The organism is Caulobacter sp. Root343 (assembly GCF_001425745.1).
Classification (GTDB): domain Bacteria; phylum Pseudomonadota; class Alphaproteobacteria; order Caulobacterales; family Caulobacteraceae; genus Caulobacter.
Window position 1 is genome coordinate 225,495 of the sequence record NZ_LMDF01000008.1, and the last position, 55,897, is coordinate 281,391.

Sequence of the window (55,897 nt, forward strand, 5' to 3'; positions counted from 1 at the left end):
GCGCCGCGTTCGGCATCCTGCTGCTGCAGGACCTGGCGGTGATCCCGATGTTCGCCCTGCTGCCTTTGCTCGCCACGGTGGCCCCGGCCGCGCAAGGCGAGGCCGGCGGCCATGGCGGCGCAAGCCTCGTGGCCCACCTGCCGGTCTGGGCCCAGGGGCTGTCGGTGTTCGCGGCCGTGGGCGCCGTGGTCGGCGGCGGCCGTTATCTGGTGCGGCCGCTGTTCCGCTTCATCGCCAAGGCCCGCCTGCGCGAGATCTTCGTCGCCGCGGCCCTGCTGATCGTGGTGGCGGTGGCCAGCCTGATGCAGGTCGTCGGCCTCTCGCCGGCCCTCGGGGCCTTCCTGGCCGGCGTGGTGCTGGCCGAGAGCGAGTTCCGCCGCGAGCTGGAGACCGACATCGAGCCGTTCCGCGGCCTGCTGCTGGGCCTGTTCTTCATCACCGTGGGAGCCGGCGTCGACTTGCCGCTGGTGGCCCGCGAGCCGCTGACTCTGGCGGGCCTGGTCGTTGGCCTGATGGTGCTGAAGTTCCTGGTCATGTACGGCCTGGCCCTGCTGTTTGGCGCCCCCAAGCGCGGCGCGATGGCGGTGGCCACCGCCCTGGCCCAGGGCGGTGAGTTCGCCTTCGTGCTGCTGAGCTTCACGGTGGGAGCGGGCGTGATCGGCGCCCAGCTGGCCGCCCTGCTGACCGCCGCCGTCGCCGTGTCCATGGCCCTGACGCCGCTGGCCATGATCCTCTACGAGCGCGTCGCGGCCCTGATGGACGCGGCCATTCCCGACGTCGTGCCCGACACCGGCGACTTCGACGAGGGCGAGCCGGACATCATCATCGCCGGCTTCGGCCGCTTCGGCCAGATCACCGGCCGCCTGCTGTCGGCCAACGGCTTCAAGTCGACCGTGCTGGACAGCGACATCGAGCAGATCGAGCTGCTGCGCCGCTTCGGCCGCCGGGTGCACTACGGCGACGCCACCCGCCTGGACCTGCTGCGCGCCGCCGGCGCCGAGCGGGCCCGGATGCTGATCGTCGCCCTGGACGACCGCGAAAAGACCGTCGAGCTGGTCGAGACCGCCCGCAAGGCCTTCCCGAACCTGGTGATTCTGGCCCGCGCCTGGGACCGCCGCCACGCCTACGATTTGCTGGCCAACGGCGCCGACGCCGTCGAGCGGGAGACCTTCGAGTCGGCCCTGGCCCTAGGCTCGACGGCGCTGCAGAAGCTGGGCTTCCGCGCCCACCGCGCCCATCGCGCCGCGGCCTTCTTCCGCCGCCACGACCGGCGGGTGTTCGAGGAGCTGCGCCCGATGTGGGGCCAGGAGGAGGCCTATATCCTGGCCTCCCGCGACGCGGCCAAGACCATGGACCGCCTGCTGGACGCCGACCTGCACCGCATGCGCCCCGGCGACGCCGGCGGGGCCTGGGACACGGCCAGCCTGGACGAGGAACTGAAGGAGCGCGCCCAGCAGGAAGGGGCGGAGTAGGCCGCCCTCCTATTCCGCCGGCTGGCTGGCGGCCTCGCTCTTGCGGGCCACCCGGCGGAAAAGGTCGGCCAGGGCCTCGAACAGGCCCTTCTCGGACGCGCGGTGATAGACCGAATCCGCGCCCAGGGCCTGCGCCAGACGCGCATGGGCCTTGCCGAGGTTGTGGTACGGCAGGCGCGGCAGCAGATGGTGCAGGGCGTGGTAGCGCAGGCCGACCGGGGCCCACAGTTCCGAGGCCAGGTTCGGCGGCGGCACGTTGACCGAGTCCAGGAACTGCTCGTCCAGGCTCATCTTGCCGCCGTCATTGTCCCAGTGGTGGGCGACCAGGGTGCGGGCCTGGTTGACGAAGGTGGCGACGGCGAAGATGGCCAGGCCTGTCAGGACGAAACGGACCGGTAGCCAGCCCGCCACCGTCGCGGCGATCACCGCCCACGACCACAGCCAGCAGGCGACGTCCTGGGCGACCCATTCGGGACGCCAGCGGTTCAGGTCCTCGCGCACGAAGTCGGGATTGATCATCAGGGCCGACAACCGGGTCTTCACGTAGCGGCCCAGCGGCGGGAACACGAACGACAGCGGGATCAGGATCGCCGAGCGCAGGATCACGCCCAGCGGGGCCAGCAGGGCCACGAACAGGAAGCCGGCCAGCTTCAGCGGGGTGAATCGCGACAGCGGCAGATATTCCGGATCCAGGGCGGTGCCGAAGCGGTCCTTGATGTGGTGGATGTTGTGCACCCCCTCGTACATCAGCGACGGGGTCATCAGCGGCGTGCCGATCAGCACGTTCCAGCCCAGGCGAAAGCCCGGCGTCTCGTCGGCGCGCAGGTGGGTCAGCTCATGGATGAAGCTCAAGCCGCGATAGAGGGCCAGAACGCTGACCAGGCCGGCGACCAGGCCGACAGCCAGGTTCAAGGTCGTCGCCGCCAGCAGGAAGCCGCCCCACATCAGCGCGGCCGAGATCACCAGGTCGATCCAGTAGACGGCCGCGTTGGGCGTCATCAGGTCTTCGGTCAGGCCGTAAGCCTGCTTCGTCAGACTGACGCCTTCGCTCGCCAACTTGTTCACTTCGACCTCGCGCCGCCCGCCATGAGCATGACGAATTGGCGACGGCGCGCGGGAAAAGCAACTGTTTGCGTGGAGGTGGCGACAACTTGCCCCCTCCGGATGCTCCGCATCCTCCTCCCCCGGAGGGGGAAGAAGGACCCTTCCGCCCCCCACCGGGGGCGGACGACCGCGCAGCGGTCAGGTGGGGGCCCGCGGCGTTGGACGCTTTAGGTCAACGGCCGCAGGACGATTTCCACGCGGCGGTTCTGGGCCCGGCCGGCCGGGGTAGCGTTGTCGGCGATCGGCTGGCGCTCGCCCATGCCCGCCACGAAGACGCGATCCTGCAGCACCTGGCCCGGACCGGTCAGATAGCCGGCCACCGCGCTGGCGCGGCGCTCGGACAGGGTCTGGTTGTAGTCGTCGGGACCGCTGCTGTCGGCGTGGCCGACCACGTCGATCGTGGTCTGCTTGTAGGCGTTCAGGGTCCGGGCCACGTCGTCCAGCACGCGGGTGAACTGCGGCTGCACGTCCGACTTGTCGACGGCGAAGGTCACGTCGCTGGGCATGACCAGCACGATCTGGTCGCCGTTGCGGCGGATCATGACGCCCGAGCCCTCGAGCGAGCGACGGAAGTCGGCCTGCTGGCGGTCCATGTAGTTGCCGACCGCGCCGCCGGCCAGAGCGCCGATGCCGGCCCCGATCAGGGCGTTCTTGCGGCCCTGCTCGCCCTTGTTGGTGTTGGTCAGATAGCCGAGCACCGCCCCGACCCCGGCCCCGGTCAGCACGCCCGTGCCGGTGTTGTTGCGCACCGGCATGCCGGTATAGGGATCGGTGGTCGTGCAGGCGACCAAGGCGCTGGCGCCCATCAGCACGGCGGCCAAAGCGATCTTGCGCATCATCGCAACCCTCGTCTGTTTGCTGTAGATCAACGTCATCCGGGGCAAACGCCCACCTTATGGTCAAGTTCCATACTTGCGCGTCGACAGTGACGAACGGTCTTCGTTTCGTCCCTTGTCCGTTGTAGTAAGAATGAACTTACTCATTCCCAAGCTCGCTTCTTGAGGCTCGCAGACGTGTCCACCTCCGCTATCGAACCGGTCTCGTTCTCCCTCTACAGCAAGGACTTCCCGCGCTTCGCCCAAGAGCTGGGCGCCTCGTTCGAGCGCTACGGGTTCGCCGTGCTGTCCGAGTACGACCTGCCGCAGGACCGCATCGACGCGGCCCTTTCCGACACCAAGGCCTTCTTCGCCCTGCCGGTCGAGACCAAGAAGCAATATGCCGGGGTCAAGGGCGGCGCGCGCGGCTACATCCCGTTCGGGGTCGAGACCGCCAAGGGCGCCACGCACCACGACCTGAAGGAATTCTGGCACATGGGCCGCGACCTGCCGCCCGGCCACCGCTTCCGCGCCACCATGGCCGACAACGTCTGGCCGGCCGAGATCCCGGCCTTCAAGCACGACGTCAGCTGGCTGTACAACGCGCTGGACACCATGGGCGGCAAGGTGCTGGAGGCGATCGCCACCTACCTGAAGCTGGACCGCGACTTCTTCAAGCCGACCGTCGAGAACGGCAACAGCGTGCTGCGCCTGCTGCACTATCCGCCGATCCCGCAGGACGCGACGGGCGTGCGCGCCGGCGCCCACGGCGACATCAACACCATCACGCTCCTGCTCGGCGCGGAAGAAGGCGGCCTGGAGCTGCTGGACCGCAATGGCGAGTGGCTGCCGATCAACCCGCCGCCGGGCTGCATCGTGGTCAATATCGGCGACATGCTGGAGCGCCTGACCAACCACGTCCTGCCCTCGACCATCCACCGCGTGCAGAACCCGCCGCCCGAGCGCCGCAACGTGCCGCGCTATTCGACGCCGTTCTTCCTGCACTTCGCGTCGGACTACGAAATCAAGACCCTGCCCAACTGCGTCACGCCCGAGAACCCGGACCGCTATCCGGAATCGATCACGGCCGACGAGTTCCTCCAGCAGCGCCTGCGCGAGATCAAGCTGGCCTAAAGCCTTTTGATGCTCCCCCGCGCTGCGGGGGAGCATCTTCGGCCTATTTCGCGATCCGGAGCGACGAGATCTCCTGGGCGATGGCCTTGAAGGCCGTCTTCAGCTCGCTGCCGGTGGCCGGGAAGAAGACCTTGGTGCTGTCCGTGGCGCAGTCGGTCAGGAAGCTCTTGGCCGCCGCGTCGGAGCCCACGTCGAAGCCCACCGTGTACAGCGTGATGTCGTTGTTCGAGTTCTTGATCGCATCGCACAACGCCCGGGCCTGGGTGAAAGGACTGCCGTTGGTCGCGGCGCAGTTGATGTGATCGGAGGCGCTGCCGGTCCCACCGCCGGCGTCGGACGCGATCACGCCCTTGCAGTACGGCGTGTTGAAGGCGCCGTCGGTCATCAGGATCACGACCTTCATCAGGTCCTTGGTCTTGTAGGCCGCCGGTTTCTGCGACGCGTTGGGCCACAGGTAGGAGAAGTTCGGCGAGATCATGTACCAGCCCCAGGCCAGGCCGATCTGACCGGCCGTCGAGCTCCCCGCCGCCAGGGTGCTGATCTGGGCCTTAAGCGCCGTCCTGTCGCTGGACAGCGGCATGATCTCCGCGTCCGGGCACGGATTGGGCTGATAGGTCCAAGGATCGGTGTCGTTCGCGGTAGAAGGATAGTTCCACCCCACGAAGGCGGTGCTGGGCGCGGCGTCGGTATAGGCCTGCGGCCCGGTCCGCTCGCTGACACAGCGGCTAAGGCTACGGGTCATCGGATAGGAGCCGTCGGATCCCGTATAGACAAACTTCGTGCAGCCGGGATTGGTGCTCTTTTCGCACGTCGCCGTCCCGCCGCCGGTATAGGTCCCCAACCCGAAGCCGGCGAGGCCTGTGTCGAAGGTCGTCGTGGACAGGCTGGTGATCGTCCGCTTCGTGCCGTTCAGGGCGGTCAGCCCCCCCATGCCGGCAAAGCTGATCTCGTCGTTCGTTATGAAGCCGTGGACGGTGCTGGTGGTGACGACGATCGAGCAGGTGCTGGTCAGACATTTCTGCGCCGCGCCGCCGCCGCTGCCGTAGTTCTTGGTGGTGGTGGCGCCCTGTAGCGAGAAGCTGTTCGAATCCACCTTGGTGATCGTGTAGATCTGGTTGTTCAGCGTGGACAGGTTCCCGCTAATCCCAGAGACGTAGACCTTGTCACCGGTCGCGTAGCCATGATTGGCGATCGTGACGACCGGCGGACCGGCCTTGGTGATCCCCGTGATCGACTGGGCGGCGGCCAGCCAGGTCGCGCCGCTGATCGCCCGCACCGGCACGGGCCCGCGCACGGCGTCGGCGTAGGTGTCGACATTGACGCCCGCCGAGTAGGGCACCAGCGCCACCTTCGAATAGAACGGTGTCTGGGTGTCCTTGACGATGATGTCGACCAGATCGGACGCCGCGGTCTTGAGGTCGGTGATCCGCGAGCCGGCCATCGAGCCGGTGATGTCCAGCACTAGCGAGACTTCCAGGTTCTTGGACGATCGCACGACGTCCGAGCTCGCCGTCACCGTGAAGTTGCCGCTGGTCCACAGGCCGATGATGATCGGCTGCAAGGTCGCGGTGGCCGTGCCGATGATGTGGTTGTTGGTCCCGGCCTTGAACGTCGCGTTCGCGGCGGTCAGGCCCATGTTCAGGTTCGCGACCTCGGCCACGAAGGCCGGATCGCCGACCGCTTCCAGCTCGGCGTCCGTCGCGGCGGTCGAGCGGGCGGCCATCAGCGTCGCCGCGTCCAGCGCGTCCTGCATTTGACGGCGCTGCAGGCTGATCCGGCCAATGTCCACCAGGGCGAACACCAGGACCGTCAGCGGCAGGGCCAGCAGCGCGAACTGAATGGCGATCGCTCCGCGCTGATCGCGCCGCAGACGGCCGCCGAAAGCGAAAACGCCTTCGCTCAGGCGGCGGAAGATGCGGCTCAGGGTCGACATGGAGGGTTCCGGACGAAGCTTTTCGGCCTGAACTTGGCCGAGGAGGGTGAACAAGCCGGAAACGGCGTTGGTGAACGATGCGCGCAACGCTGGCTTCGACTCTCGGCGCGCCTGCGGCTAAAGAGCCCGGATGCCGTTCACCGCCACCGTCCTGACCATGTTCCCCGAGGCCTTTCCCGGCCCGCTCGGCGTCTCGATGATCGGGACCGCCTGGACGGAGCAGGACCTGTGGCGTTTGGAAACGCTGGACATTCGGGCCTTTTCCAAGGATAAGCGCGGCTTCCTCGACGACACCCCCGCGGGTGGCGGCGCTGGAGCCGTACTCAAGGCGGACGTCATCGCCTCCGCGCTCGACAGCGTGGAGCTCGGTGGGCGGCCGCTTTTGTACATGAGCGCCCGGGGCAGGCCCCTGACCCAGGCGCGCGTTCGGGAGTGGTCCAAGGCGCCGGGTATCGTGGTGCTGTGCGGCCGCTTCGAAGGGGTGGATCAGCGGGTGCTCGACGCCCGCGGGTTCGAGGAGGTCTCGGTCGGAGACGCGGTTCTCGCCGGTGGCGAGGCGGCGGCGATGGTTGTGATCGAGGCGTGCGTTCGACTTGCCCCGGGGGTTCTGGGGAACATCGAGAGCACGCTGGAAGAAAGCTTCGAGGACGGCCTCCTCGAGCATCCGCAGTACACGCGACCGCGGACGTTCGAAGGGCTCGACATCCCCGAGGTGCTGCTATCGGGCGATCACAAGCGGATCGACCAATGGCGCAAAAGTATGCGTGAAGAAACGACCCGCGAGCGGCGGCCCGACCTCTGGGAAGCGCATCTCGCCAATCAACAGGCAAAAGGCGACCCGAAAACGGGTAAGCCCAAAGGAGACTGAGACATGGCTATCAACATCATCAAGCAACTCGAGCAGGAAGAGTCCGCTCGTCTGCTGGCCGTCCGCGCGATCCCGGAATTCCGTCCCGGCGACACCCTGCGCGTCAACGTGAAGATCAAGGAAGGCGAGCGCGAGCGCGTTCAGGCCTACGAAGGTGTCTGCATCGCCCGTCAAGGCGCCGGCATCCACGAGAGCTTCACGGTCCGCAAGATCTCGTTCGGCGAAGGCGTGGAGCGTCTGTTCCCGCTGCTCTCGCCGAGCATCGACAGCATCGAAGTCAAGCGGCGCGGCGTCGTCCGTCGCGCCAAGCTGTACTACCTGCGCGACCGTCGCGGTAAGTCGGCCCGTATCGCCGAGCGCGCTGGCGCCCCGAAGGCTTCGGCTTCGGCTTCGTCGGAAGACTAAGCCTTTCGAGCTTCGGAAAAGATCGAGGCCCTGGCGGAAACGCCGGGGCCTTTTTCTTTGGGCCTATTCCTTGATTGGCATGGGCGATGCTGACGAGCTCGGTGAGCGTCAGCTTTGAGTGGCTAGCCGCGCTCGGCCAGGCCCCTGGCCGCAGTTCAACCGAAACGGAGCAAGAAGCGATTGGCCAGAGCGGCCGCGTTTATGCGAGAGGCAGAAGCGTTCTCGATTTCCTCGGCGTCGTCGCTGTCCCTCACGGTCACAAAGGCCGTAACCTCCGCAAACCGCTCGCCCAGCGCCGCCTTGGCGAACACCAGGGCATTGGTCATCGCTTCAATCAGATTGTCGAAGTAGCTATCGAAATCTGCTTTCTCCTGTTGCGCGAGCAGCGCATTCACCCGTGAAAAGGCGGCCCTGTCCCAGCCTTCCACGACCCATTCGGCAGATGCCCAACGGTAATAAATTTCGTCCTCAGGCGAATTCGGCTCGTCCTCGGCTTCGGCGGCTAAATGGATTTGATAGCCTTCCTCAGTGTTAGCGGCCATCGCGACATTGGCGCCGTCATCAGACGTAAATAGAGCCAATGCATATAGATGCTCGCCCTCATGCCTAGACAGGATATTTCTTGCCGCCGCCAGCGCCGCCGCTTGAATTTCCTCAGAAATGTCTTTCCAACTCAACGGGCTCCTCCTCGGGGAAAATTGCTAGCGGCTACTCACAGTTCCCGCGGAATCCGTATTTGCGCTCTATGTCAGGAGTTTCCTGGAGCTGCCCGGAGGCGCCAATTGTTTTCCGCAGGCGCCTGACTTCGGACCCGCCGGGAGTCCGCCAAGGGTGGTGAGCGGACATGGACAGGATGTAGTCCTGTGCGCTGGCGCAACGCCTACTTACTTCTGCCGGCGCTGGATTGCTGCCCTTACCTGGTGGCCAGCAGGCCTTGCCTCTTTAGGTCGGCATAGATGCAATCTTCCTTGGCGCGCGTCTGCGGCACACGTCGATCGACGTATGCCGCCCAGCCATCGCCAATCTTGGTTGGCGTGAACTCTCGGAGGCCGCATCTACCGGCGGCGTCGATGATCTGCCGGCGATCAGCCCATCGGTTCTCATCACCGACAAAGCAACTCGCCAACGCCGAAGCCATAACGAGGATCAGAACGATTGGCTTTGCGAGCGCCTTGTTTCTCATTCGCCTAGGCGATCTCAACGTCTTGCTCGGTGCCCGACGGCAGTTCGCTTAGATCAAGGTCCCAGCCGCCTTCCGCTCGAAGAAGGCCAATCCGAAACGAAGGCCCTTCGCCGCCACTGTTCATATACCAGCATTGGATCCGGTCTGCGTCAGCGGCCAAGAATTGTATGAAATTCATGTCCACGTAGGACCCGATGCGCTCCGCGATGGCCTCGGCGATGTCGAGCGCGCCGACGCGCTTCAGGATGGTCATGCTGGGCACTTTCGCCTCCCGCGTCGGTGTCGGCAACGGGTAGATGGCGGAACTACTGCCGCAGTCGCCAGGCAGCGGTCTTGTACGGTTCGGGAACCGGATCGTTCAGCGGATCGAGACCCTGAGCCTCAAGCTCATCGAACCATCGACCGCGCCTAGACGGAGGCAGACGCTCCCCGCACCAAGGACAGAAATAGATAAGTTGGCGAGACGCCCCACCCGGCGTCTCGACCGAGTACTCGTCGAACACCTCGTTATACTCGACAACGACCTTCTCATTCTCAGGGTGCGTGCTGACGTGCCCGCTGCCGGTTCCATGTGCCATGGCGCTACAATAGCGGGCGCGGTCCATGGCGGCCAAGGGTGGAAGGCGGTCGTCTCGCTACGAGCGTTCGTAGTAACGCGGTGCGAAAACGATGACGCTCTGCGGTGGACGGTCGCCCGCTGCTTCGCTCCACACACCGAACCCGAATGATTGCGAAGTGAACCCCACGCCCTCACGTTCTAGGTCAGGGTCAGCACGCGACATCTCGTCGAGCAGTTGGGTGGCGGGAGTGTTTAGAATGTCGAGTTCATTAAACGTGACTTCTGCGGGGGAAGCGAACTCAACTGCCTCAAGCCCCCCATTCACGTCGTAATAGGCGAATGCCCACACCGACTTAAACACGTCTGCTGCCGTGTCTTCCGGCGTGCGTCTGAATATCTCGACCGGAACGGCTAACGCCGATCGGACCTGTTCTCGAAGCATCCCGAACCGGAGCGGGCCAACACCAGTCTGCGGATTGATGACGAAGCGCATGGGGCAAGCTGTAGCGCCGCCGGTCCGTTGGTCAATGTCCGCTCAAGGTCGTAAGCCGACATTGCCGTCCAAATGCCGATCCGCTCTATTCCAGAAAGCGCACCACGACGTTCGAGGCCGGCAGTTCGTCGCGGCGGTCCGGGTCGAGGCCCGTCAGCGGGCTCCAGGGCGCCGCGCCCAGGCGGCCGAGGTCGTCATAGCGGCCCAGCAGGGTGAAGCGTTCGAAGCCATAGCCAAGCCCTTCGCCGAGCAGCGGTTTCGCCGCGTCGGCCACGTGCAGATGCAGGTGCGGCCCGGTGGAGTCGCCGGAAAAGCCCAGCGCGCCGATCACCTGACCTCGGCGGACGCGATCCCCCGCCCGCACGCGCGGGCTGCCCGGGATCAGGTGCTCGTAGATCGCGTAGCGACCGCCGCCGAGGTCGAGCGAGACATAGTTCCCCGCCGCCAGGTCCTCCGGATGCTTGCCGTTTTCGGAGACGTGGGCGCTTTCGGGGACGCCGTCGCGCACGGCCGCGACCGTGGCGTCGGCCACGGCCAACACGTCGGCCCCGTAGCCCAGGGCGTTGCGGGCCAGATCGGCGTCGCCCGTGGCTATGCGCCCTTGCGCATCCAGCCGCACCCAGTCGATCGCGGTGCGGCCCGGCAGGCGCGCCTTGCCGTCCGGGGCGTAGAACACCCGTCGGTGGCCGCGCGGCCAGTCGGCCTGGTAGATCGCCGCCCAAGGTCCGCCGCGGAGGGGCGGGCCGAGCACGGGGCCAGGGTCGGATGAGAGATCGGCTTCGAGCCTTTGGCCGCCGGCTTCGATGGCCAGCCGGCGTGTCGCGGTGGGCAGGTCCAGTTCGATGAACACCACCGCGCCGTCGCCTTGGACGACGCGCCGGCCCTCGAGCCCCTGGCCGTCGAATGTTCCAAGGATCGCGCCGCCGGCGGTGTCATGCACCGTCACGCTCGCGAGCGGCGTCTTGCCGACGTGAAGTTCGAAAAGCGCGCGCCGCCGGCCCTCGACCATCACCACGGCCGGAGCCTGGCGCAGGACGGGACCGGCGGCGCGTGCGGGTCCCGACACGAGCACCATGGCCAAGGGGGCGGCCAGGGCCGCGCGCCGGGTAACCTCGTCAGCCATTGTTCGCGCCCCTCCGCCTCGCTCAAGGACTTGGGAAGCCTGGCGGCCAGGTCAAGGCGAGCTTATCGGGGCGCGAGATAGCGCAGGCGCTTGCTGGCGACCGTCGGCTTGGCCGGCGCGCGCAGGGCGGCCCACAGGCGTTGCAGGCTCAGCACCCAGCCGAACGTCGTTTCCTTATGGGTCTTGAGAGCTTCGTCCATCATCGTCGCCTTCCGTGGCTTGTCGATGGACTGAAAATCGTCGTTCGGCGGCCAGGTGACAAACGCGGCCTCCTTGGCTATGCATAAGGCCGCCTTATGACAGACATCCTCGCCCGCCTGCCGCTCAGCGCCATTCGCGTGTTCGAGGCGGCCGCTCGCCTGAAGAGCTTCACCCGTGCGGCCGACGCGCTGGGCGTGACCCAGGCCGCCGTCAGCTGGCAGGTGAAGGCCCTGGAGCAGCGCCTGGACCAGCCGCTGTTCAACCGCCTGCCGCGCGAGGTGACCCTGACCCCGGCCGGCGAGCGCCTGTCGCGGGCCGCGACCGAGGCGATGTCGCTGCTTCGCTCGGCGGTCTCGGACCTGATCGAAGCCGAGGAAGGGGTGCTGTCGATCACCACGGTCCAGAGCCTCGGCGGCCAGTGGCTGGCCCCGCGCCTGGGCGGCTTCCAGATCGCCCACCCGCGCATCGCCGTGCGGCTGGAGGCCTCCAGCCGGGTGATCGACCTGACGCGGGAGGGCGTCGACATGGCCTTGCGCGGCGGTCATGGCCAATGGCCCGGCATGACCGCCCACTTCCTGGTCCCCGCCGTCCAGACCCCGCTGGTCTCGCCGGAATTCCTGGCTCGGATCGGCGGCCTCGCCAAGCCCGAGGACCTGCTGGAGGTGTCGCGCATCGGCATCGCCCGCGAGTGGGACGAGTGGTTCCAGGCCGCCGGCGTCACCGCCCGGCCGCAGCGCTCGGATCCGCGCCTGGCCTCGGACGCCCAGGCGCTGGAGGTGGCCAGCGCCCTGGCCAGCCACGGCGCGGCCCTGGGCTCGCCGATCTTCTTCGCCCGCGAGCTGGCCGAGGGCCGCCTGATCATGCCGTTCGACGTGGTGGCCCGCTACACCGGCGGCTACTGGCTGGCCTATCCCAGCGACCGCTCGCGGGTGCGCAAGATCGCCGCCTTCCGCGACTGGGTGCTGGCCCAGGCCGCCGCCGACCCGCTGATCGCCCGCTACGCGGCCATGGCCCCGCTGGAGGCGCCTGGCGCCTCACCGCTCACACGCTCGAATTCCCAAGGCCAAGCTTGAGTGCGCTCGCACCCATCTTGACAAACCGGCGTTCCGGGAAGAGGTTAACTCACCCCCGACATTGTCGGGCTTCCTGACCGTCTCCTTTCTAGTGGACGGCCCTCTTCGGGCGGAGCCATCGGCCCCCGAAGGCTGAAAATGATGCTAGGGCGCGCCGAAACACAGGCGCGCCCTATGTCGTTCTAAGACACCTTGCGGACGCGGCGTTTGCCGGGCCGGCGGTGCTTTTCCCGCTCCCGCTCGAGCGCCCGTTCCCGCGCCCGGCGCAGGCGCCGCTGGACCCGCGCGTCGCGCAGCAGGGCGGCCGGGACGTCGGTCAGCAGCTTCAGGCCGGCGATCGGCGACAGGTTGCGCACGTCGCGGCGGGCCTGGGCGATCACCTCGGTCACCATCGCCTTGCTGTCGAGCTCGCCCTCCTCCTTGACCAGGGCCAGCCGGTGCAGGGCGTAGAGGCCCAGCACGAAGGCGATCAGGAAGTAGAAGTCCCAGCTGGACACCCGCAGCGGCATCAGGGTCAGCACGTCGCCAGGGCTGGTCCAGCGCAGCAGAATCTCCAACCGCCGGGCCGCGAAGAAGTCCGCGAACATCCCGCCCAGAACCGGGGCCAAGCCCGCCGCCGCCGAGCTGATCAGGGCGTTGGCGGCGATATAGGCGGTGGCCGAGCCGCGCGGCGACAGCTTCAGGGCGATGTTGCCCGACGACAGGGTCACCCCGGCGGTGGCCAGGCCCATCAGGGCGTGCAGCCCCACCAGATAGGCCATGACCCAGACCTTGTCCTGGATCTGCGAGGCCCCGACCATCGCCGCGATGCACAGGATGAACAGCGGCGCGGCCACGGCCAGCACCGACTTGTTGGCGAAGCGGTCCGACAGCAGGCCCCAGCTGCGCAGCGCCAGGACGTTGGTCGCCTGGCTGACCACGCCCAGGATCACCACGAAGGTGATGTCCAGGCCCAGCTGCTTGACGAAGAACACCGTGAAGAACGGCGTCGCCAGGTTCACCGCGAACTGCCAGCTGGCCAGGAACATGATCAGCCGCCGGAAATTCTGGTCCCGAAGCGGCGCGCGCAGCAGCGGCAGCAGGCGGATGGTCTCGGTGGCGGGCGGCATCTTCGGCTCGGGCGTCAGGGCCAGCTCGCGGCAACTGAACAGGCCGGCCAGGAAGCCGAACGCGTAGAGGCCGGCGAAGGCGACCGGCCGCCACTCCGATCCTTCCGGCGCGCGGTCGAGGGCGAAGGCGGCGGCCAGGCTGGCGATCAGGGCGACGACGGTGGCGTTGATCGTCCGCTTGGCGAAGATCTGGCCAAGACGCGCCTCGGGGGCGAGATCCCGCACCCAGGCGTTCCAGGCGCAGCCGCCGAACGTCGCGATCCCGCAGTAGAAGACCTGCAGCGCGACCAGGATCGCCAGGGTCGCCGCGCCCTGTCCCCGCGACAGGGCCAGGAGCGCCATGCCAGCGAGGGCCAAGCGGCTGACCAGGCTGGACAGGATGGCGATCCGTTTGCGCGTCCTGAGCTTCTCGACCAGCAGCACCCCCGGCGCCTGCAACAGCTGCACCCAGAAGGTCACCGCCGCCAGCAGGCCGATCGTGGTGTTCGAGGCGCCCAGGTGCAGGGCGAAGGCGGTCAGGATGACGCCGCTGGTCACCGCCGTGACCGCGTTGGAAAAGCCAGCCTCCAGGACCAGATGCCGCAGGCCGCGCTCGCGCTCGTCCTCGGTCAATTGCGGCGTCGGGGCAAAAAACATGCGCTGCACTCGCATTCTACTGCCTCGACGGGGCAGGAACGATCGCCAGACGGCGATCGAACAAGGGATTCTCGGCGTTTCCTCGCTTTACGCGCCCGCTCCGAAGGCCTAGATGCGGGGCGCTATGACCCGCACATCCAAGACGCTGTACGACAAGATCTGGGACGCTCACCTCGTCAACGAACAGGACGGCGAAGCGATCCTCTATATCGACCTGCACCTGATCCACGAGGTGACGACCCCGCAGGCCTTCGCCGGCCTTCGCGTGGCCGGCCGCAAGGTGCGCCGGCCCGACCGCACGCTGGCCGTCGCCGACCACAACATCCCGACCGAGGGCCAGGCCCTGGGCGTCGACGCGGTGGCGGACGAAGAGGCGCGGCTTCAGCTCAAAACCCTGGCCCGCAACGTCGCGGACAACGGCATCGAATTCTTCCCGATGGGCGATATCCGCAACGGCATCGTCCACGTGGTCGGGCCTGAGCAGGGCCGCACCCAGCCAGGCATGACCATCGTCTGCGGCGACAGCCACACCTCGACCCACGGCGCCTTCGGGGCCCTGGCCCACGGCATCGGCACGTCCGAGGTCGAGCACGTGCTGGCCACCCAGACCCTGCGCCAGAAGAAGGCCAAGAACATGCTGGTCCGCGTCGACGGCCAGCTGGGGCCCGGCGTCACCGGCAAGGACATCGCCCTGGCCGTGATCGGCGAAATCGGCACGGCCGGCGGCACCGGCTATGTCATCGAGTTCGCCGGCGAGGCCGTGCAGGCCCTGTCGATGGAGGGCCGCATGACCCTCTGCAACCTGACCATCGAGGGCGGCGCCAAGGCCGGCCTGATCGCGCCGGACGACAAGACCTTCGCCTATATCCAGGGCAAGCCCTCCGCCCCCAAGGGCGCGGCCTGGGACATGGCGCTCAGCCACTGGAAGACCTTCTTCACCGACGAGGACGCCGTCTTCGACCGCACCGTGGTCATCGACGGCTCGGCCCTGGTTCCGATGGTCACCTGGGGCACCAGCCCCGAGGACGTGATCCCGGTCACCGGCAACGTCCCGGATCCGGAAAGCTTCGCCACGCCCGACAAGCGCGCCGCCGCCCACCGGGCCCTGGACTATATGGGCCTGACCGCTGGCCAGCCGATCTCGGCCGCCAAGATCGACCGCGTCTTCATCGGCTCGTGCACCAACAGCCGCATCGAGGACATGCGCGCCGCCGCCGCCGTGGTCCAGGAAGCCTTCCTGCACGGCCGCCTGGTGGCCCCGCACGTCAAGGCGATGGTCGTGCCCGGCTCGGGCCTCGTGAAGGAACAGGCCGAGGAAGAGGGCCTGGACGCCATCTTCAAGGCCGCCGGCTTCGACTGGCGCGAGCCCGGCTGCTCGATGTGCCTGGCCATGAACCCCGACAAGCTGCAGCCGCAGGAGCGCTGCGCCTCGACCAGCAACCGCAACTTCGAAGGCCGCCAGGGCCGCGCCGGCCGCACCCACCTGGTCTCGCCGGCCATGGCGGCGGCGGCGGCGATCGCCGGCCACCTCGTCGATGTGCGCACCTTCCTGGAGGAGACCGCCTGATGCGCGCCTTCACCCGCCTCGACGGCCGCGCGGCTCCGCTGGAGCTGGCCAATATCGACACCGACCAGATCATCCCCAAGCAGTTCCTCAAGACCGTGGAACGCGAGGGGCTGGCCAAGGGCCTGTTCTACGACTTCCGGTTCGACGGCGAGGGCGCCGAGATCAAGGACTTCGTGCTCAACAAGCCGGAGTTCAAGAACGCCTCGGTGCTGATCGCCGGCGACAATTTCGGCTGCGGCAGCTCGCGCGAGCACGCCCCCTGGGCCTTGATGGACTTCGGGATCATGTGCGTGATCTCGACCAGCTTCGCCGACATCTTCAACAACAACTGCTTCAACAACGGCTTGCTGCCGGTGGTGGTGAAGCCCGAAGAGCTGTCGGTCCTGATGGAAGAGGCCAAGGGCGGCAACCACATGGTCAGCGTCGATCTCGAGACCCAGACCGTGGTCTCGCCGTCGGGCCAGGTGATCCGCTTCGACATCGATCCCGTCCGCAAGGAAAAGATGCTGAAGGGCCTCGACGCCATCGGCGAGACCCTGATGCACGGTGGCGACATCGACGTCTACGAGAGCAAGCGCGCGCTCAGCCAGCCCTGGCTGGGGGCGTAGCGCTATAAACCTGTCATCCCGGTCAAGCGCGAAGCGCGTAGAACCGGGACCGCCGGAAGCGCCGGCGCTTGCCGCGGTCCCGGCTCTCCGCTGCGCTACGGCCGGGATGACAATGAAATTGGGGCGTTGAGCTAGCATGACCCTGATCCTCGCCGGCACGATCCGCATCGCGCCCGAACGCCTGGCCGAGCTGCGCCCGCATCTGCGCGCCCAGGTCGAGGGCACCCGCGCCGAGCCGGGTTGCCTGGACTACGCCCTGACCGAGGACCCGCTGGATCCCGGCCTGATCCGGGTCTACGAGCATTTCGAGAGCGAGGCGGCGCTGGAGTTCCATCGCGCCACGCCGCACATGGCCGCTTGGCGCGCCGCCTGCGCCGAACTGGGCGTGCACGGCCGCGACCTGCAATCGTTCGACGTTTCCGCCTACCGCCAAATCTAAGCACAAAGATCTAGAGAGAGCCCTTCATGTCCACCCTGCTGCTCCTGCCCGGCGACGGCATCGGCCCGGAAGTCTGCGCGCAGGTGCGCCGCGTGGCGTCCGCCCTCACCCCGGACCTCCAGGTCTCGGAAGCCCCCTATGGCGGCGCCAGCTATGACGCCCACGGCATGCCGCTGCTGGACGACGTCCGCGACCAGGCCATCGCCAGCGACGCGGTGCTGATGGGTGCGGTCGGCGGCCCGCAATGGGCCAACGCCCCGCGCCACCTGCGCCCGGAAGCCGGCCTGCTGAACCTGCGCAAGGCGATGGACGTGTTCGCCAATCTGCGCCCCGCCTATTGCTTCGAGGCCCTGGCCGGCGCGTCCAGCCTGAAGACCGAGCTGGTCTCGGGCCTGGACATCATGTTCGTGCGCGAACTGGTCGGCGGCGTCTATTTCGGCCAGCCGCGCGGCATCGAGGACCTGCCGGACGGCCAGAAGAAGGGCTTCGACACCGCCGTCTACACCACCAGCGAGATCGAGCGCGTCGGCCGGGTGGCCTTCGAACTGGCGCGGGGCCGCACCAACAAGGTCCACTCGGCCGAGAAGTCGAACGTCATGGAGTCGGGCCTGCTGTGGAAGCAGGTGATCACCGAGCTGCACGCCCGCGAATACTCGGACGTCCAGCTCGAACACATCCTGGCCGACAACTGCGCCATGCAACTGGTCCGCGCGCCCAAGCAGTTCGACGTCATCGTCACCGACAACCTGTTCGGCGACATCCTGTCCGACGCCGCGGCCATGCTGACCGGCTCGCTGGGCATGCTGCCCTCGGCCGCCCTGGGCGCGCCGGGCAAGCCGGGTCTGTACGAGCCGATCCACGGCTCGGCCCCCGACATCGCCGGCAAGGGCCTGGCCAATCCGCTGGCCGCCATCCTGTCGTTCGAGATGGCCCTGCGCTGGTCGCTGGGCCAGGTCGAGGCGGCCGACGCCCTGCTGGCGGCGGTCAAGAAGACCCTCGACCAGGGCGCCAAGACCAAGGACCTGGGCGGCGCGCTGAGCACGGTCCAGATGGGCGACGCGGTGATTTCGAATCTCTAGTTCGGAAAACTACGTTCTTAACATAACGTTGATATCTGTAGTATCCGCAACAAGTCCTTAAATCTTATCCACGAATTACTCACAGCATCTCACAGGGCTGTTGGGGATTCGTGGATATGCGTTTTCAGGACCTTAGAATACCTGTAAAACTGGGCGTTGCATTCTGTGCTCTGATCATCGCTTCGGCGATTTCGTCGGGCGTGGTGTTCGCCAGTCTCAAGCGTATCGACGAAGCCTCGGTCTCCTCCCAGCGCAGCCTGGCCCTGGCTGGCCAGGCCGAAGAGGTCATGGCGCTGGTGCTGGAGCAGCAGAACGCCCTGCGCGGTTACGTCATCCTGGGCGATCCAAAGTTCGTCGACACCTATGCGCAGGCCAAGAGCAAGTTCGACGCCCGCCTCGACGCCTTCGAGGCCAAGACCACGGTTCCCGAACAGAAGGCCCGTATCGAGCGCCTGCGCGGCGCCATGGCCGACTGGCGGCGCGACATCGGCGAGCCGGCCCTGGCCCTGATGGCCGATCCGGCCAGCCGCGAACAGGCCGGTCAGCTGGCCGGCAAGAAGAGCCTGACCAAGATCCGCGCCATCCAGAAGGAATTGGTGCAGGCCTCCCAGGAACGCGTGGCGATCCGGGTCAAGCAAGCCAAGGCCGCCCAGCGGATGGCGACCTGGTCGCTGCTGATCGGCGGCGCGGCCGCCCTGGCCATCGCCGGCCTGATGGGCTGGCTGCTGTCGGCGGCCATCGGCGCCCCCGTCGCGGCCATGACCACGGCCATGCGCCGGCTCTCGGCGGGCGACCACGACATCGCGGTCCCGGCCGTCGGCCGCAAGGACGAGGTCGGCCAGATGGCCGACGCGGTCGTCGTCTTCAAGAACGCCGCCATCGAGAAGCTGCGCATCGAGGCCGAGGTCGAGGCCCACCGGGCCGCCGCAGAGGCCGAGCGCGCCCAGCGTGAGCGCGAGAAGGCCGCCGAGGCCGAGGCCGACGCCTTCGCCATGACCGCCCTGGCCCAGGCGCTGGATCGCCTGGCGTCCGGCGACCTGACCTTCCGCATCACCGCCCAGCTGGCCCCCAAGACCGCCCGGCTGAAGAGCGACTTCAACACCGCCGCCGACCGCCTGCAGGGCGCCCTGCGCGGCATCAACGGCGCCACCGGCGGCATCCACGCCGGCTCGGAGGAGATCGCCCAGGCCTCGGACGACCTGTCGCGCCGCACCGAGCAGCAGGCCGCCAGCCTGGAAGAGACCGCCGCCGCCCTCGACGAGATCACCGCCACGGTCCGCAAGACCGCCTCGGGGGCCCTGGAGGTCTCCAGCCTGGTCGCCCAGGCCCGCGCCGGGGCCGAGCGCTCGGGGACGATCGTCGAGCAGGCGGTCACGGCCATGAGCCAGATCGAAACCTCGTCGAACCAGGTCAACCAGATCATCGGGGTGATCGACGAGATCGCCTTCCAGACCAACCTGCTGGCCCTCAACGCCGGGGTCGAGGCCGCTCGGGCCGGCGACGCCGGTCGCGGTTTCGCCGTGGTCGCGCAAGAGGTGCGGGCCCTGGCCCAGCGCTCGGCCGACGCGGCCAAGGAGATCAAGACCCTGATCTCGACCTCCAGCCAGCAGGTCGGCGCCGGGGTCGACCTGGTGGCCCAGACCGGCGAGGCCCTGCGCGCCATCGTCGGCCAGGTCGCCTCGATCGACGCCCTGGTCAAGGAGATCGCCGCCTCGGCCCAGGAGCAGTCCACGGGCCTGCACCAGGTCAATGTCGCGGTGAACCAGATGGACCAGGTCGTCCAGCAGAACGCCGCCATGGTCGAGGAAGCCACCGCCGCCACCCACTCGCTGAAGGGCGAGGCCGGCGAGCTGGCGGTGCTGGTCAGCCGCTTCCAGGTCGGCTCGGCCGAGGTCGGCGCGGTCGAGCGGGCGCGAGCGGCCTAGCCTTCGAAAGCAAAACACCGCCTCCCTGGGCCTTGTGCCCGGGGCCCATCGTTCAGGGACGACGGCGCCGAACACGCGCGCGCCCACGATGCCGCAACCGCCCGGCGTCGCCGCGCCTGGCCGCACCCTGGATCCTGGGCACAAGGCCCAGGAAGGCGGGATTGGCGGAGCGTTTGCGGGAAGCCTTCTCTCCACGCCCGCTTCCACTTACCAGCGATCACGTTCTACGCTCCTCCCAACGACAAGAGTTGGGAGGAGCGGATGACACCGGGCCTGATGCAGACCCCGCCGCTGATGATCAGCGGCATCCTCACCTATGCGGCCCAGGCCCATGGCGCGCGCGAGATCGTCTCCCGCCTGATCGACGAGCCCCTGTGGCGCTACGACTATGCGGACCTTGGCCGGCGCGCGGCCCGGGCGGCGCACGCGCTGAAGCGCCTGGGCGTGACCTCCGGCGACCGCGTCACCTCCCTAGCCTGGAACACCCACCGGCACCTGGAGCTGTTCTACGCCGTGCCCGGGATCGGGGCGGTGCTGCACACGGCCAATCCGCGCCTGTTCGACGAGCAGATCGTCTACACGATCAACCACGCCGAAAGCACGGTGCTGTTCTTCGACCGTAATTTCGCGGCCCTGGTCGAGCGGATCGCGCCGCAGCTGACGACCGTGAAGACCTTCGTCATGCTGTCCGACGCCGAGCGGACCCTTCCCGGATCGGTGGGCGCGATCAGCTACGAGACCCTAATCGCCGGCGAGCCCGAGACGATTGACTGGCCCAGCTTCGACGAGAACGCGGGGGCTTTCCTCTGCTACACCTCGGGCACGACGGGCGATCCGAAAGGGGTGCTCTATTCGCACCGGGCGGTGGTGCTGCACGCCATGGCGGGAGGCTTGAACAGCGCCTTCGGCTTTACCGCGTTCGACGTGGTCATGCCCTGCTCCAGCCTCTATCACGCCACCGCCTGGGGCCTGCCGTTCAGCGCGCCGCTGTGCGGGGCCAAGCTCGTTTTGCCCGCCGACAAGATGGATGGCGCCTCGCTCCACGCCTTGATCGAGGGCGAGGGCGTGACCTTCACCGGCGGGGTGCCGACTATCTGGACGATGTACCTGGCCTGGCTGGAGAAGAACGACGCTTCGCCGACGACGCTCAAGCGGGTGGTGATCGGCGGCAGCGCCGTGCCGCGCGCCATGGCCGAGGCGTTCAAGCGCCTCTATGGCGTCCAGACCCTGCAGATCTGGGGCATGACCGAGACCTGTCCGATCGGCGTCGTCGCCACCCCCACGCCCGCCCTCGCCGCCCTGGGCGAGGCGGCGATGGACGAGGCGATCTGGACCCGCCAGGGCCGGCTGCAGTTCGGCATCGAACTGAAGGTCGAGACCGAGGACGGCGCCGACGCGCCCCGGGACGGCGAGACCTCCGGGGCCCTGCTGGTGCGCGGCCCCTGGGTGGTCCGGCGATACTTCCGCCAGGCGGCCGACGCCGCCCGCGCCGACGGCTGGTTCGACACCGGCGACATCGCCACCCTCGACACCAACGGCTTCATGCGCATCACCGACCGCCAGAAGGACGTCATCAAGTCGGGCGGCGAGTGGATCAGCTCGATCGACCTGGAGAACGTCGCCGTCGGCTGTCCCGGCGTGAAGGTCGCCGCCGTGATCGGCGTGCCGCACCCCAAGTGGGAGGAACGGCCGCTGCTGGTCATCGAGGCCCACGAGGGCGTGACCGTGACCAAGGCCGCCGTGCTCGACTACCTGGCCCCGCGCATCGTCAAGTGGTGGACCCCCGACGACGTGGTCTTCGCCCCGGTGCCGCTGACCGCTACGGGCAAGATCGACAAGAAGGTGCTGCGCGAGGCGTGGAAGGGGCATCTGAGTGGGTAGATTCAGGCCGAGCGCGGTATAAGTTCAAGATACTTGACTCCGTAATTAATTTTATTAAGTTCGTGATCAAGAAACTGGATCTCGAACGATGACGCGCGCCCCCACCGACTGGCAGGATTTGACCCGACTGACCGGCGGCGACACGTTCGTCGTCGAACGCGTGCGACTGACCGGCAAGGACATCGCCATCGAGGGCGCCTTCGCCCTGCCGCGGCTGGCCAACCTGACCGCCGAGGACCAGGTGTTCGTCGCCGCCTTCGTGCGTAGCCACGGTTCCATCAAGGACATGGAGCAGCTGTTCGGGGTCAGCTATCCGACCGTGAAGGCGCGGCTGAACCGCATCGCCGCCAGCCTGGAATTCATCGACGAAGCCCCGCCGCCGCCCGTCGCCGCCGATCACTCCGAAGTGCTGGCGCGGCTGGAGCGCGGCGAGATCTCGGCGGAGGCGGCGATCGCCGCCCTAGAGCAAGGAACGCGCTGATGGCCCTGGTCGGAACCGTCCTGCCGCCCCTGCCCGCCCGTCGCCGGACGGCGGTGCGCCTCTGGCTGCCGCTGACTCCGCTGTGGATCGTGCTGGCCCCAGTCGCCTTGGTCCTCGCGCCGCTGACCCTGCTGGTTCCAGCCTGCCGCCACATGCGCCCCTATCGCGCCGCCCTGAGCCTGGGTGCGGTGCTGCTGAGCCTCTCCGGCACGGACGTCGAGGTCGACGCCCATCACACGCTCGTCCGCATCCGCATCTTCTGAAGGAAAACCGCCATGAACCCCGATCGCCTTCGCATCCTGAAGATGCTGTCCGACGGCAAGCTCTCCGCCGAGGAGGCCGAGCGCCTGCTGGACGCCTTGAACGCGTCGTCCGCGACCGGGCCCGCCCCGCTGGCGGCCGCCCCGCCTCGTTATTTCCGGGTGTTGGTCGACACGATCGACGGACAGGGCCCGACCAAGGTCAATATCCGCGTACCGATGCAGCTGTTGCGGGCCGGCGTGCGGCTCAGCGCCCTGATCCCGCCGGCCGCTCGCGACGAGGTCAACGCCGCCATGGCCAGCAAGGGCCTGCCGTTCGACATCAACCAGCTCAAGCCCGAGAACCTGGACGAGTTGGTCGCCAGCCTGAGCGAGCTGACCGTCAACGTCGACCGCGACGACACCCGCGTGCGGGTGTTCTGCGAATAGGCGCTCCTAGAACCTCAGCCGCCAACTCTCCGACACCAGGTCCGCGCCGAACCCGTCATACGGCCAGCTGTCCTCCAGCACGAAGCCGGCGGCGGCGTAGAGCTTGCGGGCGGGCAGCAGGTTGGCCTGGGTCCACAGCACGACCTCGGCATAGCCGGCGTCCCGCGCGAACCCCAGGCAGGCGGCGATCAGGGCCTGGCCGACGCCCAGGCCGCGCGCCGACGGCTCGACCAGCAGCAGGCGCAGGCGGCCGACCGCGTCGCTCTCGCGCGCCAGCAGGATCGAGCCGACCTTTTGGCCCTCATGCTCGGCGATCCAGCAGGCCTCGCGGGCCGGGTCGTGGGTCTTGACGTAGTCGGAGACCACGCCGGCCACCACGCCCTCGAACCGGTGATCCCAGCCCTGCTCGGCGGCGTAGAGCGCGCCGTGGCGCTGGACGATCCAGCCCAGGTCGCCGGGCGCGGGCGGACGCAGGGCGATCATACTTCCAGCAGCGCCTTCAGCTTGGCGAGGTCGCGGGCCACCGCCGCCGCGTCACGGTCGAAGGCCGCGTCGTCGTACAGGGTCGGCGGCCGGTAGAGGGTCATGCCGACCTCGGCCCCCTCGCCATTGGCCACCACCCGCAGCGGCATGTAGAGCTCGGTCCCGTCCGCCAGGGTCACCCAGTGGTCGAGCACGCCATAGGGGTTCTCCGGCGAGAACCGCACCGTCACGTCGCCGCCAGGGCCGTGGGCGATCCAGTGATCGCCGTCCCGGGTCAAGCCCGAGGCCAGGCCCGCCGCCCACTTGGGGAAGTTCTCCGGCTTCCAGGCGAAAGCGTAGACCTCCGCCGCCGGCCTGTGGATCCGGATGCTGATGTGCCGGGACTCGAACATGCGTCTACTCCACCGTCATCTGGGTCTGGGTGACCACCGCCACGAGCTTGCCGTCTTCCGTCTCGAGCCGCGTGGTCCAGACGCTGGAGCGGCGGCCGACATGCAGCGGGGTCGAGGTCGCCACGACCGTGCTCCCCACCTTGGCCGAGCCGATGAAGTTGGTCTTGCTCTCCAGCGTCGTGGTGCGCTTGCCCTCGGGTGTCGACAGGAAGGCGCCGATGGCCCCCAGCGTGTCGGCCAGGGCCATGGCCGCGCCGCCGTGCAGGATGCCGCCGGCGGTGCACAGGTCGGGCCGAACGACGAGCCGCCCCTCGACGCGGTCGGGGGCGGCGTGGGTCACCGACACGCCCATCAAGGCGGCGAACGGCAACAGGTCGAGGTCGAAGACGGGCGTGCTCATAGGAGCATCTGACGCCCGTCTCCTCGCGTCATGCAAGAGGCTCAGCGCTCGCTGTCGAGGTGGGCCATCATCGCCTCGGCGTAGCGCGTGCCCGCCACCGCCTCGGCCGGCACGGCGGCCTCGATGGCGGCTAGATCCTCGGGCGTCAGATTCACCGCCAGCGCGCCCAGGGCCTCGGCCAGCCGGTCCCGACGGCGGGCCCCGATCAGCGGGACGATGTCGTCGCCGCGTGAGGCCACCCAGGCGATGGCGGCCTGGGCCGTGGTCACGCCCTTGCTCTCCGCGACGCCGCGCAGGGCCTCGGCGAGCGCCAGGTTGGCGTCGAGGTTTTGGCCGGCGAAGCGCGGGCTCATGGCCCGGAAGTCGCGGCCGACCTTGCCGCTGTCCTTGGTCCAGTGACCGCTGATCAGGCCGCGCGACAGCACGCCATAGGCCGTCATGCCGATGCCCAACTCGCGCAAGGTCGGCAGGATGTCGGCCTCGACGCCGCGCGAGATCAGCGAATACTCGATCTGCAGGTCGACGATCGGCGCCACCTTGGCGGCCCGGCGGATCGTCTCGGAGCCGACTTCCGACAGGCCGATGTGGCGGACATACCCGGCCTGGACCATCTCGGCGATCGCCCCGACCGTGTCCTCGATCGGCACGTCGGGATCCAGGCGCGAGGGCCGGTAGATGTCGATGTAGTCGACGCCTAGGCGCTTGAGGCTATAGGCCAGGAAGTTCTTGATCGCGGCGGGACGGCCGTCATAGCCCAGGAACTGGCCGACCGGGTCGCGCAGGGCCCCGGTCTTGACGCTGAGCACCAGCTTGTCGCGCTTGTGGCTCTTCAGCGCCTCGCCGATCAGCATCTCGTTGTGGCCCATGCCGTAGAAGTCGCCGGTGTCGATCAGGGTGATCCCGGCCTCGACGGCGGCGTCGAAGGTGGCCAGGCTCTCGGCCCGGTCGCTGGGGCCGTACATGTCCGACATGCCCATGCAGCCGAGGCCGAAGGCGGAAACGACGGGGCCGGTCTTGCCGAGTTGGCGGGTTTTCATGGGGGTTCTCCGGTTGGCGGAGCGGGTTATGCGCTCGATCGCTTCGTGCGATAATCCATGCAAGTCCGCACGGGCCGTTCTGGATTTCGCACAATGCAGCAAGCCGACTTCGCCGATCTCGACGCCTTCACCGCCGTGGCCCGGTCACGCGGCTTCCGCGCCGCCGCCGCCCTGCGCAACGTCTCGGCCTCGTCGCTGAGCGAGGCGATTCGGCGACTGGAGACGCGGCTGGGCGTGCGCCTCCTGAACCGCACCACCCGCAGCGTCACCCCCACCGAGGCGGGCCAGAAACTGCTGGAGCGTCTGTCCCCGGCCCTGGCCGATGTCGCCCTGGCCCTGGACGAGGTCAACGCCTTCCGCGACAGCCCGACCGGGACCCTGCGCCTGAACGTGCCGGTGGTGGTTGCCAAGGTGATGATGCCGCGCCTGATCCCGAGGTTCCTGGCCCAGAACCCCGGCGTCGCCGTCGAGATCGTCGCCGAGGACAATTTCATCGACGTGCTGGCCGCCGGCTACGACGCCGGGGTCCGCTACGACGAGCGGCTGGAGAAGGACATGATCGCCGTGCCGCTGTCGGGCCCCCAGCGGTTCGTCGTCGTCGGTTCCCCGGCCTATTTCGTCGCCCACGGCCGGCCGACCCATCCGCGCGACGTGCTGGACCATGCCTGCATCCGCCACCGCTTCGCCAGCGGCGTGTCCTATCCCTGGGAGTTCGAGAAGGACGGCGAGGTCATCCGCCTGGATCCGCCCGGCCGGTTGACCACCACCGACGCGGACCTGAAGCACGCCGCCTGTGAGGCCGGTGTCGGGCTGTTGGCCACCTTCGAGGACTTCGTGGCCGAGGCGGTCGCGGCCGGGCGGCTGGAGGCGGTGCTGGAGGACTGGCTGCCCCCGTTCACCGGCCCCTATCTCTACTATCCCAGCCGCCGGCACATGCCCGCGCCGCTGCGAGCCTTCGTCGATTTCGTCAAGGCCGAGCGGGGCGCTTAGGCTTCCGCCGCCTTGCGAAACAACCCGGCCGAGGCCAGCCACAGGGCCGCGAAGATCACGGTCACGCCGATCACGTCGCGCGGCCAGGCCTGACCCTCGGCGCCCAGGTCGCCGACCAGGGCGATGATCATGATCGCCACCTGGGCCAGCGCGGCGGCGCCCATGGCGTGAGCCATGCCGGCTGGCTTGAGCCGCGCCATCGCCGCTCCGCCGATCCCGATCAGCAGCACGCCGGCGTACATCAGATTGGCCGCGTTGGCCTCGGAGCCGATGATCCCGACCGCGCCGGTAACCAGCACCAGCAGCACGGACGCGAGCAGGGCCAGGCCGACGGCGGCGCGATAGGCCACGCTGCCCGACTTCCAGGTCACGAACTCCAAGACCAGGCCGGACCCGATCAGCAGGCCGCCGAACAGGCCGAAGTCGAACAGCGTCCACTTCACCTCCTCGGTGAATTGCATCGCCACCCACGGCGTCGCGATCAGGGCCGCCACTGCCGACCAGGCGGCGATCCGCCAGCCGTTGGCCAAGCCGCCGCGTTTCATGGTGTCGTTCATCGTCATCCCCGTCTGCCCCGTTTGAGTAAGGCGGACAGCTTGGCGCGCTCGGCGGTGAGCGGCATGAGCGAATTGTGAGGTCTTGCTGAAAAGTGGCGTGCGAGGCTTGTCGCGCCTTTTGATGACAGGGCCGGGGTTGCATCGCGCCCCCGCACCTTGTGTTCTTCACCACCCCGCCTGGCTCAAGGCATGGCCGGTCACGTGGGCACGAGGGGAAAGCGCATGCAGCGCCTTGCAAGTGTCGATCGCCGACCACAGCGTCTGGCCGAGGTCGCCATCGCGTGTTTTGGCTATTTCGTCGTCGCGCTGCTCCTGCTGCATGTCCTGCGGCCGGACTACACGCCGATCGACCACATGATCAGCGACTATGCGGTCGGACGTCTGGGCTGGGTGATGACGACGGCCTTCGTCGCGCTGTCGGCGGGCTGCCTGACGCTGGGACTGGGCATGGCCCTGGCCGGCCCCAAGGCCTTGGCGGGGCGGGCGGCGGTGCTGCTCCTGTGGGTCGCGACGGTCGGCCTGTTGACCTCGGCGATTTTTCCCACCGACCTGGAGGCCGCGCCCACGACACACACGGGCGACATCCACACCGCCAGCTTCCTGATCAATGTGATCAGCGTCATCCTGTGCGCGGCGCTCTTCGCCATCGCCTTTCACCGAAGCGACGAGTGGCGTGGCTATCGATGGACCGGCCTGGCGCTGGCCATCGTCTTGCTCGCGGCCTTCATCGCCCAGTTCCTGACCCTGCATCGGGGCGCGCCCTACGGGCTGACGAACCGTCTGTTCGTCGCCGTGATGATGGCCTGGTTCGTGACGACCGCGATGCGGCTCCGCCGGACCGTCATGGTTCGACAAGCCGCCATGACGCCCTTGGCGTAGCTGGAGGCCCGGCCGACCCTGCGATCGTCTCGCCGTGAGATGTAAGGAGGGCTCCTTCTCTGGGGGAGAAGAGGTCTCACACAAGCGAGGCCGTGCTCCGTAGAATCCCTCTCTCATGGAGAGAGGGAGGGGCCCGCCGCGTAGCGGTGGGAGGGTGAGTGGGTAGGCGAAGCCCCTGGACGATCTTGGCGCTGTCGAGGGACTCAGTGCCGGCACGCCGGTTGAGGGTGTAACCACTCACCCTCCCACGCCTGCGGCGTGGGCCCCTCCCTCTCTCTCAGAGAGAGGGATTTTCGCGGGCGACCACGGGGATTGGGTGCGCTGTATCCCCGGTGTTCGCGAGATCGAATCCAGCGATATCAACCACTTCTCACTTTTACACGCCTCTGAATGATCCGCGTTGAATCCCGTTGCACAATCATAACCGTCCCCGTCGCAAGGGGAGGGCGCTTGGATCCGGCCCGAAGCGGCGATGGGGATAGGCTGAGCGGGGTCGCCGTTGGGTCCCCGGCTGGCTCGTCAGGNGTCCCCGTCGCAAGGGGAGGGCGCTTGGATCCGGCCCGAAGCGGCGATGGGGATAGGCTGAGCGGGGTCGCCGTTGGGTCCCCGGCTGGCTCGTCAGGCTACGTGGCTTACTCTTTAGGAGCGCACGTGGGTGGCGGACTTGTCGGGACAAGGCCGAGCGGCGGAGCGACAGGGCGGTGATCGTACAAGCCGCCTATCGTGGATCGCCGAGCTGGAGACGGAGTAGCCGATCCAGTTGGTCCACGCCCGTCCGGGGGGGCAGAGAACAGCCTGGCGGAGCGGTAAGCGAGCCGAAACGCACACAAACACCCACGGTCATCCGGGTTCGCCCGGCCGCTCCGTCGCCTCCCCACCAACTTCAGCGGCGAGCCGCGTGAGGCGGAGACGCCGTGACCTAAACCGGCAACGGCCGAGGCTTGCGGTGCTCGTCGATGGCCACGAAGGTGAAGACGCCCTCGGTCACCTTGTGGGCCTGCTCGCCGTCGCGGCGGCGGCGCCAGGCCTCGACGGCGACCTTCAGCGAGGTGCGGCCGGTGTGGACGACCTTGGCGAACAGGCTGACCTCGTCGCCGACGAACACCGGGCTGATGAAGGTCATGCCGTCGATGGCGATGGTGGCGCAGCGGCCGGCCGCGCGGTGGAAGGCTATCGAGGCCGCGGCCAAGTCCATCTGCGACAGCAGCCAGCCGCCGAAGATGTCGCCTTCGGGATTGGTGTCGGACGGCATGGCGATGGCGCGCAGCACCGGCGCCTCGTGCGGCCATTGGGCCTTTTCCCAGGCCTTGGCCAAGGTTTCGGCGCGCTCTTCCGGCGAGATCGCGTCGGTCAAGCTAGTGGCCGCCGGCGCCTTCGTAGACGCCCGGCGCCAGGATCTCGTTCTCGTCGCCCACGGCCGTCGAGGCCACGAAGCGGCGGTCGCAATAGGAGCAGTCGACGAAGCCCGCCGCGCCCATCTCCAGCCAGACGCGCGGATGGCCCAGCGCCCCGCCGACGCCGTCGCAGGCGATGCGGTGCGAACGGACCATGATCGTCTCGGGGGCGGGACCGGCATTGGCCAGCGTGTCCATGGCGGTTGGAACCGTCGCGGGCTCGGCCGTCGCCGAACCGGGCAGGGCGTCGAGAGCGGAGGTGGACTTGGCCTTGCGCGCCATGGGCGAAACCTTCGAATTCAGACCGTGGCCTTGGCGTGGCCGCGAACGAGGCATACCTATGCGACGCCGGAAGGCGCCGTCAATCGACGCGCGCCTCATACGGCGTTTCCCGGCCCCGCCGAACACCGCTTTGGACGTTTCATGGACCTGCCCGCCTACGCCATCGAAGCCGAAGGCCTGTACAAGACCTATGCCGGCACCAAGACCTCGCCGGAAAAGCGGGCGCTGAACGGCATCGACCTGAAGATCCCGCGCGGCTCGATCTTCGGCCTGCTGGGCCCCAACGGCGCGGGCAAGTCGACCTTCATCAACATCCTGGCCGGCCTGGTGCGCAAGAGCTCGGGCACGGTGCGGATCTGGGGCCGCGACATCGACCAGCGGCCGCGCGACGCCCGCGCCGCGATCGGCGTGGTGCCGCAGGAGCTGGCCGCCGACGTCTTCTTCACCCCGCGCGAGTCGCTGGAGGTCCAGGCGGGCTTCTACGGCGTGCCCAAGAACGAGCGCCGCACCGACGAACTGCTCAACGTGCTGGGACTGGGCGACAAGGCCAACGCCTATGTCCGCCAGCTGTCGGGCGGCATGAAGCGCCGCCTGATGGTCGCCAAGGCCATGGTCCACCAGCCGCCGGTGCTGATCCTCGACGAGCCGACCGCCGGGGTCGACGTCGAGCTGCGCCGCCAGCTCTGGCAGTACGTGCAGGGCCTGAACCAGCTGGGCGTCACCATCGTGCTGACCACCCACTACCTGGAAGAGGCCCAGGAGCTGTGCGACGAGATCGCCATCGTCAACCGCGGCGAGGTGGTGGCCTGCGAGCCGACCGCCACCCTGCTGCGCCGGATGGACAGCCGCAACGTCGTCGTCACCCCCGACGACCCGGTGACCACCGCCCCGGCCCTGGCCGGCTTCGACACCAAGCTGCGGGCCAACGGCGCCTTCCAGGTCAGCTATCGCACCGGCCAGTCCAGCGTCGAGCAGGTGCTGGCGGCGGTGCGGGCCAGCGGCGTCCACATCAAGGACATCGCCACCGAGGACCCCGATCTGGAGGACGTCTTCCTGGCCCTGACCTACGGCGACCCGAACGCATCCGATCCGACCAAGGACTGATCACGCGGCGAACCTTCGCGCTTTCCAGGCGAAGGTCGCTTGCCAGCCTCTGCGGCGCGCGCCAGCTTCGCCGCGAATTCGGTGCGGAGGGGCGTGATGGCGATGCGGATCCTGGGACTTGTGGCGGCTCTTTGGCTTGGCGTGGCGGGCGTCTCGCCCGCGGCCCACGCCGAGACCAAGCCGATCCCGATCAAGGTCGTGGTCCTGGCCACCTTCGAGATCGGCGAGGTCACCGGCGACCGGCCCGGCGAGTTCCAGCCCTGGGTCGAGGGCGTGCCTCTGACCCAGACGATCGACGTCCCCGGTCTGCGCCATCCGGCCCGCTACTCGCCCAAGGACGGCGTGCTGGGCGTGATGACCGACATGCGGGCCAGGGCCCGCGAGAGCGTCGCGGCCCTGATCCTGTCGGGCCAGTTCGACTTCTCGAAGACCTATTGGGTCGTCGCGGGCATCGCCGGGGTCGATCCCAAGGTCGCCTCGATCGGCAGCGCCGCCTGGGCCCGCTACGTCGTCGACGCCGACCCGATCTACGAGGTCGACGAGCGCGAGATCCCGGCCGACTGGCCCTACGGCCTCTATTCGCTGGACACCGACCGCCCCAACGTCAAGGGCTCGGCCAAGGGCTCGTCCGGCATGGTCTGGGCGCTGAACGGACGGCTGGTCGACTGGGCCCACGGCCTGACCGAGAAGACTCCGATCCCGGACTCCCCTGCCCTGGCCGCCCTGCGCGCGCCCTATGCCGGCGAGCTCAACGCGCTGAGGCCGCCGTTCGTCCTCAAGGGCGACGCCCTGGGCGCGACCCGCTTCTGGCACGGGGCCAAACGCACGCAATGGGCCGAGGACTGGGTGAAGCTTTGGACCGATGGCGCGGGAACCTTCACCATGACCGACTGCGAGGACCAGGGAATCCTCGACGTGCTCGACCTCTACGCCAAGGCCGGCAAGGTCGATTTCGAAAGGGTCCTGGTGCTGCGCACGGCCAGCAACTATTCGCGCCCGCCGTTGGGCGCCCCGACCTTCCCCCGCGCCTTCCACGGCGAAGGGGCGATGGCGGCGTTCGACTCGGCCTATCGTGTGGGCTCGGTCGTCGTCCGCGAGCTGGCGGGGCATTGGGACCGGTACGAAACGGCGACGCCAAAAGGGGAAATGGCGAAATGATCGAGCGGATGTTCAAGCTCTCGGCCCAGGGGACCTCGGTGCGCACCGAGGTGCTGGCCGGCTTCACCACCTTCCTGACCATGGCCTATATCGTCATTGTCAACCCGACGATCCTGGGCCAGGCCGGCATGCCCGTCGCGGCCGTGGCGGCGGCCACCTGCCTGGCGGCCGGCTTCGGCAGCATCCTGATGGGCCTGATCGCCAACTATCCGATCGCCCTGGCGCCGGGCATGGGGCTCAACGCCTATTTCACCTTCACCGTCGTCAAGGGCATGGGCGTGCCGTGGGAGACCGCCCTGGGCTGCGTCTTCCTGTCGGGCGTCGCCTTCCTGATCCTGACCGTGGCGGGCATCCGCCAGTTGATCGTCGGGGCCATTCCGCGTCCGCTGTTCTCGGCCGTGGCCGCCGGCGTCGGCCTGTTCATCGCCTTCATCGGCCTGAAGGAGGCCGGCATCATCGTCGCCGACCCGGCCACCACCGTGGCGCTGGGCGACCTGACCAAGCCGACCGCCGCGCTCGCCATTCTCGGCCTCGTCGTCATGGGCGGGCTGATGGTCTGGCGGGTCAAGGGCGCGATCCTGATCGGCATTCTGGTGGCCGCCGTCGCGGGCTGGGCCCTGGGCCTGGCCAAGATCGTTCCCGGCGACTATGGCCTGGCCGCCCTGACCGCCACCGCCTTCAAGCTCGACGTGCCGGCCGCCCTGCACATCAACGGCGCGATGGGCGTGGCCATGGCGGAGATCATCTTCGTCTTCCTGTTCGTCGACCTGTTCGACAATGTCGGCACCCTGGTCGCGGTGACCAAGAAGGCCGGCCTCGTGCAACCCGACGGCACGATCCCGCGCCTGAACCGCATCCTGACCGCCGATTCGATCGCCACCATCGGCGGCTCGCTGGCGGGCACCTCGACCGTCGTCAGCTATATCGAGAGCGCCTCGGGTGTCGCGGCCGGCGGCCGCACCGGCCTGACCGCCATCGTGGTCGGCCTGCTGTTCCTGGCCACCCTGTTCTTCGCGCCGTGGGTCCAGGCCATCCCGGCCGCCGCCACGGCTCCGGCCCTGATCATCGTCGGCTCGATGATGATCGGCGCCCTGGCCGACGTCGACTGGGAAGATCCCGGCGTCGCCATCCCCGCCTTCCTGACGGTGATCGCCATCCCGCTGACCTTCTCGATCGCCAACGGCCTGGCGTTCGGGATCACAGCCTATGCGGGCCTGACCCTGCTGCGCGGCCAGGCCAAACCGAAGGACTGGCTGCTGTTCGTGCTGGCCGCCCTGTTCGTCGCCCGCTTCATCTACATGGGCGCGTCTTGACCGCTCCAAGACCGTTTGCGCACGCGCCGCCTTTCGGCTAAGACCCGCTTCCCGCCTGGGTCCACTTAGGCCGGATGCACCCGTAGCTCAGCTGGATAGAGCGTTGCCCTCCGAAGGCAAAGGTCACACGTTCGAATCGTGTCGGGTGCGCCAGCGCGGCTGGTTTTCCTAGAAATTCCGACCGTCCCGTCGGCTCTCCGCGAGAGCGTGGCGTAGGCTTTTCGGTCGGTCGCCGACTGCTCCGGCCGGTCGTGGCAAATTGCCGCGCTGCCATAGGTTGTCTTATTTACCCTAATTTAAGGCCGGCGCGGTCAAAGTTCCGCAAGCGAATATTTCGTATAACGCCGAAATATATTTGCTTGGGGCGGTGCTTATTGTCTGTCGTTGAATCTAGATCGATATCGTTCGCCGGGGAGGCGACGATTTCGAACATTGGTCAAGCGCACGAGCAGCTTGGCGCCTTGCTGCGCGAGCGCGAGGCCGTGATCATCGACATCAAAGACCTCACCGAGACCGATCTAACCTTCGTACAACTCTTGGAATCCGCGCGCCGCAAGGCGAGCGAAATCGGTGTCGGCTTCTCGCTCAACCAGCCGGCCGCCGGGTCTCTACTGGAAGTCCTGCGGCGCGGCGGGTTCCTCGACGACGCAACGTCCGACCGCGCCACCTTCTGGCTTCAAGGGGCAGCTCAATGACCGCGATCCTCACCGTCGACGATTCCGCCAGCATCCGTCAGGCGATCAAGATCGCTCTCAGCGGCGAAGGTTATAGCGTCACCGAGGCCGTCAACGGCCAGGACGGCCTGGACAAGGGCAGCGCCGGCGGCTTCGATCTGATCGTCACCGACCTGAACATGCCGGTGATGGACGGCCTGGCCATGATCCGCGAGCTGCGCAAGCGGCCGGCCGGGGCCGGCGTGCCGATCCTGTTCCTGACCACCGAATCCGACGCCGAAATCAAGGCGCAAGCGAAGGCCGCCGGCGCGACCGGCTGGCTGACCAAGCCGTTCGACCCCGAGCAACTGGTCCGCGTCGTCAAGAAGGTCCTCGCCAAGTGAGCGGCCTCGATCCCGTCGAGACGTTCCGCCAGGAAGCCCAGGATCTGCTGGAAGAGATCGAGCAGGGGCTGCTCGACCTGGCTCACCGTCCCGGGGATCGAGACCTGGTCGACGCGGTGTTCCGCGGCCTCCACACCCTGAAGGGCTCGGGGGCGATGTTCGGCTTCGACGCCCTGGCCGCCTTCACCCATCACTGCGAAACCGCCTTCGACCGCGTCCGCAAGGGCGAGGTCGCCGCCACCCCGGAGCTGGTTGGCGCGGTGCTGGCCGCCCAGGACCACATGCGCGCCCTGGCCGAGGGTCGCCCCGCTTCGGAAGCGGCCGGCGAGGACCTGTTGACTGAACTGCGCCGCGTGGTCGAGCGCGCCGGAAATCCAGTCGCCGCCGAAGCGCCTTCCACGCCCGACCTCAACACCTGGCGGGTGACGTTCAGTCTGCCGGCCGACGCCCTGGTCAACGGCACCCGGCCCCTGCCCCTGCTCGACGAGCTGCGCGAGCTGGGCGAGTGCACGGTGGTCGCGCTGACCGACGCCGTCCCCGACTTCGACATCCTGGTTCCGACCGAGTGCCACCTGGCCTGGGAGGTGACCCTGGTCACCAAGCACGGCCGCGACGCCATCGAGGACGTCTTCATCTTCGTGATCGACGACATGACCCTGGACATCCAGGACATGAGCGCCGTTCCCGTCCCCGTCGAGACCGCCTCGGAACCCGCCGAGACCGCCTCCGCCTTGCCGTCGTCGACGCCGCAAGCCGAGGCCGCCAACGAGGGGCGCGGCGCCAAGACCGGCGGCGACACCGTGCGCGTGCCGGCCGAGCGCCTGGACGAAATGATGGATCGCGTCGGCGAGCTGGTCATCGCCCAGTCACGCCTCAAGCAACTGGCCGCCAGCAGCAGCGACATCGCCCTGCGCGCCGTCGCCGAGGAGATCGAACGCCTCGCCTCGGAAATGCGCGACACCATGATGGTCGTCCGCATGGTGCCGATCGCTCAGCTGTTTGGCCGCTTCCGCCGCCTGATCCATGACCTGGCTCGCGACACCGGCAAGACGATCGAGCTCTCGACCGAGGGCGAGGCGACCGAGCTGGACAAGACGGTCATCGAGCGCCTGGCCGATCCGCTGATCCACCTGATCCGCAACGCCGCCGACCATGGCCTTGAGACGCCCGAGCAACGCCTGGCCGCCGGCAAGCCGGAAGCGGGCCAGGTGATCCTGGCCGCCCGCCAGTCCGGCGCCGAGGTGGTGATCACCATCGCCGACGACGGTCGCGGCGTCGACCGCGCCCGCGTCCGCGCCAAGGCCGAGGAGAACGGCCTGATCCAGCCGGGCCAGGTGCTGAGCGACAACGAGCTGCTGCAGCTGATCTTCGCGCCCGGCTTCTCGACCGCGGCGGCGATCACCAACCTTTCGGGCCGCGGCGTCGGCATGGACGTCGTCAAGAGAACCATCGAGGGCCTGCGTGGCGCAATCGAACTGACCAGCACGCCTGGCCAAGGCTCGGTCGTCTCGCTCCGCATCCCGCTGACCCTGGCGATTATCGACGGCCTGCTGGTGCGGGTCGGGACCAGCCGCTACGTCATCCCGCTGGCCTCGGTCGAGGAATGCGTGGAGCTTTCGGTCGAGCAGGACAAGCGCTCGGCGGGTCGCAGCCTGATCACCCTGCGCGACCAGTTGGTGCCGTTCATCCGCCTGCGGCAGATGTTCGCCACCGGCCTGGCGCCCGACGCGCACCAGAAGATCGTCGTGGTCTCGACCGGGCAGGAACGCGTGGGCCTGGTCGTCGACCAGATCCTCGGCGACCACCAGACCGTCATCAAGGCGCTGTCGGGCTTCCACGCCGAGGTCGGCGCGTTCTCGGGCGCGACCATCCTGGGCGATGGCGGCGTCGCCCTGATCCTCGACATCGGCCACTTGGTGGCGGCTGGCCAACGCGCCGACACGCAACTGCGCGCCGCCAGCTGATGAGGGCCCCGGACATGAACACCGAGACTGCCGGCGATCCGATCGAAGCCCTGACCTTCGACCTTCGCGGCGAGACCTTCGCCCTGGAGGCCGGCCTGGTGCGCGAGGTGCTGGACCTGCTGCCGGAGACCGGCGTGCCCGGCGCGCCGCCGTTCGTCAGCGCCGTGATCAATTTCCGCGGCCGGATCATTCCCCTGGTCGACCTGCGCGTGGCCTTCGACATGGAGGCCGCCGAGCCGACCATCGACAGCCGCATCGTGGTCATCGAATACGACCTGGACGGCGAGCCGACCCTGATCGGCCTGCGCGCCGACAAGGTCCACGAAGTCACCACCATCGATCGCGCCGTCACCGAGGAGGCTCCCCGCGTGGGCCTGCAATGGCGCGCCGACTTCATCCGCCTGTTGGCCCGCCGGGACGGCGACGTGATCGTCATCCCCGACCTGGACCAGATCTTCGCCGCGCGCGGCCGATCCGGCGCGTCGGTGACGAGCCTTCATGCAATTCAGTCCTGAACGAACGGGGTCTTCCAGTGCGCTTCACCATCAAAGCCAAACTCATCGCGGCGTTCGGACTGCTGATCGTCCTGATGACGGGCGCGGCCCTGCTCGGCATCAGTGAACTGAACAAGCTGAACACCGACCAGAGCGCCATGATCGCCGGACCGGTGGCCCAACTTCAGCGTGCTCAATCGCTGAGCATCAGCCTCCTGCAGATCAGCCGCGCTCAGAAGAACATGGCGCTGGCCAACGACGACCAGGAACTGGAGGGCCAGAACGCCAAGGCCGAAAAGCAGCGGCAGATCTTCCAAGACCTGATGGCCGGCGGAATCGCCGCCGAGACGGACCTGGAACACAAGGCCAAATGGACGGCGCTCCAGACCGATTGGGAAGCCTACGCCGCGTCGGATACGGCGATGCGCCGGGAGATGCTGGCTCACCAGCGCGCCAATGCGATCCACGAAATGCAGACCTCGCAGCGGACGATCACCAACCGCATCACCGACCAGGTCGATGACCTGGTCGGGCTGAACCAGGGGCTTCTGAAGACGACCGAGGCGGCCGCCAACAAGGCCTATGTCACCGCTCGCAACCTGATGATCGGCCTGGTGGTCGTCTCGCTCCTGATCGCCGCGGCCGCGGCGGCCTGGATCGCCGTCACCATCAGCAAGGGCCTGAGCAAAGTCGCCGACCTCGCCGACGCCGTCGCCTTGGGCGACCTGGACCAGCGGGTCAACATCACGACCAACGACGAGATCAAGGACCTGGTCGACACGGTCAACCGCATGACCGAGAACCTTCGCGCCACCGCCGCCGTCGCCGACAAGGTCGCCGACGGTGACCTGACCGTCGAGACCAAGCCGCTCTCCGACAAGGACACGCTGGGCATCGCCCTGCAGCGCATGGTCGAACGCCTGCGCGGCGTGGTCGCCGACGCGATCTCGGCCTCGGACAACGTCTCGGCGGGCAGCCAGGAACTCTCCGCCGCCTCGGAACAGGTCAGCCAAGGCGCCACCGAGCAGGCTTCGTCGGCCGAAGAGGCCTCGGCCTCGATGGAAGAGATGGCCGCCAACATCAAGCAGAACGCCGACAACGCCGCCCAGACCGAGAAGATCGCCCGCCAGTCGGCCCAGGACGCCGAGCTCTCGGGCGAGGCCGTCAACCGCGCCGTCGAAGCCATGCGCACGATCGCCGAGAAGATCGCCATCGTGCAGGAGATCGCCCGCCAGACCGACTTGCTAGCCCTGAACGCGGCCGTCGAGGCGGCCCGGGCCGGCGAACACGGCCGAGGCTTCGCCGTCGTCGCTTCGGAAGTGCGCAAGCTGGCCGAGCGGTCGCAGACCGCCGCCACCGAAATCAGCGCGGTCTCTTCAGACACCGTCAAGGCCGCCCAGTCGGCCGGCGAGATGCTGACCACCCTCGTGCCGAATATCCGCCGCACCGCCGAGCTGGTCGCCGAGATCAGCGCCGCCTGCCGCGAGCAGGACATCGGCTCCAGCCAGATCAACGAGGCCATCCAGCAGCTGGACAAGGTCACCCAACAGAACGCCTCGGCCTCCGAGCAGATGTCGGCAACCTCCGAGGAACTGGCGGCCCAGGCCGAGGAGTTGCAGACCTCGATCGCCTACTTCCGCCTGTCGAACGGCGGCCAGGGCGCGCGCAAGCCGGCTCCGGTCGTGCGCCTGCCGGCCCGCGCCGCCAAGGCGACGCCGCCGAAGGCCGCCGCCCGCAAGGCCCCGCGCGCCGTCGCTGTCCAGCAGGCCCGGGCCCAGGGCTTCGCCCTTGACCTGAGCCAGGGCGGCCCGGACGCCGACGACCGCGAATTCACCGAATACTGAACCCGACAGCGACCTCGCTCCGATCACGCCAAAGGACCCGGACCATGCGCTTTACGATAAAATTGCAGCTCGGCCTGGCCTTTGGCCTGATCATCGCCCTGCTCCTGACGGCGACGGTGTTCGGGGTCAGCAGCCTGTCCTCGACCAACCGCGACCTGAACGCGATGGTCGACGGGCCGGCCGTGCGCCTGCAGGTCGCGCAGGAGCTCAATATCCACATGCTCAATGTGGTGCGGTTCGAAAAGAACATGGTCCTGGTCGACACCGCCGAGGAGGTGAAGGCCCTCGAGGAGTCGATCGAGCGCGAAAAGCATTCCTTCGACACCCTGCTGACCAAGGCGGAGGGCTTGGCCACCGCCGAGGGCAAGCCCAAGTGGCAAGCCCTGGGCGGCGCCTGGGAGCGCCTGATCGCCGCCCATGAGCGGGTCTACGCCCTGGCGGTCGCCAACAACGACGCCGCCGCCGCCGCGATCTCGATGGGCGAGAGCCGCAAGGCCGTCACCGAAGCCTCCGGCCAGGTGCAGGAACTGGTCGAGCTGTCGCAGGCCCAGATGAACGCCGCCACCGAGGAGGCCGACGCCGACTTCGCCAAGGTCCGCAACAGCCTGATCACGCTGGCCGCCGTGTCGCTGCTGATCGCCGTGGGCGCGGCCTTCTACATCTCGATCGCGGTCAGCAAGGGCCTCGACCGCGCCTCGAACGCCGTGCGCGCCGTGGCCGACGGCGACCTGACCAAGACGGTCGACATCACCACCAAGGACGAGATCGGCGACCTGCTGGGCCATGTGAACGTCATGATCGAGCGCCTGCGCGGCGTGGTCTCCGACGCCATCTCGGCGTCCGAGAACGTCTCGGCGGGCAGTCAGGAATTGTCGGCCGCTTCGGAGCAAGTCAGCCAGGGCGCCACCGAACAGGCCTCGTCGGCCGAAGAGGCCTCCGCTTCGATGGAAGAGATGGCCTCGAACATCAAGCAGAACGCCGACAACGCCGCCCAGACCGAGAAGATCGCCCGCCAGTCGGCCCAGGACGCGGAAGTCTCGGGCCAGGCCGTGGCCAAGGCCGTCGACGCCATGCAGACGATCGCCGAGAAGATCACCATCGTGCAGGAGATCGCTCGCCAGACCGATCTTCTGGCCCTGAACGCCGCCGTCGAGGCGGCCCGGGCCGGCGAACACGGCCGCGGCTTCGCCGTCGTCGCCTCGGAAGTGCGCAAGCTGGCCGAGCGGTCGCAAACCGCCGCCACCGAGATCGGCGCCGTGTCTTCGGAAACGGTCAAGGCCGCCCAGTCGGCCGGCGTCATGCTGACCAACCTGGTTCCCAATATCCGCAAGACCGCCGAGCTGGTCGCCGAGATCAGCGCCGCCTGCCGCGAACAGGACATCGGCGCCTCGCAGATCAACGAAGCCATCCAGCAGCTGGACAAGGTCACCCAACAGAACGCCAGCGCCTCCGAGCAGATGTCGGCCACCTCCGAAGAATTGGCGGCCCAGGCCGAGGAGCTGCAGACCTCGATCGCCTATTTCCGCACCAGCGCCCACGGGACCGCGTCGCGTCGTCCGGCCTCACGTCCGGCCGCCAAGCGCACGGCCGGGCCGGCGATCCGCAAGCCGGCCGCGCCGCAACAGCGCCAGACGGTCGCCGCCCAGCAGGCCCGCGTCGGCGGCTTCGCCCTGGACCTGACCAACGGCGGCCCGGACGCGGACGACGCCGAATTCCGGGAATATGCCTGATGGCCACCGCCACTGAACGCCAGTTCGTCACGCTGGGGCTGGGGGCCGAGGTCTTCGCGGTGTCGGTCGCCCACGTGCGCGAAATCCTCGACTACCAGGCGCCATTCGCGATCCCTGAAGGTCCCAACTACCTGATGGGCCTGACCGACGTGCGCGGACGGGGGACGCCGACCATCGACCTGCGCCTCAAGCTGGGCCTGCCGCCCGTTGCGCCGACCGGCGCCACCCGGATCCTGGTGCTGGACGTGCCGCTCAGCGACCGCGTGCTGTCGCTGGGTCTGGTCGCCGACCGGGTGATCGAGGTCATCGCGTTCTCGGACGACCAGATCGAGGCCGCGCCGGACATCGGCGTGCCTTGGCGCTCGGAATACATCCAGGGGGTCGTCCGCCGCGACACGCCGTCCGGGAACAGCGGCTTCGTGGTCATCTTCGACCTGTCACGCCTGCTGACCAGCCAGGACGCCGCCGCCCTCTGCCAAGCGGCCTAGAAGACAAGACAGCGGCGCGCCAGACGCCGCGAACGGAGAAGACCGTGTCGAGACAAGCCGCCGTCCTGCAGTCGCACGAAAACGAACAGCTCAGCGCCAGGAATTTCCAGCGCCTCTCGACGTTCATCCAGGACTACAGCGGCATCAAGATGCCGGCCAACAAGCGCACCATGCTAGAAGGGCGCCTGCGCCGCCGCATGCGGGCCACGCGGATCAACGACGTCAACGCCTATTGCCGCTATCTGTTCGAGGAGAACGGCCTCGACGGCGAAGCCATCCACCTGATCGACGCGGTCACCACCAACAAGACCGAGTTCTTCCGCGAACCCGCCCATTTCGACTTCCTGGCGGCCAAGGGGCTTCCCGCCCTGGCGGCGAAGGGCAAGCGCGAGATCAAGATCTGGAGCTCGGCCTGCTCGACGGGCGCCGAGCCCTACACCATCGCCATGGTCTTGGACGAGTTCTGCGAGAAGCACCGGAACGTCGACTATTCGATCCTGTGCACCGACATCTGCACCGAGGTGCTGGACCAGGCGGTCGCCGGGCGGTTCTCCGAGCAGATGATCGAACCCGTCTCGATGGCCCGTCGCCAGCGCTACCTGATGCGGGCGCGCGACGCCACGCGCAACGAGGTGCGGATCAAGCCGCAGCTTCGCGGCAAGCTGTCCTTCGCTCGTCTGAACCTGATGGACGAGGCCTATCCGATCGAGACCGACCTCGACATCATCTTCTGCCGCAACATCCTGATCTATTTCGACAAGGCCACCCAGGCCAAGGTGCTCACCCGGCTGTGCGACCATCTGTCGCCTGGCGGGTATCTGCTCCTGGGACATTCGGAGTCGATCGTCGGGATCGACCTGCCGGTCGTGCAGATCGCCAACACCGTGTTCCAGAAGCGGTAGGTCCATGATCGCGATCAGGAAGATCCGGGTTCTGATCATCGACGACTCGGCCACCGTCCGACAGACCCTGTCCTCGATCCTGGCGTCGGATCCGCAGATCGAAGTGCTGGGCGTCGCGTCGGATCCGTTCGTGGCCGCCAAGCGCATCGCCGAGGAAATCCCCGACGTCATCACCCTGGACGTCGAGATGCCCCGGATGGATGGCATCACCTTCCTGCGCAAGCTGATGGCCCAGAAGCCGATCCCGGTGGTGATGTGCTCGTCCTTGACCGAGGCCGGGTCCGAGACCCTGCTGCAGGCGCTGGAAGCCGGCGCGGTCGACATCATCCTCAAGCCCAAGATCGGGGTCGCCGACCATCTGCTGGAGTCGAAGATCCGCATCTGCGACGCGGTCAAGGCGGCGGCCGGCGCGAAGATCGCCGGCTCCAAGCGCCCGATCCCGCAGTTCTCCGCCCTCGGCCATGAGCCCGAGAAGAAACTGACCGCCGACGCCATGCTGCCCCCGCCGCCAATCCAAAAAGGGGGCGGCGGCCGGGCGATGGCGCGCACGACGGAGTCCGTTATCTGTGTCGGCGCCTCGACCGGGGGCACCGAGGCGCTACGCGTACTGCTGGAGGCCCTGCCGCCGGACTCGCCGGGCATGGTCATCGTCCAGCACATGCCCGAGAAGTTCACCGCCTCGTTCGCCATGCGGCTGGACAGCCTGTGCGCGGTCGAGGTCAAGGAGGCCGAGGACGGCGACACCGTGCGACGCGGTCGAGTGCTGATCGCGCCCGGCAACAAGCATACCCTGCTGGAGCGCAGCGGCGCCCGCTACTACGTCTCGGTCAAGGACGGCCCGCTGGTCTCGCGTCACCGCCCCTCGGTCGATGTCCTGTTCCGCTCGGCCGCCCGCTCGGCCGGCTCGAACGCGGTGGGTCTGATCATGACCGGCATGGGCGACGACGGGGCGCGCGGCATGGCCGAGATGAAGCAGGCCGGGGCCTTCACCGTGGCCCAGGACGAAGCCACCTCGGTGGTGTTCGGCATGCCCAAGGAAGCCATTGCGCTGGGCTGCATCGACCGGATCGCGCCGCTGCAGAACCTGGCGACGGAAGTGCTGCGGGCAGCCAGCCGGTAGGCGTTCCGCGCCTTTCCGATCCCCGGCGGAAGCCGCGGAGATCGGGTTTTGAGAGATCTAGAACAGCAGGTCGTCGTCCGCGACGGTCTCGACCTCGGCCGTTTGCGCCGACGCCGAACCCAGGCCTTCGGTCAGAGCACGATGGACCTCGCGCTCGTGGGCCATGGTGTACTGCTTGGCCAACCGGTCGACGAGCGGGCGCAAGGCGCCGCTGATGTCGTCGGTGCGGATGTCGCCGTCGCCAGCCATGTCCAAAAGATCGTTGGCGGCGGTGTCGAGCACCGAGCCGATCTGCTTGTGGAAGTCGAAGCGCGCGGCGGCCCGGCGCAGCATGTCGACGACATCGGCGCCCTGGCGGGCCACCGCCGTGAGGGCGGTCTCGACGCCGTCGCCGGCCTTGTGAATTCGCGCAACGGCGCCACTGAGCACCGTGGCGGCGGCGGCGGCCTTGCCGTCCTCCGTGTCCTGGCCAGCTTCGCGCTGCCCCAGGGCCTCGGCGGCGTTGAACAGGCCTTCCAGCGCGCTGGTGGTCAGTCCGGCCGACTTCTCGAGATGAATGGCGTGCTGGCGCAGCTCGATGGCGATGACGCCCAGCGGCTTGCCGGTCTCGCCGATGCGGCTGCATTTCAGCGTGGTGTTCAGCGCCATCATCTGCACGTCGGCGCGGATGTTCTGGATGCCGGCGATGCGTTCGGTCAGTTCGCGGGCCGAGACGGCGGCCGAGCGGCTGACGTTCTCGGCGGCCTGTTCGCCGGCGGTCATGTCGCCAACGAGTTCTAGCGCCTGGCCGACATTGCCTTCCAGATCGCGCAGGAAGTTGGTCTCGGCGCCATCGGTCTGGCCCGAGGCCAGGTCGCGCAGACGCAGCAGTTCGGCGGCGTCGGCGGCCATGCCGATGACATTGTGCCCGATGCGAGAAACCTCGCGGTGGAAGTCCTCGGCCGTGGCGGTCAGCTGAGCGCCGAGCAGGCGATGGACGAAGGCCTGGGCCCGGGCCCGCGGCGCATCCGGCAGGCCGGCGATCTCCCGAGATTCGTCCAGGAACCGCAGGCCGGCTTGTACGTGCTCGATCCGTTGACGGGTGATGTCGCCGATCTGCAGGGCCGCGAGGCCGCCGCCGACCTTCTTCTGGACGTCGCGAGCGAGGGTCGCGACGCTCATCGCGACCTCGACGATCTTGGCGTGGTGCGCGGCGATCGCCGTGGCGCTGGCCCGCAAGGCGTCCGGCACCGCCGGCAGCAAGGCCACGCAGTCGCGCGCCAACGCCTGCTCGTGGCTCAGGGCGCCCCGCAAGGTGTGGTCCAGGCCCATCAGTTCGGCGTTGAACGCGTCGAGTTGGGTCCGCCCCATCTCGATGCAGTCGTAGATCTCCTGGGCGAAGATCGCGAACTCCGGCCCGGCGGCCGCGATGCCGCCCGAGGTGATCTTGATGTTGATGGCGAAGACGCGGAGATAGGCCAGGTGCTGGCGCATCTCCTCGATGCACGCGCCCAGGCGATCGCCGAACTTGACCAGCTCGGCCACCCGGCCCCGACGTTCGTCCAGGCTGTCGGGCAATGACTTCAGCGACTCGGCCGCGCGGGCGAGGTCGGCGGTCGTGGAGGTCACCGTGTCGGCGTCGAGATTGCCGCGCATGCTGTCGAGGCCGGCGATCAGGGCGCCGACGCCCTCGACGGCCCGCGACAAGACGTCGCCCGCCTCGAGGAAGCGGCCTTCGACGACCTGACGCGCCGATTCCAGGCGGGCGGCGATCCGCGCCCCATCACCGGGCGAGACCGTCGCGTCCGATACCGTCGCTGAGATTGCCAAGCCCATGAAATCGCCGACTGTTTTTCTGAAGGTGGACTATCGCGCAGATAAGCGAAGGTCGGGTAAAGATCGCGCCGGTTTCCGCGCGTGTCAGGCGCTGACCGCGTCTTGACCGGCATCGGGGCGCAGCTCCATGGCCTCACTGATCGCCGCGAACAGGGCGGCGCCGGTGATCGGCTTCTGCAGATGAAGGTCGGCCCCCGCCTCGCGGCCGGCGCACACATGCTCGGGGCGAGCGTTGGCCGTCAGCATGATGATCGGAACGCGCGACGCGCCGCTCACTACCTCCGCGGCGCGGATCCGCCGCACCGCCTCCAGGCCGTCCATCACGGGCATTTGCATGTCCATCAGGATCAAGTCGGGCGTGACCAGGCCGTACATCTCCACCGCCTCCAACCCGTTCTCCACCGTGACGATGTCGGCGACGTCGGCCAGCATCAGCTCGACCACCTTGCGATTGGTCGGATGGTCGTCGGCGACCAGCACGCGCGGCCTGCCCAACGGCGGGTCAGCGGTTTCGTCGGCCTGGGCCGGCGCATCCATGCAGGCCGTCAGTGGCAAGGCGAACCAGAAGCGCGAGCCAACCTGGGGCGTGCTGTCACAGAAGAGTTCGCCGCCCATCAGTTCGACTAGCTCGCGCGAGATCGCCAAGCCCAGGCCTGTCCCGCCAAATCGGCGCGTGAACGAGGCGTCGGCCTGCTGGAAACGCTCGTAGATCCGCGCCTTCATCGCCGCGTCGAAGCCGATCCCGGAGTCGGTCACCTCGAACCGCGTGCGGTCCTCGGCGTCCAAAGTCACGGTCAGGACGATCTCACCGTGATCAGTGAATTTGACGGCGTTGCTCAGCAGATTGGTCAGCACTTGGCGCAGGCGAGCGCTGTCCCCCGCCACCGTCCGATCGGCGGCCGCCGACACCGTGATGTTCAGGCGCACGCCTTTCTCGTCGGCCCGCAAGGCGCAGAGCGCGGCGACCGATCTGGCCATATCTCCCAGCCCGAACGGCGCGTTCTCGATCAGCATCTGGCCGGCTTCGACGCGGACCAGGTCGAGGACGTCGGACAGCAGGCGCTCCAGGCTGCGGCCAGACGCGGCGATGATGTCGACCAGTTCGCGGGCCCGCGGATCGGGGCAGGTCTTCGACAGCAGGTCGGCGCCGGCGATGATGCCGTTCAGCGGCGTACGAATCTCGTGGCTCATATTGGCCAGGAAGGCGCTCTTGGCCTGGCTCGCCTGCTCGGCCTGATCCAGAGCGGCTCGCAGGGCGGCGGCGGCGGCGTTTCGCGCCGTAACGTCCTCACCCAGGGTGATCAGATGGCGCGCCCCGATGTCGTCATAGGTGGCCAGGGTCTTGATCAGCAGCTGGCGCGGAGCCTGACCCGAAACGTTGAACTCTTCCTCCAGCACCTGCATCTCGCCGCTACGCAGGACCTCGGCCTCGACCGCGCGCGCCCGCTCGGCGCGTTCTGGATCGAGCACCTGGCTCGTCGCCTTGCCGATCGCGTCGTCGGCCACCAGGTCCAGCGCGTCCTCGGCCGCTCGGTTGATCAGGACGTAGCGGCGGTCCTCGACATTCTTCACCGTCAGGGGCAGCGGCAGAAGCTGCAGGACGGTGCCCAGGAAGCCTTGGGTTTCGACCTCCTCGGTCACGTCGCGGGCAGTCGCCAGAAGTCTGACGATCCGTCCCTCGGCGTCGCGGATCGGCGCGATGGTCGTGTCGAAATAGGCCCGGCTTTTGGCCGCCCCGCCCAGGAAGGCCCTGAAACGCGCCACCGCGCCATCACTGGCCAGATTGAAGGATCGATCCAGAGAAAAGCGGCTGTCCTCCGGCCACAGCCCACGCCAGTCTACGACCGCGCCCGGAGCGGCGAACAAGGCGCGCGCCTTCTGGTTGGCGTGTTCGACGACGCCGTCGGTGCGCAGGATCCAGGCGCTGTCCTGGTTGGCTTCGAGGAGGTCCAGATAGCCGTAGGCCCCGAGCGTCTGACCCGGCGCGGGGTGGGACGCGCCCTGCACGCCCTCGGGACCAAGCTCTGACTGCGACATGAAAAGTCCGCGACTTCCGGAGTCGCATTGGGTCACGCCGGGTTGAAAAGAGCGTTAAGTCCTCGACATGGCGGTCTACGCGAGCCGTGGCTCTAGCTCCGCATGCGGCGCCTTAATCTGGAAATAGCGTTTTACCGCGCCAGAACGACGAAAGCCCGGCGGTCATCCCGCCGGGCTTCCTTCTTGTGTTCTGTCTTCCTGTCGCCTGTCCGGCGGCGATCAGAAGAAGCGTTCGCCGATCCGAATCGTATCGCCCGGGGCGACCTGGATGGACGGCGTCAGCTCACCCTTCACCTCGGACGTCTCCCCGTTGTGCTTGATGAAGACATTCTTCTTGTCGGCGCGGTAGGTGAAGCCCCCGGCCGTGGCCACGGCGTTCAACACCGTCAGGCCCGACGTGTAGGGATAGGTGCCGGGCTTCTCGACCTCGCCCAGGATGTAGAACGGGCGGAAGGTCAGCACCTCGGCGCTGACGCGCGGCTCCTTCAGGTAACCGTCGCTGAGCGCCTTCTGCACGGCCTGCTGGAACTGGCCGACGGTCATGCCACCCGCCTTGACCTCACCGATCAACGGCAGGGACATCAGACCACTGCCCGTGACGAAGAACTCGCCGGACAGCGAGGGCTCGCCGTAGACCGTGACCCGGACCTTGTCGCCCGTACCGAGCAGATAATCCATGGATTGCGCGCCCGATGGCGGCGGGGGCAGCGGCGCGGTCTGCGCGTGAGCCGGCCCACTCAGGGCGCCAACCGTCATGCAGACGGCGAGCGCCAGCATCGAAAGGACGCGCGAGAGTTTCGAAACACCGATCATGGCGAAGCTTCTCACCTTTGAGACTTGTAGAACCTGGAGAATGAAATGCCACATCGCACGTGACCACGAGATGAACAAGGCGAAGACTCAGGCGCCGCGCGCTTTACTGAACTGAATGATCTTCGGTTCGCCGCCATCAAGTCTTATCGCGGTCAGGACGCCGGTCGCGTAGGCGCCCGTATCGACGTTGATCCGCTGGCGCCCGACAAAAACCTCCTCCACCGGCGTATGGCCGTGAACCACGGTGGCCTTGAGGCCGTGAGGGTTGTCGAGAAACTCGTTGCGGATCCACAGCAGGTCGGCCGCCACCTGGCGCTCCAGCGGCAGTCCGGGCTTCACCCCGGCGTGGACGAACACGTAGTCGCCATAGACGACCATCAGCTCCAGCTGGCGCAGGAAGGTTTCATGAGCGGGCGGGAAGGCCGCCCGGAAGGCTTGACGGGTCTGTTCCCAGGCCTCCGGCTCGGCGCGCCCCACAGGACGCTGCACGCCGTACGAGGCCATGGTCTCGCCGCCGCCGTACTCCACCCACGACGGCCCCGCCATCGGGTCGTCCAGGAAATGCAGCAGCGTTTCCTCGTGATTGCCCATCAGGGCGCGGAACTCGAAACGCCCTTCGGCGGCCTGGCCTTTCAGAGCGATCAGACGGTCGATCACCGCGGACGACTGCGGGCCGCGATCGACATAGTCGCCCAGCATGACCAGCACCGGCGGGTCCTGCCGGCCCATGGCGCCATAGTCCTCGGTCATGCGCTCGATCAACCCGTCCAGCAGGTCCAGGCGCCCATGGATGTCGCCCACCGCGTAAACCACACGGCTGTCCGTGGACGACGGGCGGCGGGACTGCTGCTTGGAACGGAACAGGGACTTGAACATCACACTCGCAAGGATGGCGACGGAGCGCCGGGACCAGTTTTGCTGATTTTGCCCCAGCCGGCCGCCGGGTTCAACGGCTGCTGATAGCATTTACTTATAATTTAGCACGATCCTTTTCTCACAATTTACCAAGTAAATTCGGGTTTAATTGTAGTTAATTTCGAAATTACCAAAGACGAACATTTGGATTAAACCATCTAAATTCAGCTCTAATTGGCTGCCCAAATGAATACTGACCCCACGAACACAGCGGGGTCGGTATGTTCAACACGCGCAACATTGTTATCGGACTGATCAGCGCCGCGGCGATGATGACCAGCGCCACCGCTCAAGCCGGTACGATGCCGTTCATGCCGCGTGGCGAGGGCGTCGGCGCCCCTGCCGGGTTCTCCGAGCTGTGCCGCCGCGACACCGTGACCTGCGGCCTGCCCAACAGCCAACTGGCCTTGCTGGGCCTGGGCGTTCAGGCAAGCTTCGTCCCGACCTCGTCGGTGGGCGCGCCCCTGCAGCATCGTTTCGACGCGACGCCCGCCGCCTCGGCCGAAGATGACGCCCACCTGATCTCGGTTGCGACCGTCGAGGCTTGGACGATCGCCGCGGTCGAGGATTTCGTGCCGGCCGGCGAAATCGTCGAGACCGCCCCTGTCACCCCCTCGGTCGCCGTCGCGGCCGCCGACACCTTCGCCCCGCCCTCGCCGAGCGTCCTGGCCTGGACCACCCGCGCCGAGCGCGACCAGCTGAAGCTGCTCAACCTGGTCAACCAATCGGTCAATCGGGACGTGAAGAAGGCCAGCGACCTGGATCTCTACGGTCAGCCCGAATACTGGGCGCTGCCGCGTCTGGTCGACGGCAAGCTCTACGGCGACTGCGAGGACTACGCCCTGGAGAAGCGCCGCCAACTGATCGCCGCCGGTGTGCCCGAGAGCGCTCTGTCGCTGGCGGTCGCGGTCACCTCGCGTGGCGAGGGCCATGCGGTGCTGATGATCTCGCTGAAGAGCGGCGACTGGGTGCTGGACAACCTGACCCCCTGGGCCACGCCTTGGGAAGACCTGAACTACCGCTGGGTCGAACGCCAAGTGCCGGGCACCGCCCTGTGGACCAGCGCCGCCGCCTGATCCCGGCGACAGCACGACATGGAAAGCCCCGGACCTCGCGGTCCGGGGCTTTTTCGTTGGCCAGATCGTGACCGATGGACCACGAACACGTTCGCGCCCGCTCCTTGAGGGGAGCGGGCGCGAAGGTAGCGAAAGCTTGGAGAAGACGGCGCCGGTCGGCGACCGCCTGCCTAGAAGATGCGGGTGACCGTTGCGGCCAGGACGGCCCAGAGGCCCATCGAGACGACGGCGCCGAGACCCAGTCCCAGCAGCGGCGCCATGCGCTTGGCGCGCTTGGCGGGCGCGACGTCAACTTGGGCAAAGGTCATTTTGGCGTCGATCATCGATCAGCACTCCTGATGCTGAGGGATGTAACGTCACTACAAATAAGGACGCCTGAATAAACAGAGTGTATTAGACGTTAAGCATAAGCGCACGGGCCGTGGATTTTTCCCCGCGACGCTGTGAGTCATTTGCGCTAGCCTGCGCCGGTCGGAACTGGGAACCAGTCCGCGGCGTGGTGGGAAGTTAGAGGGTCATCTGGTGGACGGGGGATCGTATACCGAACTTCTCACGCCAAGATTGCAAGGCCCGCTTCCGCCGGTTGCGATCGACTTGCGCAAGCGCGGCTTGGATATAGCCGCCTCCGCCTTGCTTCTGGTGCTATTCGCGCCGCTGCTCCTGCTGGCAGCCCTGCTGATCAAGCTGGAATCGCCCGGTCCCGCCCTGTTTCGGCAGACGCGTGGAGGTCTCGGCGGCGCCCGGTTCCAGATCCTGAAGCTGCGCACCATGCATTGCCGCGAGGACGGCCCGGAACTTGTCCAGGCCCAGCGCGGCGACAACCGGATCACCCGGATCGGCCGCGTCCTGCGCGCCACCAGCATCGACGAACTGCCGCAGCTGCTCAACGTGCTGCGCGGGGACATGTCCCTGGTCGGCCCCCGCCCGCACGCCGCTGCGCACGACGACTATTACGGGATGCAGATCCCCGAATACTATGTGCGCTACCAGGCTCGTCCGGGCTTGACGGGCTGGGCTCAGGTGAAGGGCTTGCGGGGCGGCACCGATACGGTCGAGGCGATGCGTCGGCGAGTCGAGGCCGACATCGACTATATCCAGACCTGGTCGATCCTGAAGGACGCCAAGATCGTCCTGTTGACCATTCCCAGCCTGTTGATCGCGGAAAACGCCTACTGAGGCTGCGCCTTGGTCAGGGCTTGAGCTTGAGCCTGAGCCGTACGCTGGGCGACGATCAAGAACGCCAGACCAATCCGACCCGATGGGTTGCGGATGCTGTTGGCCAGCTCCTTCAGCCGGCCTTCACCGTTCTGACGACCGAACTCGACGCGAGCCTGGTACATGACCTGCTCTCGCGCGGTCTGGGTCAGCGACGGCCAGTTCTCATAGGCCAGTTTCGTGCGGCTCATGAACAGACTGGTCTGTAGGGGCGCGACCGCCAGGGAATGCTCGAGAGCGGCATTGGCCGACGAAGCATCGCCGCGTTGGAAGTCGATCGCCGCCTTGCGCAACCACGCGCCGCCCGAGCCGGGGCGCATGGCCACTTCTCGACGGCTCAGCGTCTCCAGGCGCGCCTTGGCGGCGGGCGTGGAGGCCTTGCTATTCAGGCCGGCTTCGATGCTGGTCGCCAGCACCTCGGCCGAGGCGGTCGGCATGGCCGACAGGTCGCCGCCGAAGCGCGAGGCGACCAAGGGCGTGGCGACCAAGAGCGAGACGACCAGAGTGACGCCGGCGAAGGCGATCGTCGCCCAAGGCGTCGCGGCCTTGCGGCCTCGACGCGGCGGCGCGGCGGTCGCGGTCATCGCGCCAAGCCCGATGGCGAACAGCGCCTGCAGGGCGGGCACCTGAACGGCGAAGTCAGAGAGCCCATGCAACAGCACGACGACGGTGGCCGCGATCGTCGCCCGGGCCAGAGCCCCGCCCATGCCGGGCTTGATCGCGTCGACCCCGGCGCGCCAGAGCGCGACCAGCAGCCAGGCAAGCATGAAGACGCCACCGACGATCCCGCCCTCTTCCAGCCATTGGAGATAGAGGTTGTGAGTGGCGCGCACGTCGAACAACGCCGCCAGGTTCTCGGTGGTGGTGATCAGCTGGTTGACGATCGGGAACGAGCCCAGACCGAAGCCGAACCAGGGCGAAGTCTTGAAGGCTTCCCAATGGGCGTCGAAGATCGCCTTGCGGACGGCCACGTCGCCTTCGAGGTTTTCAAACCGGGTGGCCGTCAGCTCGGCGCTGCGCATGGCCACGCCGACGACGACCAGCACGGCCGCCGCACCGCCGATGATGGCGACGGCCTTCACCTTGCGGCCTTGCGCGATCACCTGCCAGGTCAGGAGAATCGCCAAGCCAACGACGGTTGAGAAGATCCCGCCGCGCGAGGCGGTCATGGCCAGGGCGACGGCGAAGACGGCGGCGGCGACCAGGCTCAGGCTGGCGTCCAGACCCAGCTTGTCCAGGCGTAGCGAGCCGCCCGCCCTCTGGATCGCCTGCGAGAAGAACATCACCGCGAACACCACGCCGACGCCCATCAGATTGGCGGCGGTGTTGGGGCTGAGCAGGGTCGCCGTCAGGCGGTGGCCGGCGCGAAGACTGACGTGGTCGACGATCGCGACAGCGGCGAACACGCTGAGGGCCAGCACCAGGAACCAGACCAGGGCGCGACGGCGGGTCTCGGACGCGCCGACGATCTGGCTAGCCAGGAACAGGCTAGCCAATCCGACGAGGCGGAGGATGTTGAGAAGGACCGAAGACCGATCGACGGTGATCGCCCCGCCCTCCGGGCCTAGATAGCGCCAGACAGGATGGGCGCCGCCAGGGCCGAACGGCGTCAGGCTCCAGGCCACCGCGATCAACAGGGCCGCGAAGAGCAGGCCCGGCCAGGGCGAGGTCAGGACGCCGGGAACTTTGCGGGCCCAGCCGCAGAAGGCCAGCAGCCCGAGCAGGAGCGCGGCTTGCAAGGCGCCGAACACGGCGGCGACCGCCACGTCGCTAGCCCCGAAGACAATGATTTCAGCGACGACCAACGTAACGAGGGCGCCGATCGCGACGCCCTCGGAGACTTGCAATGGTCGAGTCTTGGCCGCTCCGGGCGACGGCGCGCCCCCGCCCGTTCGCGTCCTAGTCCGCATAGTACTTTCGATAGTTGGCGTAGTAATAATAGGAGTCGCCGTAGCCGTAGCGGGACTGGGCCTTGAGGTCCATCTGCGTCAGGGCGACGCCGGCGATGAACGCGCGCGTGCCTTGCAGCAGGGTCAGGGCCGACTGCACGGCCTTCACCGGCGTCTTCTTCCAGCGAACCAGCATGACCACAGCGTCGGCATGCGGCGCCAGGATGCGGGTGTCGGCGATGGCCAGCAGAGGCGCCGTGTCCAGCAGCACGATCTCGTAGCGGTTACGCAGTTCGGCCAGCAGGCGGTGCATGGCCGACGAGCCGAGCACGTCACGCGGCGTATAGGCCGTCTTCGCCAGCGGCAGGATATGCGCGCCGCTTTCGTCGTCGATCAGAGCCTGGTCCAGGGTGCAGACGCCGTTCAGCACTTCCAGCAGGCCGACGGGCGCCGGCTCCTTCAGGAATTGGCTGATGGCGCTCTGACGCAGGTCGCAGTCGACGACGATGACCTTGGCCCCGGAAGTCGCCAGGGTGCGGGCCAGAGAGAAGGTGGTCGTGGTCTTGCCTTCGCCCGGCAGGGACGAGGTGACCGCGATGACCTTCACCGGCTCGCCGACCTTGGAGAACAGGATCGAGGCGCGCAGCTTGCGCAGGCTTTCCGCGAAGCTCGAGAGCGGCTTGGCCAGCAGATAGTCCGGCGGCGATAGGCCCTTGAGAACCTTCGAGTCATCGACGGTCGTGCCCAAGGTCGGGACCGCGCCCAGATAGGGCAGGCCCAGACGACGCTCGACCTCGTCCTCGGTGAACAGGCCGGCCATCAGGATCTCGGCCAGCACGATCGCCGCCGCGCCCGCGCCCAGGGCCAGCACCAGGCCGAGGGCCAGGTTCAGCGACGGCTTGGGATAGCTCGGGCCGGTCGGGATCTTGGCCGGCGACACCACGCGTGCGTCCGCCTGCTCGATGCCGTCCGAGGTCGTGGTCTGCTTGAAGCGGGCCAGCAGGGTCTCGTACAGGGTCTTGACCGACTGCGCCTTACGCTCCAGCTCGGACAGGCCGATGCTGGCGCGGTTATTGCCAGCCAAAGTGCCCTTCGAGGCCGAGACGCTGGAGGCCACCGAACCGGTGCGCTGGCGCGCCACCTGGGCCTGAGCCTCGAGGTTGGAGATGATACGGCGGATTTCGGCCTGGATCTGGGTGTCGATGTCGGCCAGCTCGCGCTTGGCCTTCAAGAGTTCCGGGTGACGATCGCCGTAGCGACCGCTGAGATCGGCGACCTGGGCGCTCTTCTCGGAACGTTGCTTACGCAGCTGCTGGACGACGGGCGAGTTCAGCGACTCGCCGACGTCTTCACCGGTGCTGCCGCGCGCCAGTTGCTGACGAGCGATGTTGAGGCGGGCGTCCGTCTCGGCCTGGGAAGCCCGGCTGAGCGCCAACTGCTGGTTCAGACCCGAGATTTCCTGCTCGGTCAGGGTCGCGCCCTCGGCGCTGAGCAGGTTGTTGGCGATCTTGTACTGCTGGACCGCGGCATCGGCTTGCTGGACCTGATCGCGCAGTTCGCCGACGCGGGTGTCCAGCCATTCGTTGGCCTTCTGGGTCGCGTCGAACTTCGCTTCCAGCTGCTCGGTCAGGTACAGGTTGGCGAAGGCGTTCGCCAGTTCCGAGGCGCGCTTGGGATCGACGTGAGTGTATTCGATCGAGATCAGATAGGTCAGTCCCGCACGGCGGACCTTCAGGCCGCCGAGCAGGTTGTCGACGATCCGCTCACGCCGGCGTTGCAGCTCGGTGGGATCGTTGGTCGCCGTCGGCGCCGTAGCCTTCTTCAGTGAGAACAGCCACGCCGTCGGGCCTTGAGCCCCCGGCAGATAAGGATTGAAGTACGGATCCTTTTCGAGCTTCAGCTCCTTGACGACCCGGCTGGCCAGGGACCGGGACTTGAGCACCTCGACCTCGGTGTCGACGACGGACGAATCCGCCGGCAGCCCCGAAAGCACCGCGCTCATGTCGGTGACCTGTTCCTTGCGGACATCCAGCATCACCTGCGCCGTCGCGGTATAGAGCGGTGTCTGCTGCAGGGTGAAGAGCACCACCGCCGCGAACACCACCACCGCCACCGCGGCGAAAAGCCGGAAGCGTCGTCTGAAGGTCGCGATCGCGACGTTCAGATCAAAAGACAACGCTCCGGTGTCATTCACCGGAGCGTTCGAAGTTTCAAAACCGGAGCCGTCCATAACTACTCTCAGTAATCGGCAAACCTTGCCGTTTCGTGGACGTTTTAGAGTCCGCGGACTTTTTTTAGAATTGCAGCGCCACGGAGGCGATCAGCTTGTTGTCCTTGAACGAGGCGCCCTTGGCCGCACCGTTCGAGTCCTGCTTGAGGTAGTTATAGGTCAGGAACAGGCCCACGCGACGGTTCAGCAGGTAGGTCGCGGTCGCCGAGAAGTTATCGCGCTTGTCGTCGCGATCCACGCCCTTGTAGTTGTCCTTGCCATGGCTGTAAGCGGCGGACACTAGGACGTTGCGCATCAGTTCGTGGTCAATCGACGCGCCGATGTTGTTGGCGATGTAGCCTTGCGAGCCCGGCGCCGTCGATTCCTCGATCGTGCGCGAACCGTTCAGGCCGACCGTGGTCAACTGGGTCGGGAACCACTCGACACGACCGGCGGCGTTGAAGCCGCTGATGTCCTTAAACAGGACGTTGTCGTACGACTGCTTCATGTAGCCGACCTGGACATCGCCGCGGACCAGCTCCGAAACGTCGAAGTTGGCGCCGACGCCGACGACATAGCCGTCCGAGTCGCGGTTAAGGGCCGCGATGTTGGTGTCGTAGCTCTTCTTGTTGCCCGTGGCCGCCAGATAGACGGCGGTGTCGGGGCTGACCGCGTATTCGGCCTTGCCGCCGTACGTGAATTCGTTGCGGTCGCGGAAGTCCTGGTCAACGACGCCGGTGCCGGCGATGTTGCGAACGTCGTCGTAGTTATAGTCGCGATCTTCCAGGCGACCGACGAGACGCAGGCGGTTGAATTCCTTCGTCAGCGCAACCGAACCCTGGTTCAGGTCATATTCCACCGGCTTGCCGGCGGCCGTCGGCGAGGTCGGCGCCGTCCGCGGTTCGACGAGGTGCTGGGTCTGGACCGTGCCGGTAATGTTCGAGCCGCGGTCGATATCGATCCGGCCGTTAGCCGACAGCGTGTACTCTTCCGCGTTTTCCGAGCTGTTGTCGGCATAGCGAATGATGTTGCCGCCGGCGAAGAAGCCGAGAGCGTGACGCGACCAGTCCGAGCGAACGGCCAGCTCCGGCTTCACGCGCCAGATGTTGTCGTCGGTCTTGCCCGTCGCGACGGCGTAGATGTTGTCGTTATGCTCGAGATCGACGGTCACGCGCGGATACACCGTGAAGCCGCCAGCCTTTTGGCCGGTCGCCTCGTAGTCCGGGCGCGGGCGCTGACGAACGGAGACGTTCTTGTCGCGCTTGAAGTTGGAACCGAGATCTTGCGCCTGAGCGATTTGTGGCGCGGTCAACGCAATACAGGCCGCAACGGCCGAGCACGTTAGAATTCGCATGTCTTATCCCCACCAGTAGGTGGCGGCCGGCGCATGTCGTGACACGCCAGTCCGCCCCGAGGTTTGTCGTTTAGCTGCCGCAGTAAGCGGCGATCACGCCGGCGCACGGATCGTACGGAGCCGGAGTAACGGTGCCAGTGGCGCCGCCGCCAGCGCCCGTGCCGGCGTCGCCGGTCGAGGTCGACGAGACACCTTGCAGGCTGACCAGC

General features: G+C 67.6%; 55 protein-coding genes and 1 tRNA gene (2 of these 56 only partly in view). 31 read left to right on the plus strand and 25 right to left on the minus strand.

The window, feature by feature from the left end:
* Positions 1–1,472: the 3' portion of a monovalent cation:proton antiporter-2 (CPA2) family protein gene (locus ASC70_RS19375; RefSeq protein WP_056053414.1), read on the plus strand. It extends 433 nt beyond the left edge of the window; the window shows 1,472 of its 1,905 coding nt (coding positions 434–1,905); the start codon falls outside the window, past its left edge; it ends in the stop codon at positions 1,470–1,472.
* Between the two features lie 9 nt (positions 1,473–1,481).
* On the opposite strand, the gene ASC70_RS19380 is transcribed toward ASC70_RS19375, so the two are convergent.
* Complete coding sequence (locus tag ASC70_RS19380; protein ID WP_056053417.1) at positions 1,482–2,537, minus strand: fatty acid desaturase; 1,056 nt, start codon at positions 2,535–2,537, stop codon at positions 1,482–1,484.
* A 206-nt stretch (positions 2,538–2,743) separates the two neighbouring features.
* Entirely contained in the window at positions 2,744–3,415 is a 672-nt protein-coding gene (locus ASC70_RS19385) for an OmpA family protein (protein ID WP_056053420.1), read from the minus strand.
* Between the two features lie 174 nt (positions 3,416–3,589).
* Here ASC70_RS19385 and ASC70_RS19390 point away from each other — a divergent pair, with 174 nt between their 5' ends.
* Positions 3,590–4,525 (plus strand): isopenicillin N synthase family oxygenase, encoded by a 936-nt coding sequence (locus ASC70_RS19390; RefSeq protein WP_047406828.1) that lies wholly within the window; start codon positions 3,590–3,592, stop codon positions 4,523–4,525.
* A 43-nt stretch (positions 4,526–4,568) separates the two neighbouring features.
* Here ASC70_RS19390 and ASC70_RS19395 read toward each other — a convergent pair whose 3' ends face one another.
* Positions 4,569–6,458, minus strand: coding sequence for a TadE/TadG family type IV pilus assembly protein (locus ASC70_RS19395; RefSeq protein WP_056053712.1), 1,890 nt, complete (start codon positions 6,456–6,458; stop codon positions 4,569–4,571).
* 130 nt (positions 6,459–6,588) lie between these two features.
* Here ASC70_RS19395 and trmD point away from each other — a divergent pair, with 130 nt between their 5' ends.
* Both trmD and rplS read left to right on the plus strand, forming a co-directional pair.
* Complete coding sequence (gene trmD / locus ASC70_RS19400; RefSeq protein WP_056053423.1) at positions 6,589–7,326, plus strand: tRNA (guanosine(37)-N1)-methyltransferase TrmD; 738 nt, start codon at positions 6,589–6,591, stop codon at positions 7,324–7,326.
* A 3-nt stretch (positions 7,327–7,329) separates the two neighbouring features.
* Positions 7,330–7,731, plus strand: coding sequence for a 50S ribosomal protein L19 (rplS, locus tag ASC70_RS19405; RefSeq protein ID WP_082009174.1), 402 nt, complete (start codon positions 7,330–7,332; stop codon positions 7,729–7,731).
* A 155-nt stretch (positions 7,732–7,886) separates the two neighbouring features.
* On the opposite strand, the gene ASC70_RS19410 is transcribed toward rplS, so the two are convergent.
* The 5 genes from ASC70_RS19410 to ASC70_RS25110 form a co-directional block, all read right to left on the minus strand.
* Positions 7,887–8,408, minus strand: coding sequence for a DUF4303 domain-containing protein (locus tag ASC70_RS19410; RefSeq protein ID WP_056053425.1), 522 nt, complete (start codon positions 8,406–8,408; stop codon positions 7,887–7,889).
* 510 nt (positions 8,409–8,918) lie between these two features.
* Entirely contained in the window at positions 8,919–9,167 is a 249-nt protein-coding gene (locus ASC70_RS19420) for a hypothetical protein (protein WP_056053429.1), read from the minus strand.
* A gap of 382 nt (positions 9,168–9,549) precedes the next feature.
* Positions 9,550–9,966 (minus strand): hypothetical protein, encoded by a 417-nt coding sequence (locus ASC70_RS19425; RefSeq protein WP_056053432.1) that lies wholly within the window; start codon positions 9,964–9,966, stop codon positions 9,550–9,552.
* An 85-nt stretch (positions 9,967–10,051) separates the two neighbouring features.
* Entirely contained in the window at positions 10,052–11,089 is a 1,038-nt protein-coding gene (locus ASC70_RS19430) for a M23 family metallopeptidase (RefSeq protein WP_056053435.1), read from the minus strand.
* Between the two features lie 62 nt (positions 11,090–11,151).
* Positions 11,152–11,289, minus strand: a complete 138-nt coding sequence (locus ASC70_RS25110) for a hypothetical protein (RefSeq protein ID WP_156396267.1) — start codon at positions 11,287–11,289, stop codon at positions 11,152–11,154.
* Positions 11,290–11,385: 96 nt separating this feature from the next.
* Between ASC70_RS25110 and ASC70_RS19435 the strand changes: the two genes are divergently transcribed.
* Positions 11,386–12,363, plus strand: a complete 978-nt coding sequence (locus ASC70_RS19435; protein WP_056053438.1) for a LysR substrate-binding domain-containing protein — start codon at positions 11,386–11,388, stop codon at positions 12,361–12,363.
* A 182-nt stretch (positions 12,364–12,545) separates the two neighbouring features.
* Here the strand turns inward: ASC70_RS19435 and ASC70_RS19440 are convergent, their stop codons facing one another.
* Entirely contained in the window at positions 12,546–14,108 is a 1,563-nt protein-coding gene (locus tag ASC70_RS19440; protein ID WP_056053442.1) for an MFS transporter, read from the minus strand.
* A 124-nt stretch (positions 14,109–14,232) separates the two neighbouring features.
* Between ASC70_RS19440 and leuC the strand changes: the two genes are divergently transcribed.
* The 9 genes from leuC to ASC70_RS19485 all read left to right on the plus strand — a co-directional run bounded on the left by leuC (position 14,233) and on the right by ASC70_RS19485 (position 22,777).
* A complete protein-coding gene (gene leuC, locus ASC70_RS19445; RefSeq protein ID WP_056053445.1) occupies positions 14,233–15,675 on the plus strand; it encodes a 3-isopropylmalate dehydratase large subunit in 1,443 nt (480 codons plus the stop codon).
* Complete coding sequence (gene leuD, locus ASC70_RS19450) at positions 15,675–16,283, plus strand: 3-isopropylmalate dehydratase small subunit (protein ID WP_056053448.1); 609 nt, start codon at positions 15,675–15,677, stop codon at positions 16,281–16,283. The genes leuC and leuD overlap by 1 nt, the downstream gene beginning before the upstream one ends.
* 136 nt (positions 16,284–16,419) lie before the next feature.
* Positions 16,420–16,722: a putative quinol monooxygenase gene (locus ASC70_RS19455; protein WP_047406854.1), complete on the plus strand. Its 303-nt coding sequence runs from the start codon at positions 16,420–16,422 to the stop codon at positions 16,720–16,722.
* A gap of 26 nt (positions 16,723–16,748) precedes the next feature.
* A complete protein-coding gene (gene leuB, locus ASC70_RS19460; RefSeq protein WP_056053452.1) occupies positions 16,749–17,801 on the plus strand; it encodes a 3-isopropylmalate dehydrogenase in 1,053 nt (350 codons plus the stop codon).
* 116 nt (positions 17,802–17,917) lie between these two features.
* Complete coding sequence (locus tag ASC70_RS19465; RefSeq protein WP_056053454.1) at positions 17,918–19,726, plus strand: methyl-accepting chemotaxis protein; 1,809 nt, start codon at positions 17,918–17,920, stop codon at positions 19,724–19,726.
* Between the two features lie 261 nt (positions 19,727–19,987).
* Entirely contained in the window at positions 19,988–21,607 is a 1,620-nt protein-coding gene (locus ASC70_RS19470) for a long-chain fatty acid--CoA ligase (RefSeq protein ID WP_056053458.1), read from the plus strand.
* An 88-nt stretch (positions 21,608–21,695) separates the two neighbouring features.
* Positions 21,696–22,088: a DUF2089 domain-containing protein gene (locus ASC70_RS19475; protein WP_056053461.1), complete on the plus strand. Its 393-nt coding sequence runs from the start codon at positions 21,696–21,698 to the stop codon at positions 22,086–22,088.
* Complete coding sequence (locus ASC70_RS19480; protein ID WP_056053462.1) at positions 22,088–22,351, plus strand: hypothetical protein; 264 nt, start codon at positions 22,088–22,090, stop codon at positions 22,349–22,351. The genes ASC70_RS19475 and ASC70_RS19480 overlap by 1 nt, the downstream gene beginning before the upstream one ends.
* A gap of 12 nt (positions 22,352–22,363) precedes the next feature.
* The gene (locus ASC70_RS19485; RefSeq protein WP_056053465.1) at positions 22,364–22,777 is read left to right on the plus strand and encodes a hypothetical protein; all 414 of its coding nucleotides are present in this window, start codon (positions 22,364–22,366) and stop codon (positions 22,775–22,777) included.
* A gap of 6 nt (positions 22,778–22,783) precedes the next feature.
* On the opposite strand, the gene ASC70_RS19490 is transcribed toward ASC70_RS19485, so the two are convergent.
* The 4 genes from ASC70_RS19490 to ASC70_RS19505 are packed head-to-tail and all read right to left on the minus strand — an operon-like array spanning position 22,784 to position 25,089.
* Positions 22,784–23,260, minus strand: a complete 477-nt coding sequence (locus ASC70_RS19490; RefSeq protein ID WP_056053467.1) for a GNAT family N-acetyltransferase — start codon at positions 23,258–23,260, stop codon at positions 22,784–22,786.
* On the minus strand, positions 23,257–23,652 hold the full coding sequence (locus tag ASC70_RS19495; protein WP_056053470.1) for a polyketide cyclase: 396 nt from the start codon (positions 23,650–23,652) through the stop codon (positions 23,257–23,259). The genes ASC70_RS19490 and ASC70_RS19495 overlap by 4 nt, the downstream gene beginning before the upstream one ends.
* A gap of 4 nt (positions 23,653–23,656) precedes the next feature.
* On the minus strand, positions 23,657–24,052 hold the full coding sequence (locus ASC70_RS19500; protein WP_056053475.1) for a PaaI family thioesterase: 396 nt from the start codon (positions 24,050–24,052) through the stop codon (positions 23,657–23,659).
* A 41-nt stretch (positions 24,053–24,093) separates the two neighbouring features.
* Positions 24,094–25,089: an aldo/keto reductase gene (locus ASC70_RS19505; RefSeq protein ID WP_056053477.1), complete on the minus strand. Its 996-nt coding sequence runs from the start codon at positions 25,087–25,089 to the stop codon at positions 24,094–24,096.
* 93 nt (positions 25,090–25,182) lie between these two features.
* Between ASC70_RS19505 and ASC70_RS19510 the strand changes: the two genes are divergently transcribed.
* Positions 25,183–26,079, plus strand: coding sequence for a LysR family transcriptional regulator (locus ASC70_RS19510; RefSeq protein ID WP_056053480.1), 897 nt, complete (start codon positions 25,183–25,185; stop codon positions 26,077–26,079).
* Here the strand turns inward: ASC70_RS19510 and ASC70_RS19515 are convergent.
* On the minus strand, positions 26,076–26,636 hold the full coding sequence (locus ASC70_RS19515) for a hypothetical protein (protein ID WP_056053717.1): 561 nt from the start codon (positions 26,634–26,636) through the stop codon (positions 26,076–26,078). The genes ASC70_RS19510 and ASC70_RS19515 overlap by 4 nt on opposite strands.
* Before the next feature lie 222 nt (positions 26,637–26,858).
* On the opposite strand from ASC70_RS19515, the gene ASC70_RS19520 reads away from it, so the two are divergent.
* A complete protein-coding gene (locus tag ASC70_RS19520) occupies positions 26,859–27,515 on the plus strand; it encodes a DUF998 domain-containing protein (RefSeq protein ID WP_056053484.1) in 657 nt (218 codons plus the stop codon).
* Between the two features lie 919 nt (positions 27,516–28,434).
* Here ASC70_RS19520 and ASC70_RS19525 read toward each other — a convergent pair.
* Entirely contained in the window at positions 28,435–28,869 is a 435-nt protein-coding gene (locus ASC70_RS19525) for an acyl-CoA thioesterase (RefSeq protein ID WP_047413617.1), read from the minus strand.
* A 1-nt stretch (position 28,870) separates the two neighbouring features.
* Positions 28,871–29,107 (minus strand): zinc-finger domain-containing protein, encoded by a 237-nt coding sequence (locus tag ASC70_RS19530; RefSeq protein ID WP_056053720.1) that lies wholly within the window; start codon positions 29,105–29,107, stop codon positions 28,871–28,873.
* Positions 29,108–29,332: 225 nt separating this feature from the next.
* On the opposite strand from ASC70_RS19530, the gene ASC70_RS19535 reads away from it, so the two are divergent.
* The 13 genes from ASC70_RS19535 to ASC70_RS19595 all read left to right on the plus strand — a co-directional run bounded on the left by ASC70_RS19535 (position 29,333) and on the right by ASC70_RS19595 (position 42,365).
* Positions 29,333–30,295 (plus strand): ABC transporter ATP-binding protein, encoded by a 963-nt coding sequence (locus tag ASC70_RS19535; RefSeq protein WP_056053487.1) that lies wholly within the window; start codon positions 29,333–29,335, stop codon positions 30,293–30,295.
* A gap of 81 nt (positions 30,296–30,376) precedes the next feature.
* Positions 30,377–31,453, plus strand: coding sequence for a purine nucleoside permease (locus ASC70_RS19540; RefSeq protein WP_162247249.1), 1,077 nt, complete (start codon positions 30,377–30,379; stop codon positions 31,451–31,453).
* The gene (locus ASC70_RS19545) at positions 31,450–32,766 is read left to right on the plus strand and encodes an NCS2 family permease (protein ID WP_056053493.1); all 1,317 of its coding nucleotides are present in this window, start codon (positions 31,450–31,452) and stop codon (positions 32,764–32,766) included. Before ASC70_RS19540 ends, ASC70_RS19545 begins: the two co-directional genes overlap by 4 nt.
* Before the next feature lie 76 nt (positions 32,767–32,842).
* Positions 32,843–32,919, plus strand: a tRNA-Arg gene (locus ASC70_RS19550).
* A gap of 221 nt (positions 32,920–33,140) precedes the next feature.
* Complete coding sequence (locus tag ASC70_RS19555; protein WP_056053496.1) at positions 33,141–33,461, plus strand: STAS domain-containing protein; 321 nt, start codon at positions 33,141–33,143, stop codon at positions 33,459–33,461.
* Positions 33,458–33,823, plus strand: coding sequence for a response regulator (locus ASC70_RS19560; RefSeq protein WP_047413621.1), 366 nt, complete (start codon positions 33,458–33,460; stop codon positions 33,821–33,823). Before ASC70_RS19555 ends, ASC70_RS19560 begins: the two co-directional genes overlap by 4 nt.
* Positions 33,820–35,787 carry a chemotaxis protein CheA gene (locus ASC70_RS19565; protein ID WP_056053499.1) on the plus strand — a complete coding sequence of 656 codons (1,968 nt, stop codon included), beginning with the start codon at positions 33,820–33,822 and terminating at the stop codon, positions 35,785–35,787. Before ASC70_RS19560 ends, ASC70_RS19565 begins: the two co-directional genes overlap by 4 nt.
* Positions 35,788–35,801: 14 nt before the next feature.
* Positions 35,802–36,302 carry a chemotaxis protein CheW gene (locus ASC70_RS19570; protein WP_082539538.1) on the plus strand — a complete coding sequence of 167 codons (501 nt, stop codon included), beginning with the start codon at positions 35,802–35,804 and terminating at the stop codon, positions 36,300–36,302.
* Positions 36,303–36,319: 17 nt separating this feature from the next.
* Complete coding sequence (locus ASC70_RS19575) at positions 36,320–38,125, plus strand: methyl-accepting chemotaxis protein (RefSeq protein WP_056053503.1); 1,806 nt, start codon at positions 36,320–36,322, stop codon at positions 38,123–38,125.
* A gap of 44 nt (positions 38,126–38,169) precedes the next feature.
* Positions 38,170–39,855 (plus strand): methyl-accepting chemotaxis protein, encoded by a 1,686-nt coding sequence (locus tag ASC70_RS19580; RefSeq protein ID WP_056053506.1) that lies wholly within the window; start codon positions 38,170–38,172, stop codon positions 39,853–39,855.
* The gene (locus tag ASC70_RS19585) at positions 39,855–40,343 is read left to right on the plus strand and encodes a chemotaxis protein CheW (RefSeq protein WP_047413626.1); all 489 of its coding nucleotides are present in this window, start codon (positions 39,855–39,857) and stop codon (positions 40,341–40,343) included. Before ASC70_RS19580 ends, ASC70_RS19585 begins: the two co-directional genes overlap by 1 nt.
* Positions 40,344–40,387: 44 nt before the next feature.
* The gene (locus tag ASC70_RS19590) at positions 40,388–41,245 is read left to right on the plus strand and encodes a protein-glutamate O-methyltransferase CheR (RefSeq protein WP_056053511.1); all 858 of its coding nucleotides are present in this window, start codon (positions 40,388–40,390) and stop codon (positions 41,243–41,245) included.
* A gap of 4 nt (positions 41,246–41,249) precedes the next feature.
* Positions 41,250–42,365, plus strand: coding sequence for a chemotaxis response regulator protein-glutamate methylesterase (locus ASC70_RS19595; protein ID WP_056053514.1), 1,116 nt, complete (start codon positions 41,250–41,252; stop codon positions 42,363–42,365).
* A gap of 57 nt (positions 42,366–42,422) precedes the next feature.
* Here the strand turns inward: ASC70_RS19595 and ASC70_RS19600 are convergent, their stop codons facing one another.
* The 4 genes from ASC70_RS19600 to ASC70_RS19615 all read right to left on the minus strand — a co-directional run bounded on the left by ASC70_RS19600 (position 42,423) and on the right by ASC70_RS19615 (position 47,906).
* A complete protein-coding gene (locus ASC70_RS19600) occupies positions 42,423–44,180 on the minus strand; it encodes a hypothetical protein (RefSeq protein ID WP_056053517.1) in 1,758 nt (585 codons plus the stop codon).
* Between the two features lie 84 nt (positions 44,181–44,264).
* Entirely contained in the window at positions 44,265–46,217 is a 1,953-nt protein-coding gene (locus tag ASC70_RS19605; RefSeq protein WP_056053519.1) for an ATP-binding protein, read from the minus strand.
* Between the two features lie 219 nt (positions 46,218–46,436).
* Positions 46,437–47,030 carry a polysaccharide biosynthesis/export family protein gene (locus ASC70_RS19610; RefSeq protein ID WP_047413629.1) on the minus strand — a complete coding sequence of 198 codons (594 nt, stop codon included), beginning with the start codon at positions 47,028–47,030 and terminating at the stop codon, positions 46,437–46,439.
* 87 nt (positions 47,031–47,117) lie between these two features.
* The gene (locus ASC70_RS19615; RefSeq protein WP_047413630.1) at positions 47,118–47,906 is read right to left on the minus strand and encodes a metallophosphoesterase family protein; all 789 of its coding nucleotides are present in this window, start codon (positions 47,904–47,906) and stop codon (positions 47,118–47,120) included.
* A 260-nt stretch (positions 47,907–48,166) separates the two neighbouring features.
* Between ASC70_RS19615 and ASC70_RS19620 the strand changes: the two genes are divergently transcribed.
* Positions 48,167–49,021, plus strand: coding sequence for a transglutaminase-like cysteine peptidase (locus ASC70_RS19620; protein WP_056053522.1), 855 nt, complete (start codon positions 48,167–48,169; stop codon positions 49,019–49,021).
* Positions 49,022–49,191: 170 nt separating this feature from the next.
* Here ASC70_RS19620 and ASC70_RS25115 read toward each other — a convergent pair whose 3' ends face one another.
* Positions 49,192–49,344 (minus strand): hypothetical protein, encoded by a 153-nt coding sequence (locus ASC70_RS25115; RefSeq protein ID WP_156136892.1) that lies wholly within the window; start codon positions 49,342–49,344, stop codon positions 49,192–49,194.
* Between the two features lie 199 nt (positions 49,345–49,543).
* Between ASC70_RS25115 and ASC70_RS19625 the strand changes: the two genes are divergently transcribed.
* The gene (locus tag ASC70_RS19625) at positions 49,544–50,197 is read left to right on the plus strand and encodes a sugar transferase (RefSeq protein ID WP_082539537.1); all 654 of its coding nucleotides are present in this window, start codon (positions 49,544–49,546) and stop codon (positions 50,195–50,197) included.
* Here ASC70_RS19625 and ASC70_RS19630 read toward each other — a convergent pair.
* The 4 genes from ASC70_RS19630 to ASC70_RS19645 all read right to left on the minus strand — a co-directional run.
* The gene (locus ASC70_RS19630) at positions 50,191–52,083 is read right to left on the minus strand and encodes an O-antigen ligase (protein WP_235519457.1); all 1,893 of its coding nucleotides are present in this window, start codon (positions 52,081–52,083) and stop codon (positions 50,191–50,193) included. The genes ASC70_RS19625 and ASC70_RS19630 overlap by 7 nt on opposite strands.
* Before the next feature lie 52 nt (positions 52,084–52,135).
* Positions 52,136–54,355 carry a polysaccharide biosynthesis tyrosine autokinase gene (locus ASC70_RS19635; RefSeq protein WP_047413633.1) on the minus strand — a complete coding sequence of 740 codons (2,220 nt, stop codon included), beginning with the start codon at positions 54,353–54,355 and terminating at the stop codon, positions 52,136–52,138.
* A 64-nt stretch (positions 54,356–54,419) separates the two neighbouring features.
* Positions 54,420–55,688, minus strand: a complete 1,269-nt coding sequence (locus ASC70_RS19640) for an outer membrane beta-barrel protein (RefSeq protein ID WP_056053529.1) — start codon at positions 55,686–55,688, stop codon at positions 54,420–54,422.
* A gap of 70 nt (positions 55,689–55,758) precedes the next feature.
* Positions 55,759–55,897 carry the 3' end of a hypothetical protein gene (locus ASC70_RS19645; RefSeq protein WP_082009455.1) on the minus strand. The gene runs 446 nt beyond the window's last position, so the window shows 139 of its 585 coding nt (coding positions 447–585); its start codon lies off the right edge, out of view; the stop codon is at positions 55,759–55,761.

Coding starts and splice junctions, on each gene's coding strand:
- ASC70_RS19640 (WP_056053529.1), bottom strand. CDS start 55,688: ATGCGAATTCTAACGTGCTCGGCCGTTGCGGCCTGTATTGCGTTGACC.
- ASC70_RS19425 (WP_056053432.1), bottom strand. CDS start 9,966: ATGCGCTTCGTCATCAATCCGCAGACTGGTGTTGGCCCGCTCCGGTTC.
- ASC70_RS19465 (WP_056053454.1), top strand. CDS start 17,918: ATGCGTTTTCAGGACCTTAGAATACCTGTAAAACTGGGCGTTGCATTC.
- ASC70_RS19585 (WP_047413626.1), top strand. CDS start 39,855: ATGGCCACCGCCACTGAACGCCAGTTCGTCACGCTGGGGCTGGGGGCC.
- ASC70_RS19520 (WP_056053484.1), top strand. CDS start 26,859: ATGCAGCGCCTTGCAAGTGTCGATCGCCGACCACAGCGTCTGGCCGAG.
- ASC70_RS19385 (WP_056053420.1), bottom strand. CDS start 3,415: ATGATGCGCAAGATCGCTTTGGCCGCCGTGCTGATGGGCGCCAGCGCC.
- ASC70_RS19505 (WP_056053477.1), bottom strand. CDS start 25,089: ATGAAAACCCGCCAACTCGGCAAGACCGGCCCCGTCGTTTCCGCCTTC.
- ASC70_RS19620 (WP_056053522.1), top strand. CDS start 48,167: ATGTTCAACACGCGCAACATTGTTATCGGACTGATCAGCGCCGCGGCG.
- ASC70_RS25110 (WP_156396267.1), bottom strand. CDS start 11,289: ATGGACGAAGCTCTCAAGACCCATAAGGAAACGACGTTCGGCTGGGTG.
- ASC70_RS19515 (WP_056053717.1), bottom strand. CDS start 26,636: ATGAACGACACCATGAAACGCGGCGGCTTGGCCAACGGCTGGCGGATC.
- ASC70_RS19510 (WP_056053480.1), top strand. CDS start 25,183: ATGCAGCAAGCCGACTTCGCCGATCTCGACGCCTTCACCGCCGTGGCC.
- ASC70_RS19495 (WP_056053470.1), bottom strand. CDS start 23,652: ATGTTCGAGTCCCGGCACATCAGCATCCGGATCCACAGGCCGGCGGCG.
- ASC70_RS19440 (WP_056053442.1), bottom strand. CDS start 14,108: ATGTTTTTTGCCCCGACGCCGCAATTGACCGAGGACGAGCGCGAGCGC.
- ASC70_RS25115 (WP_156136892.1), bottom strand. CDS start 49,344: ATGATCGACGCCAAAATGACCTTTGCCCAAGTTGACGTCGCGCCCGCC.
- ASC70_RS19600 (WP_056053517.1), bottom strand. CDS start 44,180: ATGGGCTTGGCAATCTCAGCGACGGTATCGGACGCGACGGTCTCGCCC.
- ASC70_RS19475 (WP_056053461.1), top strand. CDS start 21,696: ATGACGCGCGCCCCCACCGACTGGCAGGATTTGACCCGACTGACCGGC.
- trmD (WP_056053423.1), top strand. CDS start 6,589: ATGCCGTTCACCGCCACCGTCCTGACCATGTTCCCCGAGGCCTTTCCC.
- ASC70_RS19430 (WP_056053435.1), bottom strand. CDS start 11,089: ATGGCTGACGAGGTTACCCGGCGCGCGGCCCTGGCCGCCCCCTTGGCC.
- ASC70_RS19500 (WP_056053475.1), bottom strand. CDS start 24,052: ATGAGCACGCCCGTCTTCGACCTCGACCTGTTGCCGTTCGCCGCCTTG.
- ASC70_RS19480 (WP_056053462.1), top strand. CDS start 22,088: ATGGCCCTGGTCGGAACCGTCCTGCCGCCCCTGCCCGCCCGTCGCCGG.
- ASC70_RS19435 (WP_056053438.1), top strand. CDS start 11,386: ATGACAGACATCCTCGCCCGCCTGCCGCTCAGCGCCATTCGCGTGTTC.
- leuC (WP_056053445.1), top strand. CDS start 14,233: ATGACCCGCACATCCAAGACGCTGTACGACAAGATCTGGGACGCTCAC.
- leuD (WP_056053448.1), top strand. CDS start 15,675: ATGCGCGCCTTCACCCGCCTCGACGGCCGCGCGGCTCCGCTGGAGCTG.
- ASC70_RS19470 (WP_056053458.1), top strand. CDS start 19,988: ATGACACCGGGCCTGATGCAGACCCCGCCGCTGATGATCAGCGGCATC.
- ASC70_RS19490 (WP_056053467.1), bottom strand. CDS start 23,260: ATGATCGCCCTGCGTCCGCCCGCGCCCGGCGACCTGGGCTGGATCGTC.
- ASC70_RS19610 (WP_047413629.1), bottom strand. CDS start 47,030: ATGATCGGTGTTTCGAAACTCTCGCGCGTCCTTTCGATGCTGGCGCTC.
- ASC70_RS19420 (WP_056053429.1), bottom strand. CDS start 9,167: ATGACCATCCTGAAGCGCGTCGGCGCGCTCGACATCGCCGAGGCCATC.
- ASC70_RS19545 (WP_056053493.1), top strand. CDS start 31,450: ATGATCGAGCGGATGTTCAAGCTCTCGGCCCAGGGGACCTCGGTGCGC.
- ASC70_RS19570 (WP_082539538.1), top strand. CDS start 35,802: ATGAACACCGAGACTGCCGGCGATCCGATCGAAGCCCTGACCTTCGAC.
- ASC70_RS19615 (WP_047413630.1), bottom strand. CDS start 47,906: ATGTTCAAGTCCCTGTTCCGTTCCAAGCAGCAGTCCCGCCGCCCGTCG.
- ASC70_RS19530 (WP_056053720.1), bottom strand. CDS start 29,107: ATGGACACGCTGGCCAATGCCGGTCCCGCCCCCGAGACGATCATGGTC.
- ASC70_RS19535 (WP_056053487.1), top strand. CDS start 29,333: ATGGACCTGCCCGCCTACGCCATCGAAGCCGAAGGCCTGTACAAGACC.
- ASC70_RS19455 (WP_047406854.1), top strand. CDS start 16,420: ATGACCCTGATCCTCGCCGGCACGATCCGCATCGCGCCCGAACGCCTG.
- rplS (WP_082009174.1), top strand. CDS start 7,330: ATGGCTATCAACATCATCAAGCAACTCGAGCAGGAAGAGTCCGCTCGT.
- ASC70_RS19635 (WP_047413633.1), bottom strand. CDS start 54,355: ATGGACGGCTCCGGTTTTGAAACTTCGAACGCTCCGGTGAATGACACC.
- ASC70_RS19605 (WP_056053519.1), bottom strand. CDS start 46,217: ATGTCGCAGTCAGAGCTTGGTCCCGAGGGCGTGCAGGGCGCGTCCCAC.
- ASC70_RS19560 (WP_047413621.1), top strand. CDS start 33,458: ATGACCGCGATCCTCACCGTCGACGATTCCGCCAGCATCCGTCAGGCG.
- ASC70_RS19580 (WP_056053506.1), top strand. CDS start 38,170: ATGCGCTTTACGATAAAATTGCAGCTCGGCCTGGCCTTTGGCCTGATC.
- ASC70_RS19485 (WP_056053465.1), top strand. CDS start 22,364: ATGAACCCCGATCGCCTTCGCATCCTGAAGATGCTGTCCGACGGCAAG.
- ASC70_RS19595 (WP_056053514.1), top strand. CDS start 41,250: ATGATCGCGATCAGGAAGATCCGGGTTCTGATCATCGACGACTCGGCC.
- leuB (WP_056053452.1), top strand. CDS start 16,749: ATGTCCACCCTGCTGCTCCTGCCCGGCGACGGCATCGGCCCGGAAGTC.
- ASC70_RS19395 (WP_056053712.1), bottom strand. CDS start 6,458: ATGTCGACCCTGAGCCGCATCTTCCGCCGCCTGAGCGAAGGCGTTTTC.